Annotated in this window: 38 protein-coding genes, 1 tRNA gene and 1 pseudogene (1 of these 40 cut by a window edge); 26 read left to right on the forward strand and 14 right to left on the reverse strand. The window is 62.4% G+C overall.

Annotated elements, in window-relative coordinates:
* Positions 1–245, forward strand: partial view of a DUF1109 domain-containing protein gene (locus tag AB7F49_RS07620; RefSeq protein WP_428521232.1) — the final stretch only. It extends 394 nt beyond the left edge of the window; 245 of the gene's 639 nt are visible here — the last part of the coding sequence; the start codon falls outside the window, past its left edge; the stop codon is at positions 243–245.
* A 12-nt stretch (positions 246–257) separates the two neighbouring features.
* Complete coding sequence (locus AB7F49_RS07625; protein ID WP_428521233.1) at positions 258–506, forward strand: hypothetical protein; 249 nt, start codon at positions 258–260, stop codon at positions 504–506.
* 266 nt (positions 507–772) lie between these two features.
* Here AB7F49_RS07625 and AB7F49_RS07630 read toward each other — a convergent pair whose 3' ends face one another.
* The 4 genes from AB7F49_RS07630 to AB7F49_RS07645 form a co-directional block, all read right to left on the reverse strand.
* Positions 773–1,243 carry a DoxX family protein gene (locus AB7F49_RS07630; RefSeq protein WP_428521234.1) on the reverse strand — a complete coding sequence of 157 codons (471 nt, stop codon included), beginning with the start codon at positions 1,241–1,243 and terminating at the stop codon, positions 773–775.
* Positions 1,240–2,031 (reverse strand): DNA-binding domain-containing protein, encoded by a 792-nt coding sequence (locus AB7F49_RS07635; protein ID WP_428521235.1) that lies wholly within the window; start codon positions 2,029–2,031, stop codon positions 1,240–1,242. Before AB7F49_RS07635 ends, AB7F49_RS07630 begins: the two co-directional genes overlap by 4 nt.
* Before the next feature lies 1 nt (position 2,032).
* Positions 2,033–2,887: a DUF692 domain-containing protein gene (locus AB7F49_RS07640; protein WP_428521236.1), complete on the reverse strand. Its 855-nt coding sequence runs from the start codon at positions 2,885–2,887 to the stop codon at positions 2,033–2,035.
* An 86-nt stretch (positions 2,888–2,973) separates the two neighbouring features.
* Positions 2,974–3,255: a DUF2282 domain-containing protein gene (locus AB7F49_RS07645; protein ID WP_428521237.1), complete on the reverse strand. Its 282-nt coding sequence runs from the start codon at positions 3,253–3,255 to the stop codon at positions 2,974–2,976.
* A 601-nt stretch (positions 3,256–3,856) separates the two neighbouring features.
* Here AB7F49_RS07645 and AB7F49_RS07650 point away from each other — a divergent pair.
* The 9 genes and pseudogenes from AB7F49_RS07650 to AB7F49_RS07690 all read left to right on the forward strand — a co-directional run bounded on the left by AB7F49_RS07650 (position 3,857) and on the right by AB7F49_RS07690 (position 9,784).
* On the forward strand, positions 3,857–4,375 hold the full coding sequence (locus AB7F49_RS07650) for a YHS domain-containing (seleno)protein (RefSeq protein WP_428521238.1): 519 nt from the start codon (positions 3,857–3,859) through the stop codon (positions 4,373–4,375).
* A 146-nt stretch (positions 4,376–4,521) separates the two neighbouring features.
* Complete coding sequence (locus tag AB7F49_RS07655; RefSeq protein WP_428521239.1) at positions 4,522–5,205, forward strand: haloacid dehalogenase type II; 684 nt, start codon at positions 4,522–4,524, stop codon at positions 5,203–5,205.
* Between the two features lie 29 nt (positions 5,206–5,234).
* Entirely contained in the window at positions 5,235–5,489 is a 255-nt protein-coding gene (nrtS, locus tag AB7F49_RS07660; protein ID WP_428521240.1) for a nitrate/nitrite transporter NrtS, read from the forward strand.
* Positions 5,490–5,655: 166 nt separating this feature from the next.
* Complete coding sequence (locus AB7F49_RS07665) at positions 5,656–6,684, forward strand: DUF3179 domain-containing protein (protein ID WP_428521241.1); 1,029 nt, start codon at positions 5,656–5,658, stop codon at positions 6,682–6,684.
* Between the two features lie 19 nt (positions 6,685–6,703).
* Positions 6,704–8,128, forward strand: coding sequence for a dihydrolipoyl dehydrogenase family protein (locus AB7F49_RS07670; protein WP_428521242.1), 1,425 nt, complete (start codon positions 6,704–6,706; stop codon positions 8,126–8,128).
* A 57-nt stretch (positions 8,129–8,185) separates the two neighbouring features.
* Positions 8,186–8,734 (forward strand): annotated as a pseudogene (locus AB7F49_RS07675) (TVP38/TMEM64 family protein); the annotation flags it as partial.
* A 231-nt stretch (positions 8,735–8,965) separates the two neighbouring features.
* Positions 8,966–9,169, forward strand: a complete 204-nt coding sequence (locus tag AB7F49_RS07680) for a GDCCVxC domain-containing (seleno)protein (protein ID WP_428521271.1) — start codon at positions 8,966–8,968, stop codon at positions 9,167–9,169.
* A 260-nt stretch (positions 9,170–9,429) separates the two neighbouring features.
* Entirely contained in the window at positions 9,430–9,627 is a 198-nt protein-coding gene (locus tag AB7F49_RS07685) for a hypothetical protein (protein WP_428521243.1), read from the forward strand.
* 28 nt (positions 9,628–9,655) lie between these two features.
* Entirely contained in the window at positions 9,656–9,784 is a 129-nt protein-coding gene (locus tag AB7F49_RS07690) for a hypothetical protein (protein ID WP_428521244.1), read from the forward strand.
* Between the two features lie 94 nt (positions 9,785–9,878).
* Here the strand turns inward: AB7F49_RS07690 and AB7F49_RS07695 are convergent, their stop codons facing one another.
* The 3 genes from AB7F49_RS07695 to AB7F49_RS07705 form a co-directional block, all read right to left on the reverse strand.
* Entirely contained in the window at positions 9,879–10,106 is a 228-nt protein-coding gene (locus tag AB7F49_RS07695) for a tautomerase family protein (RefSeq protein WP_428521245.1), read from the reverse strand.
* 25 nt (positions 10,107–10,131) lie between these two features.
* On the reverse strand, positions 10,132–10,683 hold the full coding sequence (locus AB7F49_RS07700; RefSeq protein WP_428521246.1) for a carboxymuconolactone decarboxylase family protein: 552 nt from the start codon (positions 10,681–10,683) through the stop codon (positions 10,132–10,134).
* Between the two features lie 121 nt (positions 10,684–10,804).
* Complete coding sequence (locus AB7F49_RS07705; protein WP_428521247.1) at positions 10,805–11,386, reverse strand: TetR/AcrR family transcriptional regulator; 582 nt, start codon at positions 11,384–11,386, stop codon at positions 10,805–10,807.
* Positions 11,387–11,963: 577 nt separating this feature from the next.
* Between AB7F49_RS07705 and AB7F49_RS07710 the strand changes: the two genes are divergently transcribed.
* The 8 genes from AB7F49_RS07710 (at position 11,964) to AB7F49_RS07745 (ending at position 23,838) form a co-directional block, all read left to right on the forward strand.
* Entirely contained in the window at positions 11,964–13,517 is a 1,554-nt protein-coding gene (locus tag AB7F49_RS07710) for an efflux RND transporter periplasmic adaptor subunit (protein ID WP_428521248.1), read from the forward strand.
* Positions 13,514–16,669 carry an efflux RND transporter permease subunit gene (locus tag AB7F49_RS07715; protein ID WP_428521249.1) on the forward strand — a complete coding sequence of 1,052 codons (3,156 nt, stop codon included), beginning with the start codon at positions 13,514–13,516 and terminating at the stop codon, positions 16,667–16,669. The genes AB7F49_RS07710 and AB7F49_RS07715 overlap by 4 nt, the downstream gene beginning before the upstream one ends.
* Positions 16,666–18,093 carry a multicopper oxidase family protein gene (locus tag AB7F49_RS07720; protein WP_428521250.1) on the forward strand — a complete coding sequence of 476 codons (1,428 nt, stop codon included), beginning with the start codon at positions 16,666–16,668 and terminating at the stop codon, positions 18,091–18,093. Before AB7F49_RS07715 ends, AB7F49_RS07720 begins: the two co-directional genes overlap by 4 nt.
* Before the next feature lie 622 nt (positions 18,094–18,715).
* Positions 18,716–20,149 (forward strand): transcriptional regulator PpsR, encoded by a 1,434-nt coding sequence (gene ppsR / locus AB7F49_RS07725; RefSeq protein WP_428521251.1) that lies wholly within the window; start codon positions 18,716–18,718, stop codon positions 20,147–20,149.
* Entirely contained in the window at positions 20,139–21,044 is a 906-nt protein-coding gene (chlG, locus tag AB7F49_RS07730) for a chlorophyll synthase ChlG (RefSeq protein ID WP_428521252.1), read from the forward strand. The genes ppsR and chlG overlap by 11 nt, the downstream gene beginning before the upstream one ends.
* Positions 21,045–21,049: 5 nt before the next feature.
* Positions 21,050–22,381, forward strand: coding sequence for a BCD family MFS transporter (locus AB7F49_RS07735; protein WP_428521272.1), 1,332 nt, complete (start codon positions 21,050–21,052; stop codon positions 22,379–22,381).
* Positions 22,368–23,552, forward strand: a complete 1,185-nt coding sequence (locus tag AB7F49_RS07740; RefSeq protein ID WP_428521253.1) for a geranylgeranyl diphosphate reductase — start codon at positions 22,368–22,370, stop codon at positions 23,550–23,552. The genes AB7F49_RS07735 and AB7F49_RS07740 overlap by 14 nt, the downstream gene beginning before the upstream one ends.
* 7 nt (positions 23,553–23,559) lie before the next feature.
* A complete protein-coding gene (locus AB7F49_RS07745) occupies positions 23,560–23,838 on the forward strand; it encodes a hypothetical protein (RefSeq protein WP_428521254.1) in 279 nt (92 codons plus the stop codon).
* Between the two features lie 16 nt (positions 23,839–23,854).
* Here the strand turns inward: AB7F49_RS07745 and AB7F49_RS07750 are convergent, their stop codons facing one another.
* From AB7F49_RS07750 to AB7F49_RS07765, 4 genes are all read right to left on the reverse strand, one after another.
* Positions 23,855–24,808 (reverse strand): D-2-hydroxyacid dehydrogenase, encoded by a 954-nt coding sequence (locus tag AB7F49_RS07750; protein ID WP_428521255.1) that lies wholly within the window; start codon positions 24,806–24,808, stop codon positions 23,855–23,857.
* Positions 24,809–24,895: 87 nt separating this feature from the next.
* On the reverse strand, positions 24,896–26,086 hold the full coding sequence (locus tag AB7F49_RS07755; RefSeq protein ID WP_428521256.1) for an aminotransferase class V-fold PLP-dependent enzyme: 1,191 nt from the start codon (positions 26,084–26,086) through the stop codon (positions 24,896–24,898).
* 28 nt (positions 26,087–26,114) lie between these two features.
* Complete coding sequence (gene glyA, locus AB7F49_RS07760; protein ID WP_428521257.1) at positions 26,115–27,434, reverse strand: serine hydroxymethyltransferase; 1,320 nt, start codon at positions 27,432–27,434, stop codon at positions 26,115–26,117.
* Positions 27,435–27,481: 47 nt separating this feature from the next.
* Complete coding sequence (locus tag AB7F49_RS07765) at positions 27,482–28,534, reverse strand: ketopantoate reductase family protein (protein ID WP_428521258.1); 1,053 nt, start codon at positions 28,532–28,534, stop codon at positions 27,482–27,484.
* 175 nt (positions 28,535–28,709) lie between these two features.
* Between AB7F49_RS07765 and AB7F49_RS07770 the strand changes: the two genes are divergently transcribed.
* Positions 28,710–30,116: a helix-turn-helix domain-containing protein gene (locus tag AB7F49_RS07770; protein WP_428521259.1), complete on the forward strand. Its 1,407-nt coding sequence runs from the start codon at positions 28,710–28,712 to the stop codon at positions 30,114–30,116.
* A gap of 91 nt (positions 30,117–30,207) precedes the next feature.
* On the opposite strand, the gene AB7F49_RS07775 is transcribed toward AB7F49_RS07770, so the two are convergent.
* Positions 30,208–31,383 (reverse strand): helix-turn-helix transcriptional regulator, encoded by a 1,176-nt coding sequence (locus AB7F49_RS07775; RefSeq protein ID WP_428521260.1) that lies wholly within the window; start codon positions 31,381–31,383, stop codon positions 30,208–30,210.
* A 260-nt stretch (positions 31,384–31,643) separates the two neighbouring features.
* Here AB7F49_RS07775 and AB7F49_RS07780 point away from each other — a divergent pair, with 260 nt between their 5' ends.
* Entirely contained in the window at positions 31,644–37,337 is a 5,694-nt protein-coding gene (locus AB7F49_RS07780) for an FG-GAP-like repeat-containing protein (RefSeq protein ID WP_428521261.1), read from the forward strand.
* A 290-nt stretch (positions 37,338–37,627) separates the two neighbouring features.
* Here the strand turns inward: AB7F49_RS07780 and rpoH are convergent, their stop codons facing one another.
* Both rpoH and AB7F49_RS07790 read right to left on the reverse strand, forming a co-directional pair.
* Entirely contained in the window at positions 37,628–38,536 is a 909-nt protein-coding gene (gene rpoH, locus AB7F49_RS07785; RefSeq protein ID WP_428521262.1) for an RNA polymerase sigma factor RpoH, read from the reverse strand.
* 241 nt (positions 38,537–38,777) lie between these two features.
* On the reverse strand, positions 38,778–39,770 hold the full coding sequence (locus AB7F49_RS07790; RefSeq protein WP_428521263.1) for an RluA family pseudouridine synthase: 993 nt from the start codon (positions 39,768–39,770) through the stop codon (positions 38,778–38,780).
* Between the two features lie 250 nt (positions 39,771–40,020).
* Here AB7F49_RS07790 and AB7F49_RS07795 point away from each other — a divergent pair, with 250 nt between their 5' ends.
* From AB7F49_RS07795 to AB7F49_RS07815, 5 genes are all read left to right on the forward strand, one after another.
* Positions 40,021–40,383, forward strand: a complete 363-nt coding sequence (locus AB7F49_RS07795; RefSeq protein ID WP_428521264.1) for a hypothetical protein — start codon at positions 40,021–40,023, stop codon at positions 40,381–40,383.
* 237 nt (positions 40,384–40,620) lie between these two features.
* On the forward strand, positions 40,621–40,794 hold the full coding sequence (locus tag AB7F49_RS07800; protein WP_428521265.1) for a hypothetical protein: 174 nt from the start codon (positions 40,621–40,623) through the stop codon (positions 40,792–40,794).
* Positions 40,795–41,021: 227 nt separating this feature from the next.
* On the forward strand, positions 41,022–41,231 hold the full coding sequence (locus tag AB7F49_RS07805) for a cold-shock protein (protein WP_428521266.1): 210 nt from the start codon (positions 41,022–41,024) through the stop codon (positions 41,229–41,231).
* A gap of 170 nt (positions 41,232–41,401) precedes the next feature.
* Positions 41,402–41,605, forward strand: a complete 204-nt coding sequence (locus tag AB7F49_RS07810) for a hypothetical protein (protein ID WP_428521267.1) — start codon at positions 41,402–41,404, stop codon at positions 41,603–41,605.
* A 435-nt stretch (positions 41,606–42,040) separates the two neighbouring features.
* Positions 42,041–42,115 (forward strand) — tRNA-Glu (locus AB7F49_RS07815).
* Positions 42,116–42,186 lie beyond the last annotated feature (71 nt).

Here is a 42,186-nt window from a genome sequence, read left to right on the forward strand (position 1 = left end):
GCGTCGTCGCGATGAGCGTGCCGGTATTCGCGGCGCTGATCTGGTCGTTTCGACGACTTGCACCGACACGTCTGAGACTGGCTGGTTGTCTTGCCGGACTCTGCTCGGGCGCAATGGCTAGCCTGGTCTATGCGCTCTACTGCACCGAAACCGCGCTCTCGTTCCTGCTCGTCTGGTATTCGCTCGGCATGGTCGTGCCGGGGATTGCCGGCGCGCTGCTCGGCCCGCGCGTGCTGCGCTGGTGAGCGGGGTTCTCGATGAAGTTGGTCCGCATCCTGCACCAGCGCACCGGCGAGCTGATCGCCGAAGGGCCGCTCGGCCTGTTCGGCATCACGCCCTTTGAAGGCAACTACTATATCGCTCGGCGTTATCTGAAGACCGACAGGTTCGCGACGAACTGGATACCCGGCCTGTGCCCCTACAAAGGAACTGCATGTCTGGCTGCATTTCATCGCCATCGACGGAACGCGCGATACGATGCTCGGCTGGCGTTACTTCCTGCCTAATCCGCTGTTTTTCTTCATCGCCTTTCGTGTCGCGGTCTCGCAGACCTCGCCGGAAATTCGCGTCGAGACGCTGCCATTACAATAGGAGCGGGAATTCGTTGCTTGCCGCGATAGATGACGAGCAAATAGTCAAGCTTCAAAACCCTTTTTGGCAGCAGACGCCTGATGCCGGAACAGGATTGGGACAAACAAGGTCTCTATTCGGGCCTCAATCGTGCCGGGAGAATGCCCCGTCAGTGGCTGGCGGGACATTCTTTTTTTGAGGATCAGCGATAGCGCTGCGCGATCAAGTGGTCGAGCGACAGCTTGCCCGGGCCCTGCGCCATCAGGATCAGGAAGCAGGCGGCCCAGACGCCATGCGTCGGCCATGCGTCGGGATAGACGAAAATCTCGATCACCAGCGTCATGATCAGAAGCGCGAGTGCGGCGAACCGGGTCGCAAAACCCATCACCAACAGCACCGGAAAGAAGTGTTCCGCGAAGGTCGCGAGATAGGCGGCGAGCGTCGGGTCGATCAGCGGCAGCTTGTATTCGTCCTTGAACAGGAACAGCGTGGCGTCGGTGATGCGCCAGCCCTCGACTTTTGTCTGGCCGGAGCGCCAGAACACCGCGGCGATCGAAATGCGCGTGACCAAGGCGATCAGCCAATAGGGAATCGCGGCAATCAGCGCATTGGCGCGCAGGATGAGTCCGGCGAGACCGGGTTCCGAACGCATGGAAATTGGGGTGTCGGTCATGATGCGAAACCTTCTGGCAGCGAAGCGCCGGCGGGGGTGAACGCGGACACAGCTCCCGAATCAACGAGACCTGCGAGATTGGCAGTGAGGTCGAAGCGGGAATCATCGGACGCTGCGGTTGCGGCGGCTTCGGCAAGCGTGGCATCGTTGGACAACGCGAGCAGGAAAGCGGCGCCCCCCGGCGGCAGTCCGCGCACCGTGACGATGAGCGCCGGCCGCAATATCAATGCGTCTTCCGCAGCGTCGGGGTCGACCGGGCCAAGCTCGATCTCGCCTGCATTCATCGCCCAGATCGTCACCACGGGATGAGGCGACCGCAGCACCTGCAGCGACGGATGTAGCGTCAGGCGCAGTGTGCCGACGGATTGCGGGTCGATGTTGCAGAATGCCTCGGCTGCGAGCGGCTGGGCATCCGCGGCGTGATAGGCGCGGATGCGGGCGGCTTCGAGGCGCGCGACATCGGCGAGATAGGGCACGCCGGCTGCCGGTTCGAAGGCGGCGATGAAGTCGCCGAAATCGTCGCCATAGGTGTGCAGGATTTTCGAGCGCGGCGGATGCGCCGTCACGAAGATCCGCGCCATGGCGGCAAAGAATTCATCGCCGACGATGCGCTCGGTCGCCGGGAATTTCGCCCGCAACGCATTGACGAGGCTGACCACCACATTGTTGCGATAGACCGCGAACCGCTTCTGTGGCAACCGCGCGGTATGCGAGGTCAGGCCGGCCGGCACCGGCCGATCGGGGTCGAGCAGCGCCTGCGCGAAGTCGCTCTGGAGCGCGGCGAACATGTCAGGCTGCCCGGCGCGCTTCGGCACGGGACAGGATCGCACCGGCAGCCCGCGCCTCTGCGGCGAGCACCGGCCAGTCGGGCACGTCATTGTCCCATTCGATCAGGGTCGGCAGCGGCCCTGTGCGGGCGATGACGCTCTCGTAGAGCGCCCAAACCGGATCGGCGACAGGTGCGCCATGCGCGTCGATCAGCAGCGCAGCGCCGGTCTCGTCGGTTTGCGCGTCATGGCCACCGAGGTGGATTTCCTTCACCCGCGCCAGCGGAAAAACGGCGAGATAGTCCTCCGCCGAAGTGCCGTGATTTTGCGCCTGCACGAACACATTGTTGACATCGAGCAGGAGACCGCAGCCGGTCCGGCGTGCGATTTCGGACATGAATTCGGTTTCGTTTATCGTCGAGCCTGCGAATTGCAGATAGGTCGATGGATTTTCCAGCAGCATCTCGCGGCCTAGCGTGTGCTGCACCTGATCGATATGCGCGACGATGCGGTTGAGCGTATCGGGCGTGTATGGCAGGGGCAGCAGATCGTTGAGATAGACCTCACCATGCGACGACCAGGCGAGGTGTTCGGAAAAGCTCGCCGGCTCATAACGGTCGCACAAAGCTTTTAGGCGCGCCAGATGCTCGGTATCGAGCGCCGCCGCCGAGCCGATCGACAGGCCGACGCCATGGATCGACAGCGCATAATGTTCGCGCAATTGCCGCAGCATCGCGTGCGGCGGCCCGCCCGCGCCCATATAGTTTTCGGCATGCACCTCGACGAAGCCGATCGGCTGTTCGCCGGCGAGGATCGTCTCGAAATGCTGCGGCTTGAAGCCGACGCCGGGCGTGGCAGGAACCGATGCGCGGTGCATGACGGGCCCGTGACAGATGGGGCGAGTGCAAATCCCTCCCCCAAGAGCGGGGAAGGGATCAGATCGCGGTGGGACGGACGGTAAGCTTAGCTCTTGATCGGTGCGAGCGAGCCCTTACCCTTCGGCGTGGTCATGGAGGCGCAGGTGCCCTTGGGCACCAGCTTCCAGGCGTTACCCTGGTAGTCGACCTTGGACGTTCCGGCACAGGTGGTGCCGGGGCCGGCGGCGCAATCGTTCTTGCCGGCGAGCGAGACGCCGTAGCACTTTTCCTGATCGGCCTTCGTCTGCGCGGCGGCAGGCGTTGCGGTTAGAGCGAGCGCTGCGGCGAACGAGCCGGCGAGAGCGGCGGCTGCAAATTTGGTGTTCATCCCGTTATCCTCCAGAAGAAGCCTGTCGCCATGCTTGCGCAGGGCGCGGGCCGGAAGACCCGGCCTTAACGGACGTTTCGTACCAGTCGCCGCCCATGTTACGCGCTCACGGGTTCGTGTTTGCATTTTGGTCCGCGGTGCCGGCCGTCATAAAATTTGCGACGAGGACGTAACAATGCTCGCTATCTCCGCGAATTGGACAAGGACCAGCAGTTTGCGGAAAAATCTGGAAGTTAAGCCATTATTCTCTGTCTTATTGATGGTCGATTGTGTGGGAGCGCCGCGCTTCGGCGGCTTGGCGGCCCGCTGAGCTTCGCCTCCCACGCGTGGCGCTCGGCAGTGCCATTGCCGTGTGTGAACATGCCGACCACCGCCAGCCCACACACTCAGGTTCTGCTCCCGGAAGCGGGCTCAAGTGTCGCATTTTGCTCGCGGGGGCTCGCGCGGCGGCCGAAATACCAAAATCCACGCAATCGTAGATGCTAAGGGCCGTCGTCGGAGGCGGCCGCCTTCACATCATCGTGAAAGCGTAACCGGATTGCCACCCGGAGCGAATGGTCCGGTGGCGCCACCATGGTGGCCTTCTTGTCGAGGAACGCGCATGTCTAAGAATCCTATATCGCTGCACCGCCGCACGCTACTTCAATTGGCGCTGGGTGCGAGCGTCATCGTTTCATCCTTATCCGCCTTGCCGGCGGTGTCCCTCGCTTACGAAGAGGGCTCCAAGGCTGCGATCAACGTCGATGCCACAGGCGTTGCGCTGCGCGGCTACGATCCGGTCGCATATTTCACGGCAGGAAAGCCGACGGCCGGCGACAAGCAATTTTCAGCCAAGCACGACGGGGCAACTTACTATTTTGCGAGTGCGGCCAACCGCAGCGAGTTCGAAAAGAACCCGGCGAAATATGCACCGGCTTTTGGCGGCTTCTGTGCGATGGGTGCGGCACTCGGGAAGAAGCTTGACGGCGATCCGGCATATTGGCGGGTTGTCGACGGCAAGCTCTATCTGAATGTCGGGGCGCCGGCCCAGAAGCGATGGCTGGAGGACATTCCAGGCAATCTCTCGAAGGCGAATGCCAACTGGCCGCAGATCCGGGACAAGGCGCCAAAGGAGCTCTGACGCTCCCGAAGCCTCTTCGGGCTCCGCGGTGACGACGCCCCGCGCACGCGGAGCCCGAAAGAGCATCGGCAATTGCCCTTCGCTGCAGGACAAGGGATGTTTGGCAACTTTGATGCGACCTTCCTGAAACGATCGGGTTCTCTCGGATGACCACACTCAAAGGCGCTAAGGCCTGCGTTTTCGATGCCTACGGAACGCTGTTTGATTTTGCCTCCGCAGCGCGCAGCTGCCGGGACGAGATCGGTGACGACTTCGAAAAGCTGACCGTGCTGTGGCGGGACAAGCAATTGCAGTACACGTGGCTGCGGGCGGCGCAGGAGCGGCACGCGGACTTCTGGCAGGTCACCGGCGACGCGCTCGATTTTGCCTTGGAGACGCTCGCTCTTCAGAAGGCAGGCCTGCGCGACCGGCTGATGTCGCTCTATCTTGCGCTCGATGCCTTTCCTGAGGCTCCGGCTCTGTTGGGTCGCCTCAAGGCCGCAGGCCTTGGCCTTGCGATTCTGTCGAACGGTACGCCTCGGATGCTTCAAGCCGTCGTCGAGAATGCCAGGCTCGATGGTCTGTTCGATGCCGTTCTGTCTGTCGAAGACGTTGGCATCTACAAGCCCAGCCGCAAAGTGTATCAGCTTGCCGTGGACAGGCTTGGTGTCCCCAAAGAAAAGATCTGCTTCCTTTCGTCCAATGCGTGGGATGCATACGCCGCATCGGCTTTCGGCATGCAGGTGGTCTGGTGCAATCGCTATGGGCAGAGACCCGAACGGCTTCCGGGGAACCCCGATGATGAAATCAGGAGCCTCGACGCGCTGCCGGCTCTGCTGGGGATAGCATGAGTGCTTCGGCATCAGAGCGACAGGAGCCGATGTCGAAAATCGTAACCTGTTTTCGATGTGCCATTTCGGACGGGATCCCGCTTCGATCGTTCTATGTGGCTGTAGTTGTCGGAACAATTCTCAACCTGATCAATCAGGGCGATGCGCTCTTGGGCTATGCGGATGTGAGCTGGGTCAAACTCCTGATGACCTATTGCGTGCCGTATCTCGTCGCGACGTACGGCGCCGTTTCATACAAATTGCGCTCGTGGCCAGGTTCGGACGGGTCTGGCAAACCGGAGTAGGGGCGCTATGAATGACTGCGCCTCACGAAATGAAAGTCGCATCGTGTTCAGGTGCGCTTTCGAGCAGTCGTCGCCAGTATGGGGGCGGACATTACGCATGAACAATGCGCGCGCCAGAGTGCGATCCAGACCTAAATGCTGGCCGTGGCGATCTGGCAACTGGACCATGACGCGGCGGGTACGCGCAATCTTGCTGGCGCTTGGACTGGTCGCAGCTGGCGTCACGCCGGCCGGGGCCGACGTCGCGCGCTGGCAGCGTTCCTGGAAAACCGACTTCAGCCGCCTGACAGTTCCTTCGTCGGAGATTGTGGCAGGCGGTCCGCCCCGCGATGGGATTCCGCCGATCGACGCGCCACGCTTTGAAACGGCGTCTCGTACGATGCGTTTCGCGGACCGCGAGCCCGTTATTGCGCTGTCGGTCGGATCGGAGACGCGGGCCTATCCGCTGAGCGTCCTGACATGGCACGAAATCGTCAATGACGTGGTCGGCGGCCGATCCGTAGCCGTTACCTATTGTCCTTTGTGCAATGCCTCAATTGTATTCGACCGAACACATGAAGGAGAAGTGCTGAGCTTCGGCACAACCGGTCTGCTGCGAAATTCCGATCTGATCATGTATGACCGCCAGACCGAAAGCTGGTGGCAGCAATTCACAGGGGAAGCGATTGCAGGCAAATTCGCCGGGCAGTCGCTTGTCATGCTTCCATCCAGGGTCATCTCCTTCGCGGAATTCCGTGAGAAGAACCCGGGATCGGATGTGCTCGTTCCCGCAAATCCGGCGCTGCGGCCGTACGGCAAGAACCCCTACGTGGCCTACGATACACGTGCGGAGCCATACGCGCTCTTCCAGGGACGCCTACCCGACGCGATTGATCCTATGGCCCGCGTTGTCGTGGTGCCCCGAAAGGAGCGGGTCATTGCGGTGTCGCTTGCCCTTCTCCGTGAGCGCGGACAAATGAGCATTGAGGGTGTCGATCTGGCCTGGTCGGAGGGGGTCGCGTCTGCGCTTGACCGGGATCGGATCGCGGAAGGGCGCGAAGTGGGCGCCGTATCGATCGTCGAGTCCTCCACCCGGCAGCCGCTCGCGCATCACGTCACCTTTGCCTTCGTAGCCTTCGCTTTTCACCCGGAACTTCCGATTCTCACTGAGGCCGGGCTCCTGAAGTTGAAGCCCCGACCAGAGCCGAAGCGATGAAAACAGCCGCGTTGTCGCGATGAGTGAGCGCTTCGATCTCTGCGTTATTGGCGGAGGGTCAGGTGGATTGTCTGTCGCCGCGGGTGCCGCGCAGATGGGCGCGAAGGTCGCGCTCATCGAGCGCGGCCGGATGGGCGGCGATTGTCTGAACACCGGCTGCGTACCATCGAAGGCTCTGATTGCCGCCGCAATCCGCGCGCAGACGTTACGAGATAGTGACGGGTTCGGAATAGCGAGCGTTTCGCCGGATATAAACTTCGAGCGGGTGTACGCGCATATTCATTCCGTCATCGCCGCTATTGCGCCGCACGACAGCGTGGAGCGCTTTACCGGTCTCGGCGTAAGGGTCTTTCAGGCGGAAGCGCAGTTTATTCGACCGGATCTGCTGATTGCCGGCGACGTGCTGATCCGAGCCCGGCGATTTGTGATATCGACGGGGTCGCGGCCTTCCATTCCGCCGATCCCCGGGCTGGATCGCTCCGGGACGCTGACAAACGAGTCGATTTTCGAACTTCGGGAGCGGCCGGACCATCTGATCATCGTGGGAGGCGGCCCGATCGGGGTCGAGCTCGCCCAGGCCTTCCGCAGGCTCGGGTCCGCAGTCACCTTGGTGGAGCGCCTCAAGATCCTGCCCCGCGACGAGCCAGAGGCCGTAACAATCGTAAGAGAGGCGCTTCGGAAGGAGGGCGTCGAGCTGTTCGAGAACGCAGAGGTTTCGTCGGTCGCTCGCAGCGCCGGAAAGGTCGAGGTGGCTATCCGTACCGACAGCGGCGCTCCGCAGTTGTCCGGTACGCACATTCTGGTTGCGGCGGGCCGTGTGCCTGATCTCGAAAGCCTCAATCTGTCAGCAGCGGGCATCGAACACGGTTCCACAGGCATCAAAGTGGACGCGCGGCTGCGAACATCCAACAAGAAGGTGTTTGCGATAGGCGATGTTTGCGGCGGACCGCAATTTACTCATATCGCCGGATATCAGGCCGGCATTGTCATTCGCAACGCTTTGTTCTCGCTGCCGGCGAAAGTGAATTACGACGCGCTGCCGTGGGTCACGTACACCGATCCGGAACTGGCGCATGTCGGTCTCACCGAAGCGCAGGCGCGCGCGGAGGGGTATTCAGTATCGGTTCTGATGGAGCCGTTGCGCGCGAACGACAGAGCTCTGGCCGAGCGAGCGACGGACGGCCTCGCCAAGATAGTCGTCGTTCTGGGAAGCGGCCGAATTCTAGGCGCTACTCTGGTGGCGCCACATGCCGGGGAGCTGATCGGGCTATGGGGGCTCGCGATTTCCCAGCGTCTGAAGCTGTCGGCGATCGCCGGCATGATCGCGCCTTATCCGACATTTTCGGAGATATCGAAAAGGGTGGCGGGACAGCATTTTACGCCCACGCTCTACAGCGATCGGATGAGGTGCGTCGTAAGGACAATTCAGCGCCTGCTGCCTTGACCCAGTGAGCATGTGGCCAGCATGACGGATGAGTCGGAATATCGAAGATCGATCTGGATGCGCATCGTCCTCGACCGGCGCGTTTGGATTGCGGTGGTCATCCTCGCGGCGGTCGCAGGTTTGCACCTCTCCGGTATTGGAGAGGTGCTATCGGTCGACACGCTCAAAGCCTACCGGAAGTCGCTCGTCGATCTGGTGCAGCATCACACTTTCGCTGCTGCGGCGACGTATGTGGCGATCTACATTGTCGCGACCGCGCTCTCCATTCCGGGCGCGGTCGTTCTCACGCTGTCGGGCGGATTTCTCTTTGGTGCATTGTTAGGTGCAGCCTTGGCCGTCGTTGGGGCGACCATCGGCGCCACCGCGTTGTTTCTCATTGCGCGAAATCTGATGAGCGGACGGACCCTCGATAAGTTCGGTCCGAAGGCGGCTTCGCTCGGTGAGCGCATTCGCTACAATGCATGGTCGTACTTGCTTGTGTTACGTCTGGTTCCGTTATTTCCCTTTTTTCTGGTCAACATCGTGCCGGCCTTCGTGGGGGTGCGATTGAAGGTTTTTGTACTGACGACCCTCGTTGGCATCATCCCTGGAACGGTGGTCTATAGTTTGGCGGGGGCGGGCCTGGGAGCGGTTTTCGACACCGGTCAGGAATTCTCCGTCGGCTCTGTTCTGACCCCGCAGGTGCTTGCAGCGCTGGGCGGATTGGCCGTACTTGCGCTGGTTGCCATTCCTATCCGGTCAAGATTTGACGGCATCAATGATCCAAACTCACATACCGACGATCGCGACGCGGATGGTCCGGGAACGCCGGACCGCATATCCCGGGAGGGCGTCCCGATGCAGACAACCTCGACGATCACGTGTCCGAGCTGCGAATATCGTGAGGCAGTCGAAATGCCGGTAGACGCCTGCCAGTATTTTTATGACTGCAAGGCGTGCGGGAGCAGGCTTCGCCCGAAACCAGGCGACTGCTGCGTTTTCTGCTCATACGGAACCGTTCCGTGCCCTCCGGTGCAGACCGCCGGCCGGTGTAACCCCTAGGTACGTCAACATCAGCCCAGGCGTGACCGCCGCTTAACCTGTCCGTCCGCCAAGCACGCATCACGGTCCGTTGATCGCTGATCTGTAACCTCCGCGGCGCAAAACGCGAATCCTCGGCAGGAAACCTCGATAGCCAGGTTCGAGCTATTCATCCGTTGGGCGGCTCATGCCGCGTCGCTCTGCAGCGATTGCTGCTTGGATCGGCTTGATTAGCAGGCGCCTTCGAACAGCGAGCGCGAACCCGCTCAGGGAGATTGACGATGCACAAGACTGTTCTAGCCCTGGTCGCTGCCGCTGGCCTGCTGGCAGCGGCTTTGATTTTAAATGCAACGCCGAAGGCAGTTGCGGTGCCGAAATGCAACGTTAGCAACGGTTACTCCAATCCGTGGGGCGGAGCGGGTTATCCGACGAAAGTCTGTCCGGATGGACTTGTCGAATGTGGGCTGATCGTGTGGTAGCGTAGGCGAGGCGATGGAAAAGTCAGCCATGATCGTTAGAAGCTTGCGTGATGCCAGCGAATTTCCGGCACTCGTCGTCGCTGCCTTCTTCGTTCGAAATACGGGAATCCTGTTTGCGCTGATCACTATAGCACTGTTTGCCCTGGCAGCGGGCTGACCGGCGGCCACAAAGTTTGATGCGTTGTGGGGATGCGGTCGCGAGGCACAGAAAAGAGCGGCGGTCTTTTCAGAGACCGCCGCTCTTTCATTATTCACGCCGCGCTTTTGCTGCCAGCCATCTTGCGAAGATCGTCATCGGTGACGGGCGCTCCGCCTACGCCCCAGGCGCCGGGTTGCACGTCCTCGATGGTAACCCATGTGATGGCGCGCAGGCCTTCGCCTTCGACGGACAGGACGGCGTCCGTCACCTTCCGGATCATCTCCTGCTTTTGCTGGAGCGTCAGGAAGCCCCCGACACCTTTGATTTGAACCAGTGGCATGTCGTTCTCCGATCGATAACGCGGGTCAGGCCGCTTTGGACCAGGTAGCCGGATCAAACGCCTTGTCGAGCGGGGTTTCGGCCAAATGGTTGGCGTAATTAGAGAGAGTCTTTAGGCCGACGCCCAAAACCACCTCCAGGGCTTGCTGGCGATCGTAGCCGTTGTCGAGAAAAGCCGCGGAGGCAGCCTCCGGTGGCCAACCCCGGGAGCCGACGACGGCGGCGGTGAACTTTCGGAGAGCCTCGAGTTTTGGATCGGCGATCGGCCGGCCCGCGCGGATTGCATCCACAACGTCGCCGGGGACCTTCTGCATACCAGCAATGACACTGTGGGCGGCGACGCAATATTCGCAGTTGTTCTCGTAGCTCGTCGTCAGCAGCACAACCTGTCGCTCGGTGGCGCTGAGCGACGTCTCCTCAAAGATCTTTGAGATGAATGCATAGGCCTTGATCAAAGCCGGTGCCTCCGACATTACTGCGTAGAGGTTCGGAATGAATCCGAGGCTCTTCTGCGCGCCTGCCAGGACCTCTTTCGACCCCGCGGGCGCGCTGTCGATCGTATGCACTATGTAGCTCATCGGGTTCTCCATTGACCGGATGGGAAACAAGCTCTTGTTTTGACCAATCGTTCAAAACAAGGCCCACAAACATCGTCCCGAACTGATTGTTCTGAACGATCATTCAAAATTAGGCAAAAAATTACTCCAACTTCCTCATTGCGTCGTCAACGATCGCTTTGAGAAGAGGTTTCTGTGGCCGGCTTCGCGTGAGCACAACCAGACCGATCAGGGAGGCCAGTAGACCTCGGCTTACTCCCGTGGCGTTCACATGAGTAGGTATCTCGCCGCGCTCTTTCCCCGATTCGATCATGCGGGCGAAGAATTTTTCAATCTGCTCCTGCGAATGGGCAACGATCTTGCCCACTTGGGCATCGTGTGCGGCCAATTCCAACGCGGTGTTGGTCATGAAGCAACCGCGGTTCTTGCCTCGTTCCGACGCTTGGTCGGAAAATGAAAGGAACAACTCGCGGATCGCGTCGCGTGGCGCGAAACGCGCCTCCAGCTCCGCGAGAGTGTCGACGCGCCTGCTTTCGTCGTATCGCCGCAGCGCGGCTATGAAGAGCGCGTGCTTGTCACCGAAGGTTGCGTACAGGCTACCTCGGTTGATTCCCGTGTGATCCACGAGGTCCTGCATCGAGGTGGCTTCGTATCCTCGGTCCCAGAAAGCGCGCATGGCCTTTTCGAGAACCTCGTCGGTGTCGAACTGCTTTTCCCAAGGCATATTACGAGAATGCACGGTGTAGAATGATCGTTCAAAACACATTTGTGTGAAGTGCTAACCTCAAACTCATCTGTCAGATTACTAGGGTTGCAAGGATTGCACTGCAAAGGGTAAAGGTCAAAATGCTCCGGCGCATCTTATCCTTAGCTCTTGTATGCAGCATGGCGCTTTCCGCCTACCAGCCGTCAGTTGGTATGACTGACGCAGCGTCCCCGATTGTGAATATGACTGCCCACGCCGATTGTCCGGAGCAAAATAGTGATTGCTGCGACCACACCAAAAAAGGCCGGAGGCTCTGCGTCTGGAACGATGCCTGCGCGGCCAGCTGCCATGTCAATGTAGGTCTCGAAGCTGCTGCTTATGCCCCAGCAGTCTTTGATGGCGCTGCTGCTGCTCTGCCATCCCCCGAACCTTTGGCGGTAAAGTCTGCCCGCGCGGGTTCGCTGTTCCGGCCTCCTATCCTCTGATCGCTTGATCCAACGCCTCCAGTCGCGCGGATAACACGCGTACCGGAGACGAGCGCGTGGGCTCGTTGTGCCCTGAGACGCGCAGGAACATCCAGCTTCAAGAGGATTACATGATGAACTTCACCGCAGTGCTGCGGATCGTGCTTGTTTGCATGACCGCCATAGCCCCGATTCCCTTAAACCGCGCCGCCGCACAGGATGCGCCGGCCTTCGAAGCTGTCAAATCTGAGGTCTCAGTCGGCAAAGACATCCGCATCGAACTGAAGCTTGCCGGCGTCGAACCGGCGCCGGCCTCGCGGGATGTCACGGTCGAAAAGGCGCGGCTTGATATGGGCCCGGACGGCATGGAGGCGATGGCGGCTCCGCTAAAGCCGGTGCCCGGCGCTTCGCCAGGCGTCCTCGTATATCAGGCCGATCTCGCCATGGCTGGCCGGTGGGCGCTTTCGATCACGGCGCGCATCAAGGGCCGCAAAGAGCCTGTTACGTCGACCGTGATCTTCACCGTAGTCGAGCCGGAAACGCGTGCGGACGCCCCGAAAAAAGATCGGCCGAGCAAGATTCTCTATTACCGCAACCCGATGGGATTGCCCGACGTCTCGTCTGTTCCGAAGAAAGACTCGATGGGGATGGACTACATCCCGGTCTATGAGGACGAAACAGGCGGACCGCAGGGGACCGTGCGCATCTCGCCGGAGAAGGTGCAGCGCGCCGGAGTGCGGACGCAAAAAGCCGAGCGCCGCAATGTTTCCCGGACCGTGCGCGCTCCGGGCACGGTCGTGGCCGATGACACAAGGCTCGGCGTCGTCACCGCGAAATTCAATGGATTCGTTGAAGAGCTTTATGTTTCGTCTGTCGGTGAACTCGCCAAGCGCGGGCAGAAGCTGATGAAAGTATGGATAGAGTCGCCGGACATCCTGCAGAAGCAGGCGGATCTGACCAGCACAATGACCGGCGCCAGGCGCGGCGGAATTGTTCACGAGAGTGCCGAGCGAAATCTTCGCTTTTTCGGATTTTCCGACGAGGCAGTGGAGGAAATCAGAAAGGCCGGCCGTCCGCTACGGTCGCTCACTCTTAATGTGCCCCGTGACGGAACCGTCTTGGAGAAACCTGCGCTTGTCGGGATGCGGTTTTCGTCGGGCGACACGCTTTTCCGCACCGCCGACCTCTCCACCGTTTGGATCATCGCGCAGGTGGTGGAAAGCGATCTCGCCTTGATCCGCGAAGGCCAGGCCGCCAGCGTCCAGTTCAAAGCGTTTCCGAACGAAACGCGAGAGGGGAAGGTCGAGCGGATTTATCCCGAGCTAAACATGACCACGCGCACGGTGCCCGTCCGGATCGCCCTGCCCAATGCAGACGGCCGGTTACGTCCGGGCCTTTTTGCGGAAATCACATTCGGAACCAACAGCGGCGAGGCCGTGGTCGCGATCCCGGACTCGGCCGTGATCGACAGCGGCCGGCGCCGCGTTGCGTTCGTCGCCAAAGGCGAGGGACTGTTCGAGCCGCGCGAACTCGAAACCGGTGCGCGCGGCGACGGCTTTGTCGAAATCAGGAAGGGGGTGGACGACGGCGAAGACGTGGTGGTCCGCGGTACGTTCCTGGTCGACGCGGAAAGCAACCTGAAGGCCGCGCTTGCGGGCTTCGCACCGGCGGAAAACGGCAAATGATCGCGAGGCTGATCCGCTGGTCGGCTGACAATCTCGTCCTTGTGATGATCGCGGCCCTGTTTTGCGTGCTGGCGGGCCTCTACGCGATGACGCGCATCCCGCTCGACGCGATTCCTGATCTCTCCGATACGCAAGTCATCGTCTACACGGAATACCAAGGTCAGGCGCCGCAAGTTATCGAAGATCAGGTCACCTATCCTCTCGCGAGCGCCATGCTCAGTGTGCCGCGCTCGCGAGTGGTGCGTGGATTTTCGTTCTTTGGCGTCTCGTTCGTATACGTCATATTCGAGGACGGGACCGATATCTACTGGGCGCGTTCGCGCGTTCTGGAATATCTCAACGCTGCCGCGGGCCGGGTGCCTTCCGGCGTCACGCCCACGCTCGGTCCGGACGCGAGTGGGGTAGGCTGGGTTTATCAGTACGCGCTAAATTCGAAAAACCACGATCTTAGCGAGCTTCGGTCCCTACAGGACTGGCATTTACGCTTCGGGCTGGCCAAGGCGGAAGGTGTTGCCGAAGTCGCCGCCGTCGGTGGCTTCGTGCGTCAGTACGCGATCGTGATCGATCCGCAGCGCATGACGACGTTCGGCATCACGCTCGATGCAGTTCGCAATGCTGTCCGTGCCAGCAACACGGATGTCGGCGGGCGGACGGTCGAGCTGTCGGAAACCGAATTCATGATCCGGGGACGCGGTTATTTGCGAACTCCGGCGGATCTTGAGCGTGTTGTCTTGAAGGCGCAAGGTGGAACACCGGTCACGTTGAAGGACATCGCGCGCATCGAACTGGCGCCTGACGAGAGGCGTGGGATCGCGGAGCTGAACGGCGAAGGGGAGGTGGCAAGCGGCATAGTGCTGCAGCGCTACGGCGGCAATGCGCTTGACGTGATCACTTCGGTGAAGGAGCGATTGTCGGCCCTCCGTTCAAGCCTGCCCGAAGGGGTCGAAGTCACGGAGGTGTATGATCGTTCGGACCTGATTCATCGCGCGATCCGTACGCTCATCGTTACGCTGACAGAAGAAAGCGTGATTGTCGCGCTCGTGTGCTTTCTGTTCCTTCTCCACGCACGCAGCGCTCTCGTTGCAATCATTACATTGCCGATCGGCATATTGATGGCCATGGTGGCCATGCACGCGCTCGGGATTGGCTCCAACATCATGAGCCTGGGCGGCATCGCCATTGCGATCGGCGCCATGGTGGACGCCTCGATCGTCATGGTCGAGAACGCGCATAAGCGTCTGGAGCATGCGCCGCCTGGAAGCGACCGGCGCGAGGTCCTTATCGCTGCCGCTCAGGAAGTGGGCCCGGCGCTGTTTTTCAGCCTACTGGTCATCACCGTCTCGTTCCTGCCGATTTTTGCGCTTGAAGCGCAGGAAGGGCGGATGTTCAAGCCATTGGCGTATACTAAGACCTTTGCGATGGCGGCTGCAGCCATCCTCTCCGTGACGCTCGTGCCAGCGCTGATGCTGCTGTTCATAAGAGGTCGCATCATTCCCGAAGGCCGCAATCCGATAAACCGGGCCTTGATCTGGCTTTACCGGCCCGTCATCGGGACGGTCCTGAAAGCCCGGCTCCTGACTATCCTGCTGGCCGGCGTTATTCTCGGTGTCTCGATTATCCCCGCCACGCGGATCGGGTCTGAGTTCATGCCGAACCTGAACGAGGGCACGTTGTTTTACATGCCGACCACGTTGCCCGGGCTCTCGGTCACCAAGGCTGCAGAGCTGCTGCAGACGCAGAACCGCATCATCAAGACATTTCCCGAAGTAGCGAGCGTGTGGGGCAAGGCCGGGCGGGCTAACACGGCGACCGATCCCGCGCCGATCGAGATGTTCGAAACCATCATCAACCTGAAACCGCAAGGCGAGTGGCGCGCCGGCATGACCGTGGACAAGCTCATCGCCGAAATGGATGCCTCCTTGCAGTTTCCGGGTGTCAGCAACGCCTGGACGATGCCGATCAAGGCGCGCATCGACATGCTCTCGACCGGCATCCGCACACCTGTAGGCGTGAAAATCTTTGGGAAAGATCTGGTCACACTCGAAAGCCTCGCGAAGGACGTCGAAACGGCATTGCGGAAAGTCCCCGGCACGTCGAGCGCCTATGCCGAGCGTGTCAATAGCGGCTACTTTCTTGAGATAACACCTGATCGCGACGCTATCGCTCGTCTCGGTCTGTCCATCGAGGACGTACAGAAGACGATTTCATTGGCGGTCGGCGCCGAAGTCATCGCGACGACTGTCGAGGGCCGGGAACGTTATGGCGTGGTGCTGCGGTATCCCCGCGATATCCGCAGTGACCCCGAGGCCATGGCCTCTGAAGTGCTGGTATCGCTGCCAAATGGCAGCGCCATCCCTTTGGGAGAGGTCGCCTCGATCACGCGCACTCAGGGGCCGACGTCGATTCGCACTGAAGACGGCCAGCTCGTGGTGTATGTCTTTGTCGACATTCGCGATCGCGATCTCGGGGGATATGTCGCGGAAGCTCGGAAAGCGGTTGCGCAGGCCGTGCTCATGCCCGCTGGCTTCTACGTGGCGTGGAGCGGCCAATTCGAATATCTGGAGCGTGCCGCAAAACGTCTTCAGATCGTCGTTCCGGCCACGCTTTTGCTGATTTTCCTGCTGCTTTATCTGAATTTCAAACGTATCGGCGAGACGCTGATTGTAATGCTCTCGCTGCCGTTCTCGCTGGTCGGCGGCTTGTGGCTGATGCATTGGATGGGTTTCAATTACAGCGTCGCCTCGATCGTTGGGTTCATTGCGCTTGCGGGTGTCGCGGCCGAAACCGGCGTTATCATGCTGATCTATCTCAATCAGGCCTGGGAAGAAACCAAAGCGCGCGTTGCGGGCGAGGGACGGCCCCTGCAGTATCAGGATTTGAACCGCGCCATCATGGAAGGCGCTGTCGAGCGCGTGCGGCCAAAGATGATGACCGTAGCAGCCATCATGGCAGGCCTGCTGCCGATTCTCTGGAGCACCGGTGTGGGTTCGGAAGTGATGCAGCGCATTGCCGTTCCGATGATCGGCGGAATGGTCTCGTCGACCCTGCTGACGCTGATTGTGATACCGGCCGTCTATGCAGTGGTGAAGGGCGCCGCGCTTGGTAAGCCGCAAGGAGTCCCGTTTGTGTCATTCGAGGAGAAGCGGACATGAACTCAAGTACGATCAACCGGCGAGGCATACTCACCGGCGCCGCAAGCCTGCTGGCTGCCGGATCGTTGCCGTTGTCAACATATGGTACTGCAGGCGCAGCAAAGGAGTTCCGGCTTGTTTCAGCCCCCGCGCGCCTGTCGCTGGTCGGAGCGCAGCATCCGGCAACCGAGGTGTGGTGCTATGAGGGGCGTGTTCCTGGACCGGAGATCCGCGTCAGGCAGGGCGAACGTCTCCGTGTCGTTGTCGAGAACCGCCTGCCCGAAGACACGACGGTTCACTGGCATGGCATCCGGTTGCCGAACGCGATGGACGGGGTGCCTCATCTGACGCAAAAACCCATCGCGCCTGGGCAGCGTTTCACCTACGAATTTGAGTGTCCCGATGCGGGTACATACTGGTATCACCCGCACCAGAGCAGCGCCGAGCAAGTCGGCCGAGGTCTGTCGGGTGCGCTGATTGTCGAAGAACGGGATTCCGTTGAGGTCGACCGCGACATCACCTGGCTGCTGAGTGACTGGCGACTGCTGAAAGACGCTTCGATCAGCGGCGATTTCAAAAACATGCACGATGTCAGTCATGGGGGACGGATTGGCAACGTCGTCACCGTCAACGGCGCCGTTCGTGATACATTTGAGGTGCGCGCCGGAGAGCGGATACGGCTGCGCCTGATCAATGCCGCGAATGCACGGATATTTGCATTGGAGTTCGAGGGCCATGCGCTCAAGGTGATCGCTCTGGACGGGCAGCCGGTCGAGCCGCACGAGCCACCGAACGGACGCGTCGTACTTGGACCGGCCATGCGGGCGGATCTGATTGTCGACCTGACCGGCGCTCCCGGCCAGAGCTTCCGTGTCGTTGACAGGTTTTATAGCAGCCTCAACTACCGGCTGCTTAATCTTGTTTACAGCGAAGAGCCGCCGCTGCGCGCGTCTTCTGCCAGGGATCATATTCGTCTTCCTTCCAACCCAATTGCCGAGCCAGCCCTGGACACGGCAGAGCGGCATAAAATTGTGCTTGGGGGCGGGATGATGGGCCAGATGAGGGCTGCCATCCTGGACGGAAAGCGCGCGGATATTCGCACGCTCTTTCAAAACGGATTGGCCTGGGCAATCAATGGCGTAGCCGCGAGGGGCCACGTGCACGAGCCGTTCCTGACATGGACACTGAACCGCTCGTATGTAGTCGAGATGGTCAACGAGACAGCCTGGCACCATCCCATGCATCTGCATGGTCATTCGTTCAGGGTGTTAAGCAAGAACGGGCAACCGACCCCTTATAAGGGATGGCAGGATACAGTGCTGTTGGCGCCGCGCGAACGTGTCGAGATCGCCCTTGTCGCGGACAATCCCGGTGACTGGATGTTTCATTGCCACATCCTGGAACATCAGGAAGGCGGCATGATGGGTGTGATCCGCGTGGCCTGAGCCGTGTAAACTGGCCGGCGCATGCGCCTTGGGTGAGCGGACTTCCCGGAACTCTCTTCAAGCGGAGTGCGTTGTCGGAAGGATCTTGACCGGAAAGCCGGTACGACGGCGCGGAATCTGATCGTCATAGTAATTTCCCCAAGCATCGGTCTTGCGACGGAGAAATCAATTCGCTTGATTCCTTCAATCGACGACTCGCGGGGCAATTTGAGTCGATCGTCCGATAAGATAACCGCCCCATTTTTGCCCCAGAAACGATCACGATGGATGTCGATGAACTGGATCGAACGGCAACAAACTGTAAGAAAATCAACGCCAACGCGTTTTTCCCCGGCGCTCATAACGGTCTGGTTGCAGGTTCGAGTCCTGCCGGGCCCACCACGCATTCAGTTAACTGCATGTATTTCCTGGAGATGCGCAAATTGCCCCGAAGGCGCGGGCTTTGCGCGGCCAGGTTTGGCGGAGATTTGCCGGCAGCCGATCCAAAACTTGGAGTTGCGCAGGCCCGTAACCTGGTCGGACTTCCCACAACGACACGTGGCTGAAGTCATTGCTTCAAGAACTCAGAACCAGGGAGGAAATGGAGTGGGGGGCTTTCGCGTCGCAGAGAACCGAGGCGTCCGTGAAGCTGTTTCAGGCCCCGAAAGAGACGTTGGGCGATCTCGATGCGGAAGCCGCAGCGACCGTGATTGCAACGGCGGCGGATGTTGCGCTCGTATTGAATGCGCAGGGGATTATCCAGGATCTGGCCTTTCCGCGTGCGGAACTGGCATCCGAATTCGCCGAGGCGGCCGGCTGGATCGGCCGTGCCTGGGCCGACATGCTGATCGAGGAAAGCCGCCCGAAAGTGCGGGCGCTTCTCGACGAGGCGACTGGCACCACGACATCGCGCTGGCGGCAGCTTAATCATCGCTCGTCGAGCGGCGCCGAGTTTCCCATCCTCTACTCGCTCGTCAAGATCGGCACCAGTGACCGCTTTGTGGCGGTTGGCCGCGACTTGCGCACGCTTGCCACCTTGCAGCAGCGGCTGGTCGAGGCACAGATGTCGATGGAGCGCGACTATTCGCGTCTGCGGCATGTCGAGACCCGTTACCGGATATTGTTTCAGACCTCGGCGGAGCCGGTGCTTGTCGTCGATGCGATGACCGACAGGGTAGTCGAAGCCAATCCGGCCGCGACCCGTGTGTTTGGCGACAGCGTCGGCCGCGTAGTTGGAAGCGCCTTCCCGCTCAATCTATCCGCTGAAAGCATGCAGGCGTTGCGCGCGTTGTCGACATCGGTGCGGGCCGGGCTTGGCGTCGAAGAACTGCGTGTGCGCTTGACCGACACCAATCAGGAATTCGTGGTATCGACCTCCCTGTTCCGCCAGGCAGCGTCGGCATTTTATCTCGTCCGCTTCACGCCAGCTCACATCCAGAGCGTGATGCCGCAGCCATCCGCCGGCACTGCGCGCCTCTTCAAGTTCGCGCGCAACGCGCCCGACGGCTTTGTCGTGACCGATGTCGACGGTCGTGTGCTTACGGTAAATACTGCATTTCTTCAGATGGCACAGCTCGTTACCGAAGACCAGCCACGCGGGGAGGAGCTCGACCGATGGCTTGGCCGCTCCGATGTGGACATGCGCGTTGTCATCGCGAACCTGCGCCAGCATGGTTCGGTACACCTGTTTTCGACGGTGCTGCGGGGCGAACTGGGCGCGATGATCGATGTCGAGGTGTCGGGAATTTCGCAGCTCGACGGCAACGAGACGAGCTTCGGATTCGCCATCCGCAATGTCGGCCGCAGGCTGGTCTCGACGACCAGTGGGGACCAGCGCATGCTTGGGCGGTCGCCCGAGCATCTGAAGGACCTGATCGGCCGGGTTCCATTGAAGGATATCGTTCGCGATACGACCGATGTCATCGAGCGGCTTTCGATCGAAGCTGCACTCGAACTGACCGGCGACAATCGCGCCGCCGCCGCCGAGATGCTCGGTCTTAGCCGACAAAGTCTTTACGTGAAGCTGCGCCGCTTCGGACTGGCGGACGCCATCAGCGAGAGCGACGATGAGCACTAGATCGCTGTCGTCGCCGGCGCGACCCGATCCTGCAGCGGTTCTTGAACTGCTGAAGCCGATCACCTGGTTTCCGCCGATGTGGGCCTATGGCTGCGGGGTGGTTTCGTCCGGTCTGCCGATCGACGATCGCTGGCCTTACGTCATCGCCGGCATTCTTCTGGCTGGTCCGATGGTCTGCGGCACCTCGCAGGCAGTGAATGACTGGTTCGACCGGCATGTCGATGCGATCAACGAACCGCACCGGCCGATCCCGTCGGGGCGCATGCCCGGTGCCTGGGGACTTTATATCGCGGTCGTGTGGACGGCCTTGTCGCTGCTGGTCGCAACCGCGCTCGGATTATGGGGGTTTGTCGCAGCCGGTGTCGGGCTTGCGCTCGCCTGGGCCTATAGCGCGCCGCCGTTCCGGCTGAAGCAGAACGGCTGGTGGGGCAATTCCGCTGTTGCCGGATGCTACGAAGGGCTGCCCTGGTTTACCGGCGCGGCGGTGATGGCAGCGGCGTTCCCAGACTGGCGGATCGTACTGCTCGCCGCGCTCTACAGCGTCGGCGCGCATGGCATCATGACGCTCAACGATTTCAAGTCGATCGAAGGCGACAAGCGAACCGGGATTGCATCGCTTCCCGTGCAACTTGGCCCTGATCGGGCGGCGCGGCTGGCATGCATCGTGATGGCAGTGCCGCAGGTGGCGGTGGTCGCATTGCTGATGACCTGGGACCGCCCGCTGCATGCTGCTGCTGTTGCTGCTGTGCTCGCTGCGCAAATTCTGCTAATGCCGCGACTGCTACTCGATCCCCGCGGCAAGGCGGCCTGGTACAACGCGACCGGTGTCACGCTTTACGTCAGCGGCATGCTGATCAGTGCGTTCGCGGTTCGCGCCCTCGTCGGTGGCGCATGACCGCGATGAAGCCGCTCGGCTGGTTCGGAATCGTGCGGCTGGGTCTGGTCCAGACCGCGCTCGGCGCCATTGTGGTCCTCACCACTTCGACGCTGAACCGGGTGATGGTGGTCGAAATGGCGCTTCCGGCGATGGTGCCCGGTATCCTCGTGGCGCTGCATTACGCGCTGCAGATATTCCGGCCGCGCTTCGGATTTGGGTCCGACACCGGTGGCCGGCGCACGCCGTGGATTGTCGGCGGCATGGCAATGCTGTGCGCGGGCGGCACCATCGCCGCGGCCGCAACCGCGCTGATGGCGACGCATCCATTTGCCGGCATCGGCCTCGCGGTGCTCGGATTTCTGTGCATCGGCTTCGGCGTCGGCGCCTCGGGTACGACGCTGCTGGTGTTGCTCGCAACCCGCACCGACGAGCGCCGCCGCCCGGCCGCGGCAACCATCGTCTGGGTGATGATGATCGCGGGCTTCATTGTCACCGCCGCGACCGCCGGTTCGCTGCTCGACCCGTTCTCGCCGGCGCGGCTGGTCGCGGTGGCGAGCGGCGTCTCGCTTGTGGCCTTCGTGCTGTCGCTTGTTGCCGTCTGGGATATCGAAGGCGACACCCCCAAGCAAACCGCAGCCTCATCGCAGCAAAAGGCGACGTTCCGTCAGGCGCTGGCCGAAGTCTGGGCGGAGCCGCAGGCGCGGCGCTTCGGCATTTTCGTGTTCATCTCCATGCTCGCCTTCAGCGCGCAGGACCTGATCCTGGAGCCGTTCGCAGGCATCGTGTTCGGCTACACACCAGGCGAGTCCACGCGCCTGTCCGGCGTTCAGAATAGTGGAGTGCTCGCCGGCATGGTGCTTGTCGCGGTCGCCGGCAGCGCCATCGGCGGCAAGCGGCTCGGCTCATTGCCGCTGTGGACCGTCATCGGCTGCGTCTGCTCTGCGCTCGCCTTGTTCGGACTCGTGCTCGCGGCAGCGATCGGCCCGTCCTGGCCGCTGCGGGTCTCGGTCTTCGGTCTCGGCTTCTTCAACGGCGTGTATGCGGTGGCGGCGATCGGCTCGATGATGGCGCTGGTCGGAAAGGGCGCGCCTTCACGCGAAGGCGTCCGCATGGGATTGTGGGGCGCGGCTCAGGCCTTCGCGTTCGGTCTCGGCGGCTTTCTCGGCGCAGCTGCCAGCGACCTCGCGCGCCATTGGCTCGGATCGCCAGCCGCGGCCTACGGCACCGTGTTTGCGATCGAGGGACTTCTGTTCCTTCTCGCCGCTGTGCTGGCGCTGCGGCTGAACCGTAATCCGGCACAAGACCGAGCAACGATCAAGACCATCTCAGGGAGGAATGTCCATGCATCCGCGTGAGACTTTCGACGTCGTCGTCGTCGGTGGCGGCCCGAGCGGCGCGACCGCGGCCAGTGTGCTGGCGCGGCAGGGCCACTCGGTGCTGCTGCTTGATCGTGCCGGACGCATCAAGCCCTGCGGTGGCGCCATTCCGCCGCGCCTGATCCGCGACTTCGATATCCCTGACGAATTGCTGGTGGCGCGTGTTACCTCCGCGCGCATCGTCTCGCCCAAGGATCGCCATGTCGACATGCCGATCGATGGCGGCTTCGTCGGAATGGTGGATCGTGACGTGTTCGATGAATGGCTGCGCGAGCGTGCCGCAGGCCATGGGGCGATCCGCAGAACCGGGACTTTCCAGGCCTTCACGCGCGATACCGACGGCACCGCCGTCTTGCGCTATCGGAGCAAGGGTCAGGAAGGGGAAGTGCGAGCACGTGCCGTGATCGGGGCCGACGGCGCCTTGTCGGCTGTCGCGCGCGAAGCGATGCCCGATCTGGAAACCGTACCGTACGTGTTTGCCTATCATGAGATCGTGCGGTCGCCGCGTCAGGATAGCCGGTACTTCGACGGGAAGCGATGCGACGTCTATTATCGCGGCGAACTCTCGCCCGATTTCTATAGCTGGATCTTTCCGCACGGAGACACCGCGAGTATCGGGACCGGCAGCGCACACAAGGGGTTTTCGCTTCGCAACGCCGTGGGTGCGTTGCGCGAATGCGCCGGTCTCGACGGGCTCGAAACCATCCGGCGGGAAGGCGCGCCGATCCCGCTGCGTCCATTGTCGCGCTGGGACAATGAACGCGACATCGTGCTGGCCGGTGATGCGGCGGGCATCGTCGCGCCGGCGTCAGGTGAGGGCATTTACTACGCGATGGCCGGCGGACAGATGAGCGCGGAAGCGGTCGGCCGCTTCCTCGCCACCGGCAATCCGCGCGAACTCGCCTCGGCGCGCAAGCGCTTCATGAAACAGCATGGCTCGGTGTTCCGCGTGCTCGGAATGATGCAGCGCTTCTGGTATGCGAGCGACAACAGGCGCGAGCGCTTTGTCAGCATTTGCCGCGACCGCGACGTGCAGCAGCTCACCTGGGATGCCTACATGAACAAGGAACTGGTGCGCGCGAAGCCGATCGCGCATATGCGCATCTTCTTCAAGAATATCGCGCATCTGACCGGGCTCGCCCGGGTGTGACGGGATCATGAAGGAATTTTTCAGCAGCGGCATGGTGGCGGATGTCATCCTCGTTGTGATGACAGCCGAAGCGCTGCTGCTTCTTTTGTACCGAAGGGTCACGGGGCGTGGGGTGGCGGCGCGTGATCTGTTCGCGATGCTGCTTGCGGGCGCCTGCCTCGTGCTGGCGCTGCGTGCGGTATTGACTGGATCGAGCTGGCCGGTGGTCGCGCTGTTTCTCGGCGCTGCGCTGATCGCGCATCTGATGGATCTGTACCGGCGTTGGCCCCGCAGGGCGGCCACCTGATCGGCAGGGCGGCTGTCTAGGCGACGCGGTTGCTCGGGCGTCCGGCCTCGAAGTTCTCGATATGCTGGATTACCTGATGCCATAACGTCTGCATGGCCTCGTCGCTCGCCCACGCGACGTGGGGCGTGACGATCACATTCGGACGGTCGAGAATCTGCAGCAGCGGACTATCGGCTTTCGGCGGCTCCGAGGTGAGGCAGTCGAACCCGATGCCGGCGATCTGTCCTTTGTCCAGAGCGTCCACGAGATCGGCCTCGTTGACCAGCCCGCCGCGCGCGCAGTTGATCAGCAGAGGGCGCCGTTTCATCTTTGCAAATTCGGGCGCGGCGATCATGTTACGGGTCGCCGGCATCAGCGGCGAATGCAGCGTGATGACGTCCGACGTCTCCAGCACTTCGTCAAACGGCGTGTAGAGCGGTCCAAGTCCTGTGACATTCTTGTGTGCCGCGAACAGCGTGCGCATGCCGAAGGCCTGGCCGAGGCGTGCGACGCCCTGACCCAGCGCACCTTCGCCGATGATGCCAAGCGTCGAGCCGGCCAGATCGTTGATCGGGTGGGTGAAGAAGCAGAATTGCTGCGCCTCCTGCCATCGCCCGTCGATCACGTCCTGGCGGAAACCGATCAGGCCGCGGCGCAGCGCCAGAATGAGCGCGAAGGTATGTTCGGGCACCGTGTTGACAGCATAGCCGCGGACGTTCGACACGACGATGCCGCGCTCCTTGCAGGCATCGATATCGAAAGCATCATAGCCGGTCGCCGGAATGCAGATCATCTTCAGATCCGGCAATTGCATGATGGCATCGCGGCGGATCGGCACCTTGTTGCAGACCGCGATGTCGGCGCCGGTCAGCCGTTCGACGACCTGATCGGGCCGCGTGCGGTCGTGCTCGATCCATTCATGCGGAAAGCATGGCTTCGACATCGTGACCGCCGGTCCGATGGTCGACCGGTCGAGGAAGACGATGCGCATGAAGAAGTTCCCTGATCGGCTGTCGCTGCACACACACCATAACACCCCGCATGCGGGGCGTCGTGCGTGTGCTTCAGTTGATGCCGGTCACTCGGCGGCGATCCGCATCGCCTCTCCCGATTGCGACAGATGGCGAACCGCGGCGCCGGTGCCGGAGCCCGGCTCGAACTTGATGCCGACATCGCGCATCGCGAGTTCCACGCCGCCGAGCGCCTGCAGCACCATGATCTCATTCAGCCAGCCGAGATGGCCGATCCGGAACACCTTGCCCGCGACCTTGTTCAGGCCGGTGCCGAGCGACAGGTCGTAGCGATTGTAGGCGGTCTTGATCACGTCGTTCGCGTCGAAGCCGTCCGGCACCACCACCGCGGTGACAGTGTCGGAGAACCATTCCGGTCCTTGCGCGCACATGCGCAGACCCCATGCATCGACCGCTGCGCGAACCGCACCGGCCAGCCGGTGGTGGCGCGCGAACACGTTCGGCAGCCCTTCCTCGGTCAGCATGTCGATCGACGCGCGCAACCCGCGCAGCAGCGTGGCCGCTGGCGTGTAGGGGAAATAACCCTGCGCGTTGGCCTTGATCATGTCCTGATAGTCGAAGAAGCAGCGCGGCAATGTCGCGGTCTTGCCGGCCTGCAGTGCCTTCTCGCTGACACAGACGATCGCCAGTCCCGTCGGCAGCATGAAGCCCTTCTGCGAGCCTGCGACTGCAACGTCGACGCCCCATTCATCCATCCGGAAGTCGATCGAGGCGATCGAGCTGACGCCATCGACGAAGAGCAAGGCAGGGTGCTTGAGGTCGTCCAGGATGCGGCGGACGCCGGCAACGTTTGAGGTGACGCCGGTCGCGGTCTCGTTCTGTGTCACCAGCACGGCCTTGATCGCATGAGTCTTGTCGGCCTCGAGACGTGCCCGGTAAAGATCGAGCGGCACGCCCTTGCCCCACTCGACATCGATCGCATCGACCTTCAGACCGAAGCGCTGGCACAGGTCGACCCACAGCAGAGAAAACTGACCGAAGACCGACGCCAGCACGGTGTCGCCGGGCGACAGCGTATTGGCGATCGCCGATTCCCAGCCGCCGGTGCCGGAGCCCGGGAAAATGAACACCTGTCCGGTAGTCGTCTGGAAAATCCTTTTCAGGTCCGCGAACAGGGGCAGTGTGAACGCGGGGAAGTCCGGCGCACGATGATCCTCGAGCGCAACGTCCATCGCCTGACGGATGCGAAACGGCATGTTGGTCGGGCCCGGTACGGCCAATCCCTTGAATCCTGGCATTGCGTCGCTCCCTGTGAGTGCGTTTTGATCAGTGACTCGGATAGATCGGGAAGGCGCGGCACAGCGCTTTTGCCTGCGCCTTGACCGCGACCTCGGTGACGCCGTTGCCTTCGGACCCATGCTTCGCGAGGCCGTCCAGCACTTCGGCGATCAGGTCGCCGATGGTCTGGAATTCGGCGATGCCGAAGCCGCGCGTGGTGCCGGCCGGGGTGCCGACACGGATGCCGGACGTGATCGTCGGCTTTTCGGTGTCGAACGGCACGCCGTTCTTGTTGCAGGTGATGTTGGCGCGGCCGAGCGCCTGCTCCGACAGATTGCCTTTCAGCCCCTTGGCGCGCAGATCGACCAGAGCGAGATGCGTGTCGGTGCCACCGGAAACGATGTCGAAGCCGTGATGCTGAAGTCTCGCGGCAAGCGCATTGGCATTGGCGACCACGGAGGCGATGTAATCGTTGAAAGCCGGGGTCAGCGCCTCGCCAAAGGCTACTGCCTTGGCAGCGATCACATGCATCAGCGGTCCGCCCTGCAGGCCGGGAAACATTGCTGCGTTGATCTTCTTGGCGAGGTCCTCGTCATTGGTGAGGACGAGCCCGCCGCGCGGACCGCGCAATGTCTTGTGCGTGGTCGAGGTCGCGACATGGGCGTGCGGAAACGGCGACGGATGCAGGCCCGCCGCAACCAGGCCCGCGATATGCGCCATGTCCACCATGAGACAGGCGCCGACCGCATCCGCAATGCGGCGGAAGGCGGCAAAGTCGATCTGCCGCGGATAGGCGGAGCCGCCGGCGATGATGACGCGCGGCTTGTGCTCGAGCGCAAGCGCCTCGACCTGATCGATGTCGATGCGCTGGTCGGACTTGCGCAGGCCGTAGCCGACCGCGTTGAACCATTTGCCGGAGAGGTTGGGTGCGGCGCCGTGCGTCAGATGCCCGCCGGAATCGAGACGCATCCCGAGGATGGTATCGCCCGGCCTGGCCACCGCCAGCAGCACCGCCTGGTTGGCTTGACTGCCGGAATGCGGCTGCACATTGGCAAAGCCGCACCGGAACAATTCGCAGGCCCGTTCGATCGCCAGCAATTCGACCACATCGACATGCTGGCAGCCGCCGTAATAGCGCCGGCCCGGATAGCCCTCGGCATATTTGTTCGTCAGTACCGACCCGGCCGCGTCGAGCACCGCGCGGCTTACGATGTTCTCGGAAGCGATCAGCTCGATTTCCTCGCCTTGACGCTCCAGCTCAGCGGCCATCGCGCGCGACACCGCCGGATCGACCGTCTCCACCGGATTGGAGAAGAAGCCGGCCGGTCCCGGCTTTGGAGACGGAACGAGTTTGAGATGCGGCTCCACGTGCGTGCTCCGGCTGTCTGGATTGAAAGGAAAGCGCGAGACGTCGATCAGGCGGCGCGAGTGCGATTGCCGGCGATGCTCGCATCCACCAGATTGACGATCCGGTCGATCGCCGGATGTGCAATCCCGATCTGGCGTCCGGCCGCCTGAATAAGCCGGTCGACACGCTCGACCGCCCCGGCGCCTTCTGCCAGCGCGCGGGCGACCGACGACGGCCGTGCCAGTTGCTCGGCGGCCGTGGCGTATTTGTCGAATGGGACGAGATCGCCGCGCTCGGCGCCCATACGCAGCACGATCGCTTCCACGCAGGCATAAATCTCGCGCGACAGTGCCGGATCGGCAAAGACCGCGTCGCGGATTGCAACGGGATGGCCCGGGGTCACGCACCGGTAATTGCCGGTCATCAGCATCGGCCATTTGGCGAGCGGCACGAACAGCGATGGCGACACGCGCAGCTTCACCGGCACCTCCATCCCGGCCAGCCGAACCCGCTCCATGTCATCGGCCAGCGCGTGCAGGATGGCATTGTGTTCCGGCAGCCCGAACTCGGCCGCCTTGAAATTGGTGGCGAGATTGACCTGAAGCACATTGGCCGGCTCGTCCGCCGGACGCACCGCCTGCGGATCCGGGGAGCACAACGTCATGGCGCGCGGATCGAACCGGTCCCAGACGCGGATGTTCGAAAATGCGTCATCGAGCGCGCCGGCATGGATCGCGGCCAGCCGCCGGATATACGGGGCGGGCGGCATGTTCATCAGCGACAGGCAGGGAATGCGCGCTTCTGCCAGCTTCGACATCAGAGGCCGGATGGTGTGGTGGCCGTATTGCGGCTCCTGCATCGCCAGCACCGCAAGGTCGAAGCTGCGTGGGTCGACGGCATCGGGTGTCGCGGCGCCGACGGTTCCGATCAGGTCGGCTGAGCGGATGGCGCGTGTGGCGGGCTCGTTCTTCAGCTTCATCCGGACGACGGTGCCGGCCCGGTTGATCAACTCCGCAGTCTCGGACCGGCAGACCAGGGTGACGTCATGGCCGGCCATGGCACACTTGGTGCCGAACAGGGACCCGTAGGACGCGCCCAAGACAAGAATTCTGAAAGCCATGCTGACCTCCCCGGTCGGTTTGCGGTCTGTCGGGTTGTTGTTTTTCTGAGGTAACCGCGACTCCCCCGAAAAAGCATTCAAAACCGGGTCTATGTGTTGTTAGTTTGCATACAGGATGCTAATATTTGTAATGTTGTAAATAAGCGTGCGTTGCTCGAACCGGCACCATCAAGCCATGTCGAAGACATTTGTCGGCCCGCAACTGCGGCAGCTCCGGCGCGTGCGCCGGCAGACCCAGGCAGAAATGGCCAAGGCGCTCGGCATCAGTGCCGGCTACGTCAACCTGCTCGAAAACAATCAGCGCAGTCTGTCGGTGCGGCTGTTGATGGCGCTCGCCGACACCTATCAGGTGGACTGGCGCGACATCATCCGCGACGAGACGCCGAATCTTCTTTCCGAGCTTCGCAACGTCGTTCGCGACCCAATGTTTTCCGGGAACGTGCCTGACCTCCAGGAATTGCGGGCGGCCATCGATCACGCACCGCGACTGGTCGAACAATTTGTGGCGCTCTACGGAATTCACCGCACCACACTCGAACGGATCATGCGGCAGGGGACCGCGAGCGGCCCGGAAGGACTGCTTGCGTCATCCGCGGAAACCGTCATCCACGATTTCTTCCGCGACAATTCGAACTATTTTCACGGGCTTGAACTCGCGGCCGAGACCCTGCGGCGTGAGGAATCCTGCGAGACCGACGATATCTATTCGGTGCTGAAAGCGCGGCTCGCCAATGCGCATGGAATTGCCGTACGACGGCGGACGGCCGAGGACATGACTCAGGCGCTGCGTCTCTATGATCGCGATGCGCGTGTCGTGCACTTGTCCGAAGCGCTCGATCACTGCAACCAGGTGTTTCAGCTCGCGCATGTGCTGTGTCTTGTGGAATTGCAGGACCAGCTCAATGCACTGACCGCGGCGAGCGGCATCACCAGCAAGACCAGCCTCGCGCGCTGCCATGTCGAGCTCGCGAATTATTTCGCCGCCGCATTCCTGATGCCATACGAGACTTTCCTGCGGACGGCCGAAACCACCGCTTATGACATCGACCGGATTTCCGCGCGCTTCGCGGTGTCGTTCGAGCAGGCCTGCCACCGGCTGACCACGATGCAAAGGCCCGGCGCGCAGGGCGTGCCGTTCTTCTTCCTGCGCGTCGACAAGGCCGGCAACGTCACCAAGCGGTTCAACTCGACATCATTCCACCTGGCCGAATATGGCGGCTCCTGCCCGGTCTGGAATATCCATATGGCCTTCCGCACGCCGGGGGTCATTCTCCCCCAGTTCGTCGAGCTTCCGGACGGCGAGAGATTTTTCACCATCAGCCGGACCGCCGACCGTCCCGCCGTCAATCTCGAGACCCAGGATCACCGTCTCTCGGTGGCGTTGGGCTGCGAACTGCAACACGCCAGCAGGCTTCGCTATGCTGCCTCGTTCAACTTCAATGATCAGCGAATTTTCAGCAAGATCGGTATCAACTGCCATCTGTGTCCACGGCAGGCCTGCTCGCAGCGCGCGCATCAGCCGGTGTTCATGGAATTGCCGCTCGACACCGCCCGCCGCGGCAACACCCGGTACGAGAGCTGATGATCGCCCGTTGCGATGTCATGGATACAGGTGCATCCGGTGACGCGGCGCTGGCGCGGCCGGCGGTGGCGTCCCGAAACGATGCTGCTCGTCACCGCGTCCGGTCCTGCCACTTCGGCGCGGGCGGCACGAGCATCACCTTTCGAACCAGTTCGGCCTGCCGGTGCGTCCCGGTTTTCTGGAAGATCAGCTTGAGATATTGCCGGGCGCTGGCCAGTGTAATGCCGAGGCGTTGCGCGGCTTCTTCCAGGGTGCAGCCGGTTGCGAGAAGTTCCGCAAGCTTCGCCTGGCTTGGCATCAATCCGAAAAGCCGCTGCAGCAGCTCGGTGCGGGTTTCTTCCGGCGAGTCCGGATCGCGGATATAGACAAGAACCAGCGGCTCGCTCAACAGGCTCCAGCCGAAGCGGGCCTGGTTCGCGCCAAGCACGGAGAGCAGAACGATATAGCCCTCGCGGCCGGACGTACGCGCGATACGCAGCACATCATTGGCAGGCTCGGAGTCGATCTCTGCGGACTGGAGCAGCTGCCGTATCCGCGCGCGGATATTGTCTCCATTCGCGCCGTCGCTGACCAGTCGCTGGCCGGAGATGCGCAGGCCGTCTCCGTCGGCGGCAATCTGGCGCGCCGCCGCATTCGAGAATCTCACGCGCGCATCGGCATCGACGACCACGACGCCGAGCGCCATGCCGTCGAGCGCGTCGAAGGCGGCGGTCTTTTCGAGCGTGACGATTTCGAGGTCGCGTTGCAGCTTCAGAGCGCGGGTGAGATGCGGGATCAGCGCCGCCATCAATTCGCATTCCTCGTCGTCGAACCTCGACTGGTCGCGGTCGCGCAGCACGAGAAAATAGGTCAGGGAGCGCCGGTCCTCCACCAGATTGACACCGAGAGTATATTCGACGCCGCCGACCGACAGCACCTCCTTGTAGACCCGCGACGCATGAAGCTGTTCGTCGGACAGCGACATTCTGCAATGGACCGGCTTGAACGGATTCGCACTGAAATAGGGGATGCGTGGATCCTCGCCGATCAGGCTCTCATAGCGCTGCATATGCGCGGCGCTCCAATCGTAACCGTAGACCATGTTGAAAGACAGGCGGGCGTTGACGAGGTCGGTATGACCGACCTGCGCGCCCCGCGCCCCGAACAGCGTGGTCGCGCTCTCCAGAAAAGCCGGCCACTTATCGAGGTCGGAGACCGCGTGGTAGAGCCGGTCCATGACCGCAAGCAGTTGACGCGACCGGTCCCGTTTCGTCGCAAGCTGGGTCACATGTCCCTCCCTCATTGCTCTCCTGCTAGGCCGCTTCTTCTTTGGCGACGGCCGGACGCAATTCGTGCCGCGCTCGGACCGGCGCCTGCGCGGCGTAGCGCCGAGCACGCCAGGCGGGCGGACGATAGTCCTCAAATGAGGACTGCATGTTGAAAGCTACCCCTTGTACCCTCCGGCGTCACCAGCGTGCAAAAACAAACAAGGGGTGACGCGGCGCCGCAGGCCCGGTCCGGGGCGCCCACGCGGGAGAGGGCGAAGGCATGGCCACCATCACGGTCACCAACACCGACGACTCGGGCGCGGGCTCCCTGCGTCAGGCGATCGCCGACGCCATTGCCGGCGACACCATCGTGTTCGATGCCAGCCTCGCCGGGCAGAGCATCACGCTGACCTCGGGCCAGCTTGCGCTGACGAAGGATATCACCATCAACGGCGACATCGACGGCGACCGCAAGGCCGACATCACCATCTCCGGCAACGATGCGTCGCGAATATTCGATATCGCGGGTGCGATCACGGGCACGGAGGTTGAACTGCGCAGCCTGACTCTCAAACAAGGCAATGCGGGAGGGGGCTTCGGCGGCGCCGTCACGGTCGCGGGTACAACGATACTGAAGGTGATTGACAGCACCATATCTGACAGCGCTGCAGTTTCGGGCGGCGGTATCGCAGCGTTCGGGCCGCTGACGGTCGTCAATTCCACTATCACCGGCAATACAGCGACGTCCACCGGCGGTGGGGTCATGCGCACGGGCGGGGACGTCACCTTCGTCAATTCGACAATCCACGACAACCACAGCGATCTTGGCGGCGGTATCTTCGTCGCAGCTTCTTTATTGACCATCCTGAACAGCACCGTCAGCGGGAACACGGCAACCAGTGGCGGTGCAGGATTTCACGGTATTGCCAGCTCGGACGCAGTGATACGAAACTCGGTGGTTGCTGAAAATGCAGGTCCGAATGGCGATCTATCGATCTCTGGAAGTGTCCACGCCGGATCGAGCTTTTTCGGCGCAACCGCGCACACCATCGTCGACCACGGCGGCAACATCGTTAACGGCGGCGACCCGCTGCTCGGCGACCTCGCCGACAATGGCGGCCCGGTGCAGACGCGGGCGATCCTGGCGGGCAGTCCACTGATCGGCGCCGGCAATGCCGCGCTGCTGCCGGACGATGCCTTCGACCTCGACGGCGATGCCGACACCAGCGAAGACCTGCCGCTGGACGCGCGCGGTCACACGCGCGTGCTCGATGCCAATCTCGATATCGGGGCGACGGAATTCGATACGGCACCGGTGCTCTCCGGCGTCACCTCGCCGGTGACCTTCTCGGAGAACACTGTCAACGCCGCGCCGCAGCTTCTGGACGCCGACGTCACCTTTACCGACAACGACGACAATTTCGACGGTGGCGCGCTCACAGTGACCGGCCTGCTGGTGGAAGATGTCGTGTCGATCCGCAATCAGGGCAATGGCTTGGGGCAGATCGGGCTGAGCGCCGGTGTCGTCAGTTTCAGCGGCACGGATATCGGCGTCGCGACCGGCGGCAACGGCACGGCGCTGACCGTCACCTTCAATACGGATGCGACGGCGGCGGCGATCGAGGCTCTGATCGAAAATCTCACCTACGCCAATTCGTCCGGCACGCCGACCGCGAGCCGCACGCTCACGGTGACGGTGACCGAGGCCGACGGCGACGTGACGCGCGACCTGTCGCAGCCAGCCTTCGCGGAAGCGACCGGCGCCGCCAATCCGTTCGACGGCGTCGATGTGGGGTTCGATTCCACCCCAATCCTCGCCGACCTCGACGGGGACGGCGACCTCGACGCGATTATCGGTGAAAACGTCGGAAACCTGAATTATTTCCGGAACACCGGCACCGCCAACGCGCCGGTGTTTGTGCAGCAGACCGGCGCCGCCAATCCGTTCGACGGAATCGACGTCGGATCCGTCTCCACCCCCGCGCTCGCCGACCTCGACGGCGACGGCGCTCTCGACATGGTCGTCGGAGAGGCTTTCGGAACGCTACTGTATTTCCAGAACACCGGCACCGCCGCTGCGCCCGTGTTCGTTGCGCAGACCGGCACCGCGCATCCGTTCGACGGCATCGATGTGGGATTTTTCTCCAGCCCCACACTCGCCGATCTCGACGGCGACGGCGACCTCGACGCTGTAGTCGGGTCGGCCGATGTCGGTCCCGAAGTGATCGGGGAGAAGTTTGGGACACTGCACTATTTCCAGAACACCGGAACGGCCGCGGCACCGGTTTTCGTGGAGCAGACCGGCGCCGCGAATCCGTTCGACGGAATGAACGCGGTAGACCGACCCGCCCCCGATCTGGCTGACCTCGACGGCGACGGCGATTTCGACGCGGTGGTCGCAGAGTATTTATCGGGGACCCTGTTCTATTTGCAGAATATCGGGACCGCCGCAGCGCCGGTCTTCGTGGAGCGGACCGGCGCCGCCAATCCGTTCGACGGCATCGATAATGCGACAGACCGCCCCGCCGCCACGCTGGCCGACCTCGACGGCGACGGCGATCTGGACGTCCTGCTCGGGAATGTCAACGGCATCCTCTTCACCTTCACGAACACGCCGGCAGCGGGCATTCCCGTCACCGTCGACGTTACGGCGGAGAACGACACGCCGGTGCTGACGGACGTGACCACGCCGGTGACGTTCCTGGAGAACGCGGTCAACCTCGCACCGCAGATTATCGACGCGGACGTGACCTTCACCGATCCAGACAATAATTTCGACGGTGGCACCCTCACGGTAACCGGGCTGCTCGCGGAAGACGCGGTGTCGATCCGCGATCAGGGCGCGGGGGCCGGCCAGATCGGCTTCAGTGCCGGTGTCGTCAGTTTCGGCGGCACGGATATCGGGATGGCGACCGGCGGCAGCGGCACGGCGCTGACCGTCACCTTCAATGCGGATGCCACGGCGGCCGCGATCGAGGCGCTGATCGAGAACCTGGCCTATTCCAACGCATCTGATACGCCGGCCGCAACCCGAACGTTGACCGTCGCGGTGACCGACGCCGACGGCGACGTGACGCGCGGCGGGGCAAGTTTTGCGGTTCCGGTCGGCGGCAATAATCTTTTCGATGGCGTGACTCTCGGCGGGCACAGCGCCCCGAGCTTCGGCGACATCGACGGCGATGGCGATCTCGATCTGGCGGTCGGGCAGGCGAACGGGCTGCTGTCGTTTTTCCTCAACAACGGCAGCGCGTCCGCGCCGGTCTTCGCGCAACAGACCGGCATCGCCAACCCGTTCGACGCCTTCGATGTGGGCGATCAGTCGGTGCCGTTCCTGGCCGACTTCGATCGTGACGGCGACATCGACGTGTTGATTGCCGAACGCACCGGCGAGTTGTTCTACCTGAACAACACCGGCACGGCGCAGGCGCCCGCATTCACGTTTGAGACTGGGGCGAACAATCCGTTCGACGGCATCAACGAGGGGGACTTTTCGAAGGCCGCCATCGGCGATCTCGACAACGACGGCGACCTCGACCTCGTCATCGGGAAATCCGACGGCACGTTCGCCTATTACGAGAATATCGGAACGCTCGCGACGCCGGCCTTTGCCGTGCAGGCCGGGGCAGCCAATCCTTTCGACGGTATCGACATCGGCAATTTCGCGAGCGTGGCGCTGGTCGACATCGACGGCGATCACGATCTCGATGTGGTTTCCGGAGACAGCGGCGGAACGCTGAACGTCCTTGAAAATACCGGCTCCGCCGGAGCGCCTGCTTTCGTGCTTCGGACCGGCACCGCCAATCCGTTCGATGGCCTCGACTTCAACACGAGCTCGGTCGCAGCCTTCGGCGATCTCGATGGCGACGGCGATGCCGACGGCGTGGTCGGAAACTTCGCTGGCGAACTGCATCACGTGCTCAATACCACGCCGATCGGCGTTCCGATCGTGGTGGAGGTCACGGCGGAGAACGATCCACCGGTGGCCTCTCCGGTCGATCTCGGCACGATTGCCGAGGATAGTGGCTCCCGCCTCATCACGGCGGCCGAACTTCTCGCCGACGCAGTCGATCCGGATGGCCCGGCTCTCTCCGTTGTGTCGCTGACGAAAGCGACCGGCGGCGGAACCTTGACCCCGCTGAGCCCGAGTAGTTGGGAATACGTGCCGGCGCCCGACGACGATGGTGCGGTAACCTTCGATTTCACGATTACGGACGGAGAATTCACCACGTCGTCCAGCGCGACGCTCGACATCACGCCGGTGAATGACGCGCCGGTGCTCGCCGATTTGGCGGAGTCGGTCACGTTCCTGGAGAATACGGTCAATGCCGCACCGCAACTTCTCGACGCGGACGTGACGTTTACCGATCCGGAAGACAACTTCGACGGCGGCGCGCTGACCGTCGCAGGTCTCCTGGCGGAAGATACAGTTTCGATCCGCAACCAGGGCAACGGCGCGGGCCAGATCGGATTCAATGCCGGCTTGGTCAGCTTCGGCGGTACCGCGATCGGGACCGTCGCGGGCGGCGCGGGGGCCACCCTGACTGTGACGTTCAATGCGTCAGCCACCGCGGCCGCGGTCGAAGCGCTGATCCAGAACCTGACCTACGCCAACGCGTCCGATACGCCGGCCGCCAGCCGCGACCTCACCGTCACAGTGACGGATGCGGCTGCGGCCTCAACCGATGCAACGATTACGGTCAACGTCACGCCGGGGAATGACGCGCCGGTGCTGACCGATGTGGCGGTGTCGGTCACCTTTGCCGAGAACCTCGTCAACCTGACGCCGCAACTGCTGGACGCGGACGTGACCTTCACCGACCCGGAGAGCAATTTCGACGGCGGCACGCTGACGGTCACCGGACTACTGGCGGAAGACGCGGTGTCGATCCGCAACCAGGGCCACGGCGCAGGCCAAATCGGGTTCGCTGCCGGCATTGTGAGCTTTGGCGGCATAGCGATCGGCGCTGTTGCCGGCGGCGCCGGAGCGACGCTGACCGTCACGTTCAACGGTGCGGCCACCGCGGCCGCGGTCGAGGCGCTGATCCAGAACCTGACCTACGCCAACGCGTCCGATACTCCAATTGCGAGCCGCGACCTGACGATCACGGTCACGGACAACGCCGCCGCTTCGGCGAGCGCCACAATCACGGTCAATGTCACCGACGAGAGCGACATCGGAGTTACCATCATCGGCTCCAAGAATGACGACCTGGTGGATGCCGCTAACACCGTCGCCGGCCAGCCGCTGCCGACCAATCTCAACGACCTGATTCTGGGCAACAAGGGCAACGACGATCTGTCCGGGCTGTTCGGGGTCGACACGATCGATGGCGGCAAGGGCGACGACGTGCTGCGCGGCGGAGGCGGCAACGATATCCTGCAAATTCAGGGCAAGGAGGGCAAACGCGATATCTTCGACGGCGGGCCGGGCAGCGATACGCTGCAATTTCTCGGGACCGGCAAGATCAGCCTGAACGGCTTTGACGCCGCCGCTTCTTCGATCGAGATTCTGCAGGGCAATGGCGGCGGGGTGGCTGGCAGCGGCGAAGCCGATCTGTTCGACCTGAGCGCCCTGACCGCGATGACCGGTCTGCCGGTGATCGACGCGAAGGGCGGCGACGACATCCTGATCGGGTCGGACTTTGCCGACGAATTGCGCGGCGGCAGCGGCAACGACATCCTCGACGGGCGGGGTGGCAACGACGTTCTGCGGGGCGGTGGCGGAAACGACACCTTCGTGTTCGCGGACGGCTACGGCGCCGACAGTGTGGCGGATTACAAGGCCGGCGAGGACATATTCGATTTCACCGGCGTCCTCAGCGTCGACGATTTCGGCGACCTGTTCCTGACGCAGGTTGATCCAAAGACTGTGCTGATCGATTTCGATGGCATTGCCGGCGGCGATACGCTCACGGTCCAGAAAACCACGATCGCTATTCTGGCCGCCAACCAGGGGGATTTCCTGTTCGCGTAAGCACCTGGTCAAAAGGCCGGGACGGTTTCGGTTACAAGGCTCGAGCGGGAAGGGCAGGCCGTTTCCAGGCGTTTGAACGCCCGCATGGCGACGTCGCGCGTCCTCTCATGAGGCCGCCGCGATTTTTCGGCTACTATCCGCTTCGCTCATAATGGTCTGGTTGCAGGTCGAATCCTGCGCCTGACACCAATCGCTGGATGTCGCCACCGGAGCCGGGCATCGCCGGCTCGCGGTTTTCTTGCAGCCTCGCTGGGACTTGCAGCCTCGCAGGAAAATGCAGGCAACAAGCCCTAATGCGCCGTCAGGGCTTCCGGAGTCTTCGGGGTCTCCATCGCGGCGACGCGGTTCTTCACCGCCTTCTGCACCTTCTCGAAGGCGCGGACCTCGATCTGGCGCACGCGCTCGCGCGATACGCCGAATTCGGCGGCGAGTTCTTCCAGCGTCACCGGATCATCCGCAAGCCGCCGCGCCTCGAAAATCCGGCGTTCTCGGTCGTTCAATACCGTAAGCGCATGGTCGAGCGCGGATCTGCGATTGTCCAGTTCCTCACTCTCGGCGAGCACCTGCTCCTGGCCTGCGGAATCATCCGCCAGCCAGTCCTGCCACTCGCCGGAATCGCCATCCTCGCGAATTGGCGCATTCAGCGAGGAGTCGCCGCCGAGGCGGCGGTTCATGTCGACCACGTCCTTCTCGGTGACACCAAGCCGCTTGGCGATCTGCGCTACCTGGTCGGGCTTGAGATCGCCTTCGCCGAGCGCGGAAATCTTGCTCTTGGCCTTGCGCAGGTTGAAGAACAGCTTCTTCTGGTTCGCGGTCGTGCCCATTTTCACGAGCGACCACGAACGCAGGATGTATTCCTGGATGGCCGCCTTGATCCACCACATCGCATAGGTGGCGAGGCGGAAGCCCTTGTCGGGCTCGAACCGCTTCACGGCCTGCATCAGGCCGACATTGCCTTCGGACACGATTTCGGAAATCGGCAGGCCATAGCCGCGGTAACCCATCGCTATCTTGGCGACGAGCCGCAGATGGCTGGTCACGAGCTTGTGCGCCGCCTCGCGGTCACCGTGCTCGCGCCATGACTTGGCCAGCATATATTCTTCCTGCGGTTCCAGCATGGGGAACCGCCGGATTTCTTCAAGATACCGGGACAGACCGCCTTCAGCGGTAATCATCGGCATAGCCGCAGAACGGGCCATGGATTGCGCCCTCCATTCTTTCATGCCCCCGGGGATCGGCGGGCATATGCCCCGCCGCCGTCAACGGGCCGGCGGAACATGCTGCGGTGCAACATACCGCATTCGCAGCATAGGAGACCGGGGTCGCGAAAGGAAGTTACATTCCCGTCACCTCGCCGTTATCGGAGAGTGACCAGAAGCCGCAGCCCAAGCCATTGATTTACGTCAGTTTTTTACCAAAAGCGGACCAGACATGATCAGCTCATGTCGCAGACAAGCTATCACGCAAACGGGCAAGCGGGACCGGCAGTTCCGACCGGAATTGCTCGATCTTGCCCGAAACCGGATGTTGGAAAACAAGCAAGTAAGCATGCAGGGCCTGTCTGCCAAGAGCCTGCAGGGCTTCGCGGGCAGCCGGCGGGAGGAGGGCCGCCTTGGTGCGGTATCCGGTGGCGTAGGTCTCATCGCCGAGTATCGGGTGGCCGATATGCGCCAGATGAACACGGATCTGGTGGGTGCGCCCGGTTTCCAGCCGACACTCGATCAGGCTTGCAATCGGCCTGCCGTCGGCGCCGGTGTATCGGCACTTCACCTCCCAGTGGGTAATGGCCTCGCGTCCGCCGAGGCGGACCGCCATCTTGTCCCGGGAATGCGGATGCCGGTCGATCGGCGCGTCGACGGTGCCGCGCGGACGGTCCGGCACGCCCCACACAAAGGCGAGATAGCCGCGCTCCAGATCACCGGTGCGGCCGTGGTCTGCGAACTGCTCAGACAGTGACTTGTGCGCCTTGTCGGTCTTGGCGACCACCATTACGCCCGAGGTATCCTTGTCGAGCCGGTGCACGATGCCGGGACGCATCACGCCACCGATGCCGGAGAGCGTCTCTCCGCAATGGGCGATCAGGGCATTGACCAGCGTGCCGGTCTGGTGGCCGGCAGCGGGATGCACCACAAGCCCGGCGGGCTTGTCGATGACGATGACCTGGTCGTCCTCGTAAAGGATGGAGAGCGGGATGTTCTCGCCCCCGGGCTCGGCCGGTGCGGGCGGCGGCACGAGCACCGTCAGTTCCTCGCCCGCCTTCACCTTGTAGCCCGGATCGTCGACCGTCCGACCGCCCACGGTGACGGCGCCCTCCAGAATCAGCGCCTTCAGCCGCGTCCGCGATAGTTCGGCGAGCCGTGCCGCCAGCACGCGGTCGAGCCGGGTGCCGGCATGTTCCTGGCTGACGGTGAGGGTTTCGGTAGCATTCGACATCGTCGGGCGCATCGGGTTAGTGGAGAGGGCTCGGCGTTGCCGCGAGCTCGGTCGCCTCTCCCTTCGGGAGAGGTCGGCGTACCATAAGCGCGTTCACGCCCGTCTTCGACGCGCTAATGGTATGCCGGGTGAGGGGTTTCGGACCAACCTATAGATTAACCCCCCTCACCGAAACCCTCTCCCCACCGGGGAGAGGGAGCACACCGAGCCAGCCGCTCCGTTCGAGTGCAACAATCGGCGCAGCGAGATCATGTCCACCCCCGAGCCCCTGAAAGACCCCGACGGCAAGCCGCTTGATCCCGCGGCGCAGGCAGTCGTGGACAAGGTACGCCGAATGTCGATGCTTTCCGGCATCGCAACCGTGCTCGGCATTTCGGTCGTGATCGTGATGATCGGGTGGCGACTCTATCGCAGTGCCGACAGTGCGCCGCCGGCGCAGGTCGATGTGGTGGCAACCCTGCCGAAGGGCGCGAAGGTTGTCTCGACCGCGGTCGCAGCAGGCCGCGTGATCGTGACGGTGGATGTCGGCGGTGTCGTTGAGGTCCGCAGTTTCGACGCTGAAACGCTACAGCCGGTCGGCCGCCTTCGCTTCGTCGAGGAACGGTCGCCGTAGCGCTACGTCGCTCCGCGTGTCCCGACAAAAAGCGGATCAGGGGTCGAAGCAGCTTGGTCGCGGACCAGCCATTCCCGCGCGTCGATCCCTGTGCCTGGTTCCTGAGCATCACGCGATTTTGCAGAAATTTCACACGGCACCCGGCGACAGCCTCTGCGTTGGTTCTGCACGCTCAACCGATAACTCCCGGAAAAAAACGGAGACCTGCGTCTGCGCGCGAGCAGAAGGAGATTTTCGATGTCCGATATTCAACCCGTCAATTCGAACCAGACGCCTACGCCCTCTTGCCCTCTCTGCGGCGGCGAAACCTTTATGGCTCAGGTCCATGCTGCAGTTGCGAAAATGACGGATGTCTTCCGCTGCAAGCGCTGCGACGTCGAATATCCGGTGGCGAGGAAGCAGGGAGTTTGAGCGGTCGCGACCTCGCCCAAATTCGGGTCAATTCGCTGAGATGTGCCACGAATGTGCGGTTGCTATTTGGCCGTGGGTGTCCTATATGCGCGGTTCGAGCATTCGGCCGAACGACGTGGCCTGCCGCGCAAGACGCGCCTGACAACGACATTCACCCCCAAATCTCGAATCGAACCTGCCGCGTTCGCGCGCGGCGCTATACACGCATATATGAAGGATAGGCTCCCATGCAGACGGGAACCGTGAAGTGGTTTAACGCAACCAAGGGTTTCGGGTTCATCCAGCCGGACGACGGCGGCAATGATGTGTTTGTGCATATCAGCGCCGTCGAGCGCGCCGGCATGCGGGGCCTGAACGAAGGCCAGAAGGTCTCGTTCGAGGTCCGCGCTGACCGCAAGACCGGGAAGTCTTCGGCCGACAACATCAAGGCCGCATAACCGACAGCACGATAAGCGAGCGGGCCTCTTGCCACGGATGTACTGGCGAGGTTCGCTCGTCGCGGCGGCGATGTGGTTTCATGATGGTGTCGTCGCAGGCTCTGCGTTTCGTACCATTTCCCCGCGAACGGCAGAGCCGATGCCGCCGATGATCGTGGAGGGATCGCCTCATGGCTGACAAGCAGACCGAGGCCGACAAGGCCGCTGCGATGAAAGAATACCGCCAGCAGCACGATGCGGCAATCGATCGCATGGCTGCGCTAAAGGCTGCCCGCCTCGCGCGGGATGCCGGGGTGCCCGCGGCCGAAGCGACGGTGCTGTCAAGCAAGAAAGGCGCGGCGAAGAGACCGGCCGCCAAGCGCAAGAAGCTCTAAGATTTCGTGCCTCGCCAGAGCCGTCCTCCGCGCCAGCACCGGCGCATCATCGCCCTGCTTGGTCGAGCAATAATGTAACACAGCCTGACGGAGACCGAGCAGCAAACCCGTCGTTGCGCCTGAAGCTCGCCCGTCGCGTACACCACTCCGGACGAGCTGGTACGCACTTTCTTGCAGCGGTTTTCTTCATCACTTCGATCCCGAAGGTCGCGTTCGGCAGCCGGCTTCTTCAGCCGACAGGTCCCAGCCGCGGCCGAGACACAGGGCCTGTTCCGGAAACCTGCGCCAAATCTGGTGGCCGTGCGTTCGGTTCATCGACCGGGAGAAGCAGACTCCGGTAATGGGCTGGTTCGGCATTGCGCCAATCCCTTCCCCGCGTCGTGCTGCCTGTTTGTCTTGCACACGGGGTCGATCGCGGCTATTTCACGGGCCGACGCTCCCTTCGTCTAGCGGTTAGGACGCGGCCCTCTCAAGGCTGAAACAGGGGTTCGATTCCCCTAGGGAGCGCCAGCAATTTCAACGACTTAGATAAGCCGGGAAGAAGTCGTCGAATATCCGTTGAATAAGCGGCGGCGACCAAT

It is taken from the genome of Pseudorhodoplanes sp., from assembly GCF_050250235.1.
Taxonomy (GTDB): domain Bacteria; phylum Pseudomonadota; class Alphaproteobacteria; order Rhizobiales; family Xanthobacteraceae; genus Pseudorhodoplanes.

What these genes read in the sequence shown, in the direction of transcription:
- AB7F49_RS07625 (WP_428521233.1), top strand. Translation starts at nt 258, where the DNA reads ATGAAGTTGGTCCGCATCCTGCACCAGCGCACCGGCGAGCTGATCGCC.
- AB7F49_RS07630 (WP_428521234.1), bottom strand. Translation starts at nt 1,243, where the DNA reads ATGACCGACACCCCAATTTCCATGCGTTCGGAACCCGGTCTCGCCGGA.
- AB7F49_RS07635 (WP_428521235.1), bottom strand. Translation starts at nt 2,031, where the DNA reads ATGTTCGCCGCGCTCCAGAGCGACTTCGCGCAGGCGCTGCTCGACCCC.
- AB7F49_RS07640 (WP_428521236.1), bottom strand. Translation starts at nt 2,887, where the DNA reads ATGCACCGCGCATCGGTTCCTGCCACGCCCGGCGTCGGCTTCAAGCCG.
- AB7F49_RS07645 (WP_428521237.1), bottom strand. Translation starts at nt 3,255, where the DNA reads ATGAACACCAAATTTGCAGCCGCCGCTCTCGCCGGCTCGTTCGCCGCA.
- AB7F49_RS07650 (WP_428521238.1), top strand. Translation starts at nt 3,857, where the DNA reads ATGTCTAAGAATCCTATATCGCTGCACCGCCGCACGCTACTTCAATTG.
- AB7F49_RS07655 (WP_428521239.1), top strand. Translation starts at nt 4,522, where the DNA reads ATGACCACACTCAAAGGCGCTAAGGCCTGCGTTTTCGATGCCTACGGA.
- nrtS (WP_428521240.1), top strand. Translation starts at nt 5,235, where the DNA reads ATGTCGAAAATCGTAACCTGTTTTCGATGTGCCATTTCGGACGGGATC.
- AB7F49_RS07665 (WP_428521241.1), top strand. Translation starts at nt 5,656, where the DNA reads ATGACGCGGCGGGTACGCGCAATCTTGCTGGCGCTTGGACTGGTCGCA.
- AB7F49_RS07670 (WP_428521242.1), top strand. Translation starts at nt 6,704, where the DNA reads ATGAGTGAGCGCTTCGATCTCTGCGTTATTGGCGGAGGGTCAGGTGGA.
- AB7F49_RS07680 (WP_428521271.1), top strand. Translation starts at nt 8,966, where the DNA reads ATGCAGACAACCTCGACGATCACGTGTCCGAGCTGCGAATATCGTGAG.
- AB7F49_RS07685 (WP_428521243.1), top strand. Translation starts at nt 9,430, where the DNA reads ATGCACAAGACTGTTCTAGCCCTGGTCGCTGCCGCTGGCCTGCTGGCA.
- AB7F49_RS07690 (WP_428521244.1), top strand. Translation starts at nt 9,656, where the DNA reads ATGATCGTTAGAAGCTTGCGTGATGCCAGCGAATTTCCGGCACTCGTC.
- AB7F49_RS07695 (WP_428521245.1), bottom strand. Translation starts at nt 10,106, where the DNA reads ATGCCACTGGTTCAAATCAAAGGTGTCGGGGGCTTCCTGACGCTCCAG.
- AB7F49_RS07700 (WP_428521246.1), bottom strand. Translation starts at nt 10,683, where the DNA reads ATGAGCTACATAGTGCATACGATCGACAGCGCGCCCGCGGGGTCGAAA.
- AB7F49_RS07705 (WP_428521247.1), bottom strand. Translation starts at nt 11,386, where the DNA reads ATGCCTTGGGAAAAGCAGTTCGACACCGACGAGGTTCTCGAAAAGGCC.
- AB7F49_RS07710 (WP_428521248.1), top strand. Translation starts at nt 11,964, where the DNA reads ATGATGAACTTCACCGCAGTGCTGCGGATCGTGCTTGTTTGCATGACC.
- AB7F49_RS07715 (WP_428521249.1), top strand. Translation starts at nt 13,514, where the DNA reads ATGATCGCGAGGCTGATCCGCTGGTCGGCTGACAATCTCGTCCTTGTG.
- AB7F49_RS07720 (WP_428521250.1), top strand. Translation starts at nt 16,666, where the DNA reads ATGAACTCAAGTACGATCAACCGGCGAGGCATACTCACCGGCGCCGCA.
- chlG (WP_428521252.1), top strand. Translation starts at nt 20,139, where the DNA reads ATGAGCACTAGATCGCTGTCGTCGCCGGCGCGACCCGATCCTGCAGCG.
- AB7F49_RS07735 (WP_428521272.1), top strand. Translation starts at nt 21,050, where the DNA reads ATGAAGCCGCTCGGCTGGTTCGGAATCGTGCGGCTGGGTCTGGTCCAG.
- AB7F49_RS07740 (WP_428521253.1), top strand. Translation starts at nt 22,368, where the DNA reads ATGCATCCGCGTGAGACTTTCGACGTCGTCGTCGTCGGTGGCGGCCCG.
- AB7F49_RS07745 (WP_428521254.1), top strand. Translation starts at nt 23,560, where the DNA reads ATGAAGGAATTTTTCAGCAGCGGCATGGTGGCGGATGTCATCCTCGTT.
- AB7F49_RS07750 (WP_428521255.1), bottom strand. Translation starts at nt 24,808, where the DNA reads ATGCGCATCGTCTTCCTCGACCGGTCGACCATCGGACCGGCGGTCACG.
- AB7F49_RS07755 (WP_428521256.1), bottom strand. Translation starts at nt 26,086, where the DNA reads ATGCCAGGATTCAAGGGATTGGCCGTACCGGGCCCGACCAACATGCCG.
- AB7F49_RS07765 (WP_428521258.1), bottom strand. Translation starts at nt 28,534, where the DNA reads ATGGCTTTCAGAATTCTTGTCTTGGGCGCGTCCTACGGGTCCCTGTTC.
- AB7F49_RS07770 (WP_428521259.1), top strand. Translation starts at nt 28,710, where the DNA reads ATGTCGAAGACATTTGTCGGCCCGCAACTGCGGCAGCTCCGGCGCGTG.
- AB7F49_RS07780 (WP_428521261.1), top strand. Translation starts at nt 31,644, where the DNA reads ATGGCCACCATCACGGTCACCAACACCGACGACTCGGGCGCGGGCTCC.
- rpoH (WP_428521262.1), bottom strand. Translation starts at nt 38,536, where the DNA reads ATGGCCCGTTCTGCGGCTATGCCGATGATTACCGCTGAAGGCGGTCTG.
- AB7F49_RS07790 (WP_428521263.1), bottom strand. Translation starts at nt 39,770, where the DNA reads ATGTCGAATGCTACCGAAACCCTCACCGTCAGCCAGGAACATGCCGGC.
- AB7F49_RS07795 (WP_428521264.1), top strand. Translation starts at nt 40,021, where the DNA reads ATGTCCACCCCCGAGCCCCTGAAAGACCCCGACGGCAAGCCGCTTGAT.
- AB7F49_RS07800 (WP_428521265.1), top strand. Translation starts at nt 40,621, where the DNA reads ATGTCCGATATTCAACCCGTCAATTCGAACCAGACGCCTACGCCCTCT.
- AB7F49_RS07805 (WP_428521266.1), top strand. Translation starts at nt 41,022, where the DNA reads ATGCAGACGGGAACCGTGAAGTGGTTTAACGCAACCAAGGGTTTCGGG.
- AB7F49_RS07810 (WP_428521267.1), top strand. Translation starts at nt 41,402, where the DNA reads ATGGCTGACAAGCAGACCGAGGCCGACAAGGCCGCTGCGATGAAAGAA.